This window comes from Amycolatopsis bartoniae (assembly GCF_014191255.1).
In the GTDB taxonomy this organism is placed as follows: domain Bacteria; phylum Actinomycetota; class Actinomycetes; order Mycobacteriales; family Pseudonocardiaceae; genus Amycolatopsis_E; species Amycolatopsis_E bartoniae.
This window is the reverse complement of sequence record NZ_JACHWH010000005.1, coordinates 1-55,591: the sequence shown is the minus strand read 5'-3', so window position 1 is coordinate 55,591 and position 55,591 is coordinate 1. Positions and strand designations below refer to the sequence as shown.

The following is a 55,591-nucleotide window of genomic DNA, read 5'->3' as shown; positions in this document are numbered from 1 at the left end:
GTGGTGCTGCAGATCAGCGAGAACTGCGTGCGCTACCACGGCGGCCTGGCCCCGGTCACGTGCGCGTCGCTGGAGATCGCGCGACGGGCGGCGGTGCCGGTGCTCGTGCACCTCGACCACATCGAGGACCCGGGACTCGTGCGCGAGGGTGTCGCGCTCGGCGTGCACAGCGTCATGTACGACGGTTCGCGCCTGCCGTACGAGGAGAACGTGCGCTCGACGCGGGAGATCGTGACCTTGTGCCACGACGCGGGGATCGCGGTGGAGGCGGAGCTGGGCGAGGTCGGCGGCAAGGACGGCGTGCACGCGCCGGGCGCGCGGACCGATCCGGGTGAGGCCCGGGAGTTCGTGGCGGCGACGGGCGTGGACGCGCTGGCCGTCGCGGTCGGCACGTCGCACGCGATGCGGTCCCGCGTCGCGACGGTCGACCGGGAACTGATCGGACGCCTGCGTGAGACGGTGCCGGTGCCGCTGGTGCTGCACGGTTCGTCCGGGCTGTCCGACGACGAGCTGCGGGCCGCGGTCCGCAGTGGCATGACGAAGATCAACATCTCCACGCACCTGAACGGGCTGTTCACCCGCGCGGTGAAGCGCTTTCTCGACGACAACCCGCAGGTGGTCGACCCGCGCAAGTACCTCCGCCCCGGCCGGGACGCGGTGGCGGACGAGATCGAGCGGCTCCTGGTGCTGCTCGACCGGGCGAACCGGGAATAGCCCGCGGCGGGCGGCGTTGGTTGCGTACATGACAACACTGGGACTCATCGGCAGCGGCCACATCGGGTCGACCGTGGCGCGCCTCGCCGTCGCCGCCGGATACGACGTGGTGCTCAGCAACTCGCGCGGCCCGGAAACGCTGGGCGAGCTGGTGGCGGAGCTGGGTCCGAAGGCGCGCGCGGCGACGGCGGCGGAGGCCGCCGAGGCGGGTGACCTGGTGGTGGTCTCGATCCCGCTGGGCCGCTACCGGGACGTGCCGGCCGCGCCGCTGGCCGGGAAGGTCGTCATCGACACGGGCAACTACTACCCGGCCCGCGACGGCGAGATCGCCGAGCTGGCGGACGGCACGACCACCCAGACCGAGCTGGTGCAGCGGCACCTGGCGGACGCGAAGGTGGTGAAGGCGTTCAACAACATCTTCTTCCGGCACCTGGGCGAGCTGGCCCGCCCGGCGGGCGCGGCGGACCGCAGCGCACTGGCCATCGCGGGCGACGACGCCGGCGCGAAGGCGACGGTGACCGCGTTCCTCGACGACCTCGGCTACGACACCGTGGACGCGGGCCCGCTGTCCGAGGGCTGGCGGTTCCAGCCCGGCACCCCGGCGTACGGCCCGCCGTACGCGGGCGGGGCGGAGAACTTCATGGACGTTCCGGGGCACCCGGTGAGCGCCGAAGAGCTGCGGAAGGTCCTGGCCTCGGCGGAGCGCTGACCGCGTGTCGAGGAGCCGCCGACCAGGCCGACCCTGCGCCTGGATCCGCTGTGGACAGTCCGATGTGGACCGCGTGCGCGAGCCGGGCCGGGACGGCCACGACCCAGGAATGAAACCCGCGCCACCGGGAAACCCCCGGCGTGATGATCCGGTGGCTGAGTGAGGCGTTCCGCGCGCGGTGGTATGTCGGGGTGCGGGCGGGGCTGAGCGTCGGGCTGCCGCTCGTCGCCGGGGTGCTCGCCGGGCATCCGGACTGGGGCGCGGTGGCTTCGCTCGGCGGTATCGCCGGGGTCTACGGCGCCGACTCACCGCGCCGCCACCGGATGCGGCTCGTCGCCGCCGTCGGGGTGACGCTCGCCGTCGTCGTGCCGGTCAGCAGCCTCTGCGCCGCGCACCCGTGGCTCTCCGTCGCGTTCGTCGGGGTGGTCGCGGCGCTCGCCGGGTTCGGCTGCCTCGCCCTGCGCGTACCGCCGCCGCGTGAGTACCTGATCATCCTCCCCGCACTCGTCGCCACGGGGGTCGCCGCCGAGCCCCTGCGCGAAGCCGCCCTCGTCGCCGCCGGGGCGCTCGTCGGACTGCTCGTCGCCGCGGTGCCCGTGCCCCGCGAACCGCCGCAGAACCGGGCGGTGCGGCGGGCGTGGCTCGCCGTCCAGGACGTGCTGCGCACCGCCGGCACTCCCGGCGCCGCCGGTACCCGCCGCCGCGCGGTCGCCGACGTGGCCCGTGCTCGTGACCTGCTGCGCCAGGCCCGGGTGCCGGGCACGGACGACCGCCTGCGTGAGCTGGCCGCGGCCGAGGTCGTCCTCGCCTCCGCGCTGTCGGTGTCCCTCGACGCGCGGGAACCGCTGCCCCCGGACGCGGACGTTCCCGGGCTCCGCTGGGCACGCGAGGCCGCCGACGGCATCCTGCGCGGCGAGCAGCACGACCTCCCCGAACCCGAGCACCGCGGCCTCGGCGAACGGCTGCGGGAGGCGCTCAGCCCGCACGCCGTCGTGCTGCCCGCGGCGGCCCGCATCGGTGTCGCCGTCGCGATCGGCTACGCGCTGGGGCGGCTCCTCGGGCTGGCGCACGCCTACTGGGTGGGCCTCACCGTCGCCGCCGTGCTGCAGGCCACCAACCTCACGCTCCTGCGGCGGCGCTCGCTGCACCGGGTCGCGGGAACCGCCGTCGGCGTCGGGCTCGCCGCGGCCGTCTTCGCGCCGCACCCGCCCGCGCTCGCCGTGGCACTGGTGGCGTTGCTGGCCCAGCTCGTCGCCGAGGTCTTCATGCCCGTCTCGTACGGCTTCGCGGTGGCCTTCGTGACGCTCGTCCCGCTCGCGATCTTCGACCTCGCCGCGCCGGGCGCGCAGATCGGCGCCGCGGTCGGGGCGCGGGCGCTCGATACCGCCCTCGGCGCGGTGCTCGCCCTGGTGCTGCGGCTGGTGCTCTGGCCGAAGGCGACCGCGGCCCGGCTGCCGCAGGTGCAGGCGCGGACCCTGCGTGCGGTGGCGGGCCTGTTCGGCGCCCGCTGGCTCGGCGGCGACCAGGTCCCCGCCCGGCGACGGCTGCAGGAGGCGGTGCTGGACCTGCACAACGTCACGCAGGACGCGTTCGGGGAGCGGTGGGACCAGGTGGGCCTCGCCGTCGACGAGCTGGCGTTCCTCGCCCTCGGCGTGCCGTTCGGCCGCCCGCACCCACCCCGCCCGGAAGCCGAAGCGCTGCTGTCTCGCCTGGAACAGCTGGCCGATGCCCTGAGCCGCGGCACCCCACCACCGGACCGGCACCCGCCCGCGCTTCCCGGCTACCCCCGCACCAGCGCCGCGACCCAGCTGCTGGCCGGCGCGCTCGCTAGCTGACGAACGCTCGCTCCCGGCCGATGTGGCCCGCCGTCGGCGGGGGGAAGTGGGAGCCGAGCACCAGGGTGTCCGTGCCGGCGAGGGAAGCCAGCAACGCCCGCCGCGTCGCGGCGGCCTGCGCGGGGTCCACGTCCACGCAGCTGCCCAGCTCCGGATGCGGCACCTGGACCGGGTGGTGCAGGCTGTCCCCGGTGATCAGGGCGCTCGCGTCACCGTCTCGCAGCCGCACCGAGACGTGGCCCGGCGTGTGCCCGGGTGTCGGCAGCAGCCGCACCCCCGGCGCCACCTCGGTGCCTTCCGCCGGGACGTCCACGAGGTCCAGGAGCCCCGCCTCCTCGACCGGGTGCACCGAGTCGCGGAACAGCTGCCGCCGCGCGTCGTCCATCGCGTAGCCCGCCCAGAACTCCCGCTCCACGCGCGAGACCAGGTAGCGGGCGCGCGGGAACGACGGCACCCACTCGCCGTCCACCTCCCGCGTGTTCCAGCCGACGTGGTCGGTGTGCAGGTGGGTGAGCACCACCAGATCGACCGACTCCGGCGCGAAACCCGCCGCGGCCAGCCGCTCCGGGTAGTCCGTCCGCAGGTCGTGCCACGCCGGGTTCGCCCGCTGCTTGCCGTTGCCGATCCCGGTGTCGACGACAATCCGCAGCCCGCCCGCGGTGACCGCGAAGCTGTGGCTGGACAGGCGCAGCGTGCCGTCCGCCGCCGCGAAGCCCGGCCGCAGCCAGCCGTGCTGTTCCACCAGCTCCGGTGTCGCCCCGGGCAGCAGCCACGCGCCGGTCGCCGGAGGGAGCAGTACTTCGTCGATCCGCCGGACGGTCAGCTCGCCCACCTGCCACTCCACGAGGTCCTCCTAACGCTAAAACTTTGCGCTAAGCTTAACGCAAAAATCTAGCTTTAGGAGGTGGGTGTGTCCGAAGACGCCCCGGACACCTGGTCCGCTGCCGTCACTGCGACCGCCGAGCACATCCGGTCCGTCGTGTCCGTCCTGCGGGAGCTCGACCTCGATGCGACGACGCCGGTCTTCCCGCCGGAGGACGCCGATGCCTGAGCTGACCCTCGCCGCCGCGGCGGAAGCGCTGCGGACCCGGCAGCTGTCGCCGGTCGAGCTGACCGGCTCCGTGCTGGCGCGCCTCGACGAGGTGGAGCCCCGGCTGAACGCCTACGCCGCTGTCGCCGCCGAGCAGGCGCGGAAGTCCGCGCGGGAGGCCGAGCGGGAGATCGCCGCCGGGCACTACCGCGGTCCGCTGCACGGAATCCCCTTCGGGCTCAAGGACCTCATCGACGCCGAGGGACTGCCCATCGCCGCCGGCTCGCGCGTGCGCGCGGGCCACCGGGCGGCCGCCGACAGTGCGGTGGCCGCCCGTCTCCGCGCGGCCGGAGCGGTGCTCGTCGGCAAGACCCACACACACGAGTTCGGCTACGGGCTAATCACCCCGCAGACGGTCAACGCCAGGGACGCCGGGCGCGTCGCGGGCGGATCCAGCGGTGGCTCGGCCGTGGCGGTCGCGGCCGGCACGGCGCTGTTCGCGCTGGGCACCGACACCGGTGGTTCGATCCGGGTGCCCGCGGCGCTGAACGGGGTCGCCGGGCTCAAGCCCACCTACGGCCTCCTTTCGCGCCGCGGCGTGGTTCCCCTGTCCTGGTCGCTGGACCACGTCGGCCCCCTCGCCCGCACGGTCGAGGACATCGCGATCGTCCTGAGTGGACTCACTAGCTCCACTGTGGACGAGGCCGGCGTCGCCGGGCTGCGCGTGGGCGTGCCGCGCAACTACTACTTCGAGCGGGTCCACCCGGAGGTCGAAACGGCGGTACTGGCGGCGGTCGACCGGCTGGCGTCCCTCGGCGCGCGGCCCGTCGAGGTGGAGATCCCGATGACGCGCTACGTCCAGGCCATCCAGTGGGGCCTGATGGTGTCCGAGGCCACCGCCTACCACGAACCGACCCTGCGGACGAGCGCCGAGCTCTACGCGCCGGACGTCCGGCTGCTGCTCGAAGCCGGGAAGGTGGTGTCCGCCACGGACTACCTGCGAGCACGGCGAGCCAGGACGCTGTTCCGGCGCGAATGGCTGCGCCTGCTGGAGGACGTCGACCTCATCGCCGCCCCGACTGTGCCCATGACCGCCGTCCCGATCGGGCAGGAAACCGTGACCTGGCCGGACGGCGTGGAGGAGAGCGTCTCCGACGCCTACGTCCGGCTGTCCGCGCCCGCCAACCTCGCCGGGGTGCCGTCGCTGACGGTGCCGGTGGGGCGGGACAGCGCGGGCCTGCCGATCGGGATGCAACTGCTGGGACGGCCTCACGGCGAAGCGGTGCTGCTGGGCGCCGGGCACGCCTACGAGGTCACGTCGCGGGCAGGCTGACCAGCAGGTCGGCGAGAGCGCGCGCACAGCCGTCCAGTAGCGCCGCACCCTTGTCCGCGGTGGCTGTGCGCGCGTCCCCCGCCACCCCGTTCGCGGTGGTCTCCCCGAACGGGACGAACCGGTGGACGGGTGCGGGATCCTCGGCCTGCAGGGCGATCGCGGGACCGGCCGCCCGCGGCAGCAGGTCGGTGCGCACGAGTTCCGGAAAGGCCGCGAGCGCCATGGACGTCTCGCCTTCGCACGCGTGCATGAGGTGCGACTGCGTTTCGAGGACCTCCGCGATGGCGGTCCGGCCCGCGGTGAAGTAGCTGGTGACCGCGATGGGGGCGGCCAGTTCCGCGGTCAGTTCCGGAACGAGCGCCTGCAGCGCGGTGACGTTGCCGCCGTGGCCGTTGACCAGCAGGATGCGCCGGAACCCGGCGCGCAGGATCGAACGGCAGACGTCACGCAGGAGCGCGTGCAGGGTGGACAGCGACAACGTCAGCGTGCCGCCGAACGCCATGTGGTGCTCGGCGAGGCCGCACGAGACCGACGGGGCCACGACGACCGGCACGCTCGCCAGTGCCGCGGCACGGCGGCACACCTCGGTGGCGAGGAAGTCGTCGACACCGGTGGGCAGGTGCTCGCCGTGCTGCTCGGTCGAGCCGACCGGCAGCAGGACGACGGCGTCCTGCGCGGCGAGCTCGCGCAACCGCGGGGCGGTCAGGCGGTTCCAGCGGTGTTCGACCATGAACCCTCCTAAAGCTAAGAATAAGCGTTAAGCGAGAGTAGGCGCCGGACCGGCTTGACGCAACGGATTTGCCTTAAGCTGCTGTCGTGAGTCCCAGGCCGATGGTCCGTCCCGGCGGGCGCAGTGCCCGCGTGCAGGAGGCGGTGCACGCCGCCGTGCGCCAACTGGAGGCCGAGGCCGGGCGCACGGCGCTGACGGTCCCGGCGATCGCCGCGAAGGCCGGGGTCACCCCGTCGACGATCTACCGTCGCTGGGGTGACCTGCGCGAGCTGCTGTCGGACGTCGCCGTGGAGCGGCTGCGGCCCGAGGCGCCTCCGGAGGACCACGGCGGCCTGGCGGAGGATCTGCGGGCGTGGGCCGGGCAGTTCCTGGAGGAGATGTCCTCGCCGCCCGGCCGCGCCTACATCCGCGACGCCCTGCTCGGCGACCCCGACGGGACCAACGCGGGCCAGTGCTCGGCGTACGCGGCGGAGCAGGTCGACGTGATCCTCGCCAGGGCGGCCGCGCGCGGCGAGCCCGCGCCGGACGTCGAGACGGTGCTCGACCGCGTCGTGGCGCCGATCATGTACCGGATCCTGTTCCGGCCGGGTTCCCTCGACGCCGGCTATCCGGCGCGCCTGGTGGCGGAGGTCATCCCAGCGCGGTGAGCGCCACCGAAGCCGCCCGCGCGACCAACCCGTCGTCGTAGGCGGCGTCCTTGGCGTCCTTCGTGGACATCACGGCGAGGACGACCGGTGCTCCCGACGGCGGCCACGCCACCGCGATGTCGTTGCGCGTCCCGTAGTTCCCCGCGCCGGACTTGTCCGCGACTGTCCACTGTGCGGGTAGCCCCGCGCGGATCAGCGTCGCGCCCGTGGTGTTGCCGCGCATCCAGTCTGCCAGCAGCGCGCGGGCGTCCGCCGGCAGTGCGTCCCCGAGGAGGAACGTGCGCAGGCTCGTCGCCATCGCGCGGGGCGTGCTCGTGTCCCGGACGTCACCCGGGACCGCCTCGTTCAGCGTCACCTCCGTCCGGTCCGCGTGCGTCGTCGTGTCGCCGACCTCATGCAGCGCCGCGTCCAGCCCCTGCGGCCCGCCCAGCTCGCGGAACAGCAGGTTTCCCGCCGTGTTGTCGCTCTGTTGCAGCGCCGCCCGCGCGGCCTCCCGCAACGTCACGCTCGTCCGGTCACCGGTGACGGGGGAGTGCGAGACGACCTCGGCGGGTGAGTACGTCAGCATCTTGTCCACATCGGACTCCTTGCGCAGCACGGCTCCCGTGGCGAGGGCCTTGATCGTCGACGCGTACGCGAACCGCTGGTCGGCGTGGTACGCGACGTCCCGGCCGCTGCCCGTGTCGAGCGCGTACACCCCGAGGTGGGCGCCGAAACGGGCTTCCAGGTCCGCGAACGGCGGCGCCGCGGGGACGACGGGCGGGGCGGCGGGCGGCGCGGCACAGCCGGTGAGCAGGAGCAGGACAAGCAGGAGAACACGCATACCGGCAGCCTTCCGCGCCGACTACATGCTGTCCAAGACCGAAACGACCACTTCCATGCCGAAGCGGCATAGGATCGCGAGGTGGATCTCGTCGGTGCCTGCCGGGCCTTCGCCAGCGTCAGCGAGCGCGGCAGCTTCACGCTCGGCGCCGCGGCCGCCGGCATTCCGCAGTCCGTCGCCAGCCGCCGCATCGCCGCGCTCGAACAACACCTCGGCGACCGGTTGTTCGACCGCGCCACCCGCCGCGCCGTGCTGACGCCGTTCGGCCGTGACGTGCTGCCCGCGGCGCAGCGGCTCGTGCGCCTCGCCGACGCGCTCGAACACGACGCCCGCCAGGCCCGCCGCCGCCCGCTGCGCCTGGCCGTCCCGGACTGGTGCCCGCCCCGCGAGCTGGCCCACCTCGACGCGGAGGCCCGCGACCACGACGTCGTCCTCGACTTCCGGCCCGCGCCGCCCGCCGTCCGCGCCGACCTGCTGCGCACGCGGGAGGTCCGCGCAGCGCTCGCCGCGGTGCCCGCCGACGAGGCACACTGGACCGTCCCGCTCGGCGTGGCCGCCGCGCTGCCGCCCGCCGCGCCCACCGTGTACCTCGAAACGCTGCGCCCGGGCCGGGGCGCCGCCGGAACCCGTGCCCCCCGCGTGTGGCTGCAGCCCGAGGACGACGTGCCGCACGTCCGCGACCGCCTCGTGCACCTGCGGGACCAGCTCGGCCTGCGGCCCTCGCAGGTCGCCGTCGCGGACTCGCTCGTCTCCGCCACCGCGGACGTCCTCGGTTCCGCCGACCTCCTGCTGTGCTCGGCGGCGCAGGCCGTGGAGCTGGACCTGCACTGGCGGCCCGTCGGCGAGGTCGGCCTGGTCCGCGGCTTCGCGCTGGCCACGACCTACAGTGACGACGCGGACCGCCTCCGGCCGCTCGCGCGCGCGATCGCCCGCTGCCTGGGGGCGCCGGGCGAGGGGGAGGCGTGACGACCGAGGTGCTGCTGCGCGAACTGCGTGCCATGCTCGACGACGCGGGGCTGCGCGGGTCGTTCCTGGTGCGGGACCTGCGTTCCGGCGACGAGATCGGCCTCGAACCGGACGTCCAGTGGCCGGTCGCGTCGCTGGCCAAGGTGCCGCTCGCGGTCGCCACGCTGGAGCGCGTCCGCATCGGCGAGCTCGACGGCGCGGCCCGGATCGACCTGGCGCCCGGCCGCGTCACCACGCCCGGGCCCACGGGCGTGAGCCGGTTCCGTCATCCGGCGACGATCGCCGTGGACGATTTGCTGTACCTCAGCGTCGGCATCAGCGACAACGCCGCGAGCGACGCCCTGTTCGCCCTCACCCCGCCCGCCGAGGTCACCCGGCTGCTGCGCGACCTCGGCATCGGCGGCATCACGCTGCGCCACGCCGTGTCCGAGCTGGCCGACACCCCTGCCGAGCGCTTCGGCCGCGACGACGTGCACCTGGCCCACTCGCTGGCCATCGACGCCGGGACCGCCGGGCGCGGGCACCGCATTCCCCAGCTCGACGTCACGCGCGCGAACTCCGGGTCGGCGCGCGCGTTCGCCGATCTGCTGCACGCGCTGTGGAGGCCCGCGAAAATCGCCCCGGAGGTCGCCGCGCGGGTGCGGGAACTGTTGCGGCACACGGTGTTCCGCCACCGGCTCGCGCCCGACTTCAGCTCCGGCGCCTCGACGTGGTCCGGCAAGACCGGCACCTTGCTGACGCTGCGGCACGAGGCGGGGGTCGTCGAACACGCCGACGGCGGTTGCTTCGCCGTCGTGGCGCTCACCGAGTCCCGCGTGCCCGCCGCCGACCAGCCCGGCGCGGAGGCCGCGATGGCCCACGTTGCCCGCCGCCTGCGCGACCACCTGAGGCTGGGCTGATTTCCCGCTCGGGGAAGCGGGTATCCGCAGCGTCCATCCTGTTTTTCCCCGCACCCCTGTTTACGGTGACCCAGATCGTGTTACCTTAGGTAACAGTAAACCTCGGTAACAGGAACTCAGGGAGCTGCCATGACCAGCGTCGGCACCACGCAGCGAGCGGAGGAGTCCCAGCCCGGCCGTCAGGAGGTCGCGCAGCGGTTGCTGGACTCGTCGGAAACCCTGTCCTACGACCCCGTCAAGGAGGTCGACTGGGAGACGCCGCTCGACAAGAGCTACCACGGGGCGAGCCCGGAGTGGAGCACGCTCTACGGCACCCGGTACTGGGAGGAGATGACCCCGGAGCAGCAGCGCGAGCTGACCCGCCAGGAGGCGGCGTCCGTCGCGAGCACCGGGATCTGGTTCGAGATGATCCTGCAGCAGATGATGCTGCGCGACTTCTACGCCAAGGACCCGACCGACCCGGCGTTCCAGTGGGCCCTGACCGAGATCGCCGACGAGTGCCGGCACTCGATCATGTTCGCCCGCGGTGCCGCGAAGCTGGGCGCGCCCGCGTACCGGCCGCGGCGCGTCGCCGTCGAGCTGGGCCGCTTCTTCAAGACCACCGCGACGGGTGAGGCGGCGTACGCCGCGATCCTCGTCGCGGAAGAGGTCCTCGACGTCATGCAGCGCGACTGGATGCGCGACGAGCGGGTGGTGCCGTTCGTGCGCACCATCAACAACATCCACGTGGTCGAGGAGTCGCGGCACATGAAGTTCGCCCGCGAGGAGACCCGCGAGCACCTCAAGGGCGCGAGCAGGCTGCGCCGGCAGTACAACGCGCTGGTCGTCTCGATCGCCGCGTACTACATCGTCAGCAGCATGTGGAACCGCAAGGTCTACGCCAACGCCGGGCTCGACACCCGGCGCGCGGTCCGCGAGGCGAAGGCGAACGAGCACCACAAGTCGATGCTGCGCTCCAGCTGCGCCGGGCTGATGGAGTTCCTCGACTCCTGCGGCCTGCTCACCAAGCCGTCGCTGTACTTCTACAAGCGCGCCAACCTCATCTGACGCCATGGCCTACGCGATCACCCAGACCTGCTGCAACGACGCCTCGTGCGTCAGCGTCTGCCCGGTCAACTGCATCCACCCGACCCCGGACGAACCGGACTTCGGGACCACGGAGATGCTCTACGTCGACCCGGCCGTGTGCATCGACTGCGGCGCCTGCGCCGACGCGTGCCCGGTCGACGCGATCTTCCCCGGGGACGCCCTGACCGGCCCGATGCGGGTCTACGCCGACCTCAACGCCGGCTACTACGATCGCGTGCCCCAGGTCGACGTGCTCAGCCACGCGCCGAACTTCCACGCGTGGGGCCCGCCGGTCTTCTCGCGGAACATCCCCAGCGACCTCGCGCCGCTGGACATCGCGGTGGTGGGCACCGGCCCGGCGGGCATGTACGCCGTCGAGGACCTGCTGCTGCACACCAACGCGCGGGTCACGCTGATCGACCGCCTGGAGACCGCGGGCGGGCTCGTCCGTTACGGCGTCGCGCCGGACCACCCGTCCACCAAGAAGATCGGCGAGACCTTCGCGCGCTTCCACCACCACCCGCGGCTGCGGCTGCGGCTGGGCGTGGAGGTGGGCCGGGACGTGACGGTCGACGAGCTGGCGCAGCGGCACGACGCGGTGATCTACGCGGTGGGTGCCTCGGCCGCCCGCAGCCTCGGCGTCCCCGGCGAGGACCTGGCGGGCAGTCTCGCCGCGACCACGGTCGTGGCCTGGTACAACGGCCATCCCGACGTGCCCGCGGACGCGGTCGACCTGTCCGCCGAACGCGTGGTCCTGGTGGGCACCGGGAACGTCGCGCTCGACGTGGCGCGGATCCTCACCGCCGATCCGGCCTCGCTGGAGCACACCTCGATCTCGCGGGAAGCGCTTTCCCGGCTGCGCTCCAGCAAGGTGCGCGAGGTCGTTTTGCTCGCCCGCCGCGGGCCGGAGAACGCGGCCTACACCACGCCCGAACTGCTCGCGCTCACCCAGCTGGACTCGGTCGACCTCGTCGTCGACGCGCACGACCCGCGGGTGACCGAGACCATCGACGCGGCCGGGCCCGGGAGCAAAGCCGCGCTGCTGCAAGGAGTTCCGCGCGAGCGCGTCGACTGGTCCGTCCCACCGGGGCACGAGCGGCGGCGCATCGTGCTGCGCTTCCACTCCGCCACGGCCGAAATCCTCGGCGACCGCCAGGTGCGCGGGCTGCGTGACACCGGCGGCACGGAGATCGCGGCCGGGCAGGTGGTCCGCGCGGTCGGCTACCGCGGCGCCCCGCTGCCGGGCCTGCCGTTCGACGAGGACACCGGCACGATCCCGAACGAGGGCGGACGGGTCACGGGACGGCCGGGGACGTACGTCGTCGGCTGGATCAAGCGCGGGCCGTCGGGCGGTATCGGCGCGAACCGGGCCGACGCGAAGGAGACCGTGGGCACCCTGCTGGAGGACGCCGTCGCGGGTGCGATCGGCGGCTCGAAGCGGCGCCGCGGCCTGCTCAGGCGGTCCTGACCGTTACCCTCGGCGGCATGGCAGTACGGGAGATCGCGAAGAACGTCCACCTGGCGCAGGGCACCGACGTGAACTGGGTGCTGGTGCGCGACGGGGACGACGTGACGCTCATCGACGGCGGCTGGCCCGGTGACGCGGGCGCGGTCGCGGAGTCGGTGCGCGAGATCGGCTGCCGTCCCGAGGGGATCCGCGCGATCCTGCTGACCCACGCGCACCTCGACCACCTCGGCGCGCTGAACCCGCTGCACGAGCGCTACGGCGTGCCGGTGTACACGCATCCGGTGGAGGTCGCGCACGCGCGGCGCGAGCGGCTGGAGCAGGCGAGCCCGCTGGACGTGCTCAAGCAGACCGTCCGGCCGGGCGGGCTGGGCTGGGCGGCGCGGATCGTGCGGGCCGGGGCGCTGACGCACCCGTCGGTGCCGTTCGCGCAGCCGTTCCCCGCCGAGGGCGCGCTCGACCTGCCGGGCCACCCGGTGCCGGTGTTGTGCGCCGGCCACACCTCCGGGCACACCGCGTACCTGCTGCCGGACCAGGGGGTGGCGGCGACCGGCGACGCGCTCGTCACGGCGCATCCGCTGTCGCGGCTGAGCGGCCCGCAGCTGCTGCCGGAGTTCTTCGCCCACGACCCCGCGCAGGTGCGCGAGACGCTGGACGCCCTCGGGGCGCTCGAAGCGGACATCGTCGCTCCCGGCCACGGCGAGCCGTGGCTCGGCCCGCTCGCCGACGCGGTCGCCATCGCGCGGCGACGCTGACCTCACGCGGGGGACAGGCCGCGCCCCGCGCGCTGTTCGTGGTGCTGGTGCGCCCGTGGCAGGGGCGGGGCGAGGTCAGCTGACGAGCTGCTCGCCGAGCAGGGACAGCACCACCCGGGCGGTCTCGGCGGGCGCGGAGAAGTTCAGCGCGTGGCCCCTGCCCTGGAACTCGACGGGCCGCCCGTCCGGCACCAGTGCCGCGGCCTCCCGCAGCCACGTGCCCGTGACGAGCGGGTCCCGGGTGCCGCGCAGCACGACCGTCGGCGTCGGGAGGCAGGGCAGGTGCCGCTCGAACGGGTCGGCGAGCAGGTGCCGGAACGTCGCCAGGAACCGCCGCGGGCCGCAGGTCGCGTAGTCGCGGACGATGGGCAGCACGAGCGCCGGATGCTCCCACGGGACGTCCGCCAGCAGGCCCAGTACCTGCCGCGGCCACGAACGCAGGTGCGGATCGGTCGTCGGGCCGATGAGCACGACCGGGCCGAGCAGCTCCGGCGAGTGCGTGGCGAGGTCCGCGACCACCTGGCAGCCCGCGGAGTTGGCGACGAGCAGCGCGCCCTCCCGCCCCGTCGCGCGCAACCAGCTCCCGAGCGCCCGCGACAGGCCCCGGACGTCGAGGGCTTCTCGCGGTCCCGGTGTGCGTCCGAAGCCGGGCAGGTCCGGGGCCGTCACGTGCGTCCGCGGCGCCAGTTCCCGTGCCAGCGGCAGGAAGTACCGGTGCGAACAGCCCAGCCCGTGCACGCACACGACCTCCGGGCCCGACCCGAGCTCCCCGGCGTGCATCCGGACCCCGCCGACGGAAGTGAACTCCGAACGCCAGCCGATCATGGCCCGGAACCTACCCCGGTCACCGGGGAACAAACGGGGCCAGCGTCCGCAGGTTCAGCACCGCTCAGCCGCGCAGGAGGGCGGGCAGGTGCTCGTAGCCCCGCAGCACCCGGGTGCCGCGGCGGCTCGCGCCGGGCAGCAGCCGCAGGTCCGGGAACCGGTCGAACAGCGCCCGCAGGCCCACCTCGCCCTCCATCCGGGCCAGCGCGGCACCCAGGCAGTAGTGCCGCCCGGCGGAGAAGGACACGTGCTCGCGCGCGTTCTCGCGGCGCACGTCGAACCGGGCCCGGTCGGCGAACACCGCCGGATCCCGGTTGGCGCCCGCGAGCACCGTGGTCACCACCGCCCCGGCCCGCACCCGCGTGCCCAGGACCTCGGTGTCACGCAGGCACGTGCGGCCGGTGAGCAGCACCGGGGGATCGACGCGCAGGACCTCCTCGACCGCGTTCGGCCACAGCTGGGGTTCCCGGCGCAGCTCCGCCAGCTCCGCCGGGTTTCCCCGCAGCAGCGCGATGCCGTTGCCCAGCAGGTTCACGGTGGTCTCGAACCCGGCGGCCAGCACCAGACCCGCCGTGGCCCGCAGCTCCAGGTCGGTCAGCCCGACGCCGTCCTCGGTCGCGGCGGCGAGACGGCTGAGCAGGTTGTCGCCCGGGTTCGCGCGCAGCCGGGCCAGGTGGTCGCTCAGCCAGGCGTCGAACGCCACCAGCGCCGCGTCCACCGCGCGGAACTGCCGCCACGACAGCCCCATGTCGAGACTCGGCGCCGCCGCGCTGCCCAGTTCCAGCACGCGGCGGCGGTCCTCCGGCGGCACGCCGAGGATCTCGGCGATGACCGTGACGGGCAGCAGGCCGCAGTAGGCCTCGACAAGATCCACCGGACCCGCCGGATCGAGGGCGTCGAGCAGGTCGGCGGCGATCTGCTCGGTGCGCTCACGCAGGTTCTCCACCGCCTTGACGGTGAACACGCGCGTGACGAGCTTGCGGTAGCGGGTGTGCTCCGGCGGCTCGGTGGCCAGCAGCGACGGCGGCGCGACCGGATGCAGGTGCCCGGGCGCGGCCCACGCGTCGAGCCGGCTCAGCAGGCCGCTGCCGCCGGCACCCACGCCCGCGCGGAAGTCGTTGCTGGTCAGCACTTCCTTGACCGCGGCGTGACTGACGGTGGTGTAGGCGAAGTCGCCGCGGACCAGCGGGCCGCGCTCCCGGATCTCGTCGAACAGCCCCGTCAGGTCCGGCGAACCGGGCGACGCGGCGAGCCCGATCAGCCGGGCCTGCAGGTCTCCGCGGCGCGCCGCCGCGCGCACCGCCGTCCGCGGGACGGCGTGCCGCAGGCCCCACCGCACGACGGGCTTGGCCCCGTTCCGGATGCGAGTTCTGAGTGCCACGTACTCGAAAGTAGTCGGCTCCGGCGCACGATGTCGATCAGTTGAGCAGGGTGCGCGCCCACGCGGTGACGGTCAGCTGCCCGGTGGTGCCGAGGTCGGTGTCCAGCGGCAGGGCCTGCGCCTCGGCGCCGGGCACCGCGACGACCTCGGCGTACTCGCCCGCGGCCGGGTCGCCGTCGGTGACCGTGTTCGACCACGACAGGACCGACAACGCCTGCTCGCCCGGCGCGAGCGTGAACCTGGCGGGCCCGGGGTCGCGCGCCATGTACGACATGCCGTGGACGACCGTGACCGCCAGCGGCGCCCGGACGCCGTCGAGCAGCCGCACCGCGGGATAACCGTCGAGGACGAGCGGAGCCACGCCGCAGTTGGTCGCCGTGAGCACGCTCGCGCGGTGCCCCAGCGCCGCGTCCACCTGCCCGGCCGCGACGGACAGCCCCGGCGCCGGGCAGCGGCCGGGCACCGGCTCCGCGGGCGCGGGCGACGGCGAGCGCGTCGGACCGATCGTGAGCAGCCGTGGATCCACCCCGTTGTCGTAGGGGGCGACCTGCCCGCAGGCGGCGAGGGCGGCCAGGAGCAGGACCGTCCCGGCGATGGTGACCACGCGCATGGCCCGGAAGGCTAGCGGTACCATCGGCACCGTTCGTTGACCAGTCAGCGGCTTCCGGCGGGCGGCGTGTGCCGTCCGCCCCAGCGGGCTGCGACAGGGGAAGCGAACACCATGACCGAAGAGCCGGGCACGCACCTCGACGAGGTGAAGGACGCGCTCGAGGAGCTGTCGGCGACGGTCGAGGTCACCGACGAGCCGGGCGAGCTCCTGCAGGCGGTGTGCGAGCAGGTCGTGCGGGTCGTCCCCGGCGCCGACATGGCGTCCATCACCCTCGTCGGCCCCGGCGGGGCGAGCACGGCGGCCAGCACCTCCGAGGTCGCGGTCAGCATCGACTCGGCGCAGTACGACGAGGGCGACGGGCCGTGCCTGCGCGCGGCCCGCACCGGCGAGACCGTGCGCGTCGACGTCGGCACCGCCGAACGCCTGTGGCCGCACTTCACCGGCGTCGCCCGCGAGCACGGCGTCGCCAGCTACCTCGCCGCGCCGCTCCTCGTGGTCGAAGGGGTCGCCGGGGCGATCAACCTGTTCGGCCTCGGCGCACACGGCTTCCGCGACCTGGACCAGCAGTACCTGGAGCTGTACACGCTGGTCGTCACCACCGTGCTGCGGCTGTCCCACCACGCGGTGCAGGCGCGGGAGCAGGTGCGGCACCTGCGCATCGCGATGGACTCGCGGGCCGTCATCGAGCAGGCGAAGGGCATTCTCATGGCCGCGCACCACATCGGCGAGGAGGAGGCGTTCCGGCTGCTGGCCGCCCGCTCCCAGCGCGAAAACGTGAAGCTGAACGCCGTCGCCGCCCGCTTCGTCGCCGAGAGCTGCCGACGCTGAGTCAGCCCAGGCAGTCGCGCAAGGCGCGGACGAGCCGGTTCGCGCGCTCGTCGCCGTGCCCGATCATGCGGTTGGCGACGTAGGCGAAGCCGATGCCGGACTCGTCGTCGGCGAAGGCGAACTGGCCGCCGGCGCCGTCGTTGCCGAAGCTGCGCGGGCCGGGCAGCGGGCGGAAGGCGGAGTCGAGCAGGAAGCCCGAGCCCCAGCGCGCCCCGCTGTCGAACCCCAGCCACCCCGGCCCGGACGACAGCTCCCGCACCGCGTCGGTCACGGTGTCCGGGGTCAGCAGCCGCGGGCTGCCGTCGATGCCGGTGACCGCGGCGGCGAAGAGCCCGGCGAGTCCGGTGGCCGAGGCCACGGCTCCGGCACCGGGCAGCTCGATGGCGAGCAGCTCCGGGTCGTTCCAGCCGTGCGGGGAGTCCAAGCCGGGAAAGGCGAGCGCGCCGTTCATCGTCACGATGCGCGTGAGCAGGTGCTCGGGGCCGGGCATCGGCGGCCGTCCCTCGGCTTCGGTGAGCCGGGCGAGGGCGGGCAGCTCGGCGGCAGGCAGCCCGAGCCACGCGCGCAGCTTCAGCGGCTCTCCGACCACGCGGCGGAAGTACGCGCCCGGTGTCAGTCCGGTGCGGCGGCGGACGAGCTCACCGAGGACGAACCCGAACACGTGGCCGTGGTACTCGTACGCCGTGCCCGGCTCCCACAGCGGCCGCTGCTCCTCGATCGCGGCGACCACCGGGTCCCACGCCGCGATCTCGGCGAAGGTGGGTGACGCGTCGAGTACCGGCAGCCCGGCGCGGTGCCCGAGCACCAGCCGCGCGGTGATGGTCTCCTTGCCGTGCCGCGCGAACTCCGGCCAGTACCGGGCGATCGGCGCGTCCAGGTCGAGCTGCCCGTCCTGCGCCAGCAGGTGGACGCAGAGGCTCACGATCGCCTTGGCACACGAGAAAACGGGGACGACGGTGTGCTCGGTCCAGGCCCGCCCGGTGCGCTCGTCCGCGAGCCCGTCGCACAGTTCCACGACCTTCCGCCCGCCCGCGAACACTGTCACGGCGGCGCCGAGCTCCGAGAACTCGGCGAAGTTGCGCGCGAAGACGTCGGCGACCTTCCCGAACCCCTCGTCGGCCGTGCCCCGCATGATCTTTCCTCCCGCCGTTCCGGCGGGCGACTCTACGACAGCCGCCCGCCGGTCGCGAGGGGATTTTCAGCCCGCCAGCGAGCCGTCCCCGGTTTCCGGGGCGCCCTTCGGGCGGACCCGGACCTGGGCCGGCGTCCTGGTGGGAGTGGCGGGCCTCGCGGTGGCACAACTCCGTTCGGCGGGCGCGGTCGTCGCCCGTGGCTCCGGCCGGGTGGTGGCCGAAGGCTCGGTGGGCTTCACCGAGGAGGCCGGGCTGGGCGCCTGGGTCGCGGCGGGTTTGCTCGTCGGCACCGCGCAGTCGGCCTGGGCCGTGGTCGCGCTCGCGGACGGCAGGACGACGAGGCTCCCGGCGGCGGCGAGCAGGCCGGCACCGGCGAGGATTGCCTTGACGGACATGGGTTTTCCTTTCAGGAGAGGGTGGCGTAGACGATGATGTTGTCGCGGTAGCTGTGCGCGGCGTGGTCGAAGCTGCCGCCGCACGTGATCAGCCGGAGCTCGGCGCCGGCGGTGTCGCCGTAGACGGCCTCGGTGGGGAACTCGTCCTTGTCGATCTGCTCGACGCGGGTGACGGTGAACCCGGCGACGGAACCGTCCACTCTGGACACGGTGACCGTGTCACCGGGCGCGAGCTCGTGCAGGCGGTAGAAGATGCCCTTCTGCTTGTTCCCGTCGACGTGGCCGAGGATCACCGCGGGCCCCGGTTCGCCGGGCTGGGGACCGTTGCGGTACCAGCCCGCCTGCAGCGGGCTCGTCACCGGCGGCACCTCCACGCTGCCGTCGGGGTTGAGCCCCAGCGGGACGAGCGTGGAGTGCGCGCCGATCTTCGGGATGTCGACGGCGCTCGGTGCCGCGACGGCCGTGGCCGCCGTGGTCGCGGGGGTTGCCGCGGGAGTTCCCGGTGCCCCGGCGGCCGTGCAGCCGGTGAGCAGCAGCAGGCCGAGTACGGCCAGCAGCAGCCGCAGCGGCGAGGTTTTCCGTGCTGTCAAAAAGGACCCCCTGTCGTTCGGGCACGTGACGCACCCAAAGCGCCGGCAAGGGGTCCCGCGGTTGCGGCCGTGACCGAACCGTGATCTTTGGGCTACAGCCGGGACAGCGCCAGCACTCCCGCGGCCAGCAGCACGCCCACCTTCACCACTTCCGTGGCCACGTAGACCAGGTGGGCCCGCGAGCGGGGCGGGTTCTCCCCGGCCAGCACGCGGTCCGAGCGCCGGTTGAGCACCGGGCGCACCGCGAGGAGCTGCACCGCCAGCACGACGACCGCCGCCACGACGGTGCCCAGCACGGCGCCCGGCACGCGGGCGGCCACGACGGCCACGACCAGCGCCACCGCGAACACGGCTTCGACGGCGTTGAGGGCGCGGAACACCAGCCGCCCGATGCCCAGGCCGATCCGCACCGTCACGTCCGGCGCCCGGAACTTCAGCGGCGCTTCCAGGAACGAGATCGCGAGCACCATGCCCAGCCAGGTGAACACGACCGCGACGAGTACCGCCATCACGAAACCTCCCGCACGGGAACCATCATCGCCCCAGCGCCGCGTTGATCATCGCCCGCCCCACGGGCCCGGCGACCTTCGCCCCGACCGTCGCCAGGTCGTAGTTCCCGCCCGAGGTGACGACGACCGCCACCGCGACCTGCGGGTGCTCGGCCGGGGCGAACGCCACGTACCAGCCGTACGGCTGCACGTGCTTCGGGTCCGGGCCGTGCTCGGCGGTGCCGGTCTTGGAGGCGATCGTGATGCCGGGCAGCTTGTTCGCCGTGCCCGAGTGCGCCTCCGACGCCTCCATCATGTCGGTCATGGTGGCCGCGACCTGCGAGGACACCACGTCCGAGCCGAGCACGTCCGGCGTGTACCCCTCGATCACGGACCCGTCGGGCGCCTCGGTGGACTCGACCAGCTGCGGCCGCATCTCGGTGCCCCCGTTGGCGATGGTGGCCGCGATCATGGCGTTCTGCAGCGGCGTCTCCTGCACGTCGAGCTGCCCGATGCCGCTCTGGTACAGCCCCGCCTTGCCGTTCGGGATGGTCAGGCACTGCCCCTGCGCGTTCGACCCCACGCACGAGGGGACCACCGACAACGGCACGGACAGGTCCGTGTCGCCGAAGCCGAACTTCGCGGCCTGCGCGGACAGCGCGGCCGAGCCGACCCGCCCCGCCAGCGCCGCGAACGCCGTGTTGCACGAGTAGGCGAGCGCGGTCTTCATCGAGACCTGCCCGCCCGTCGAACCGGGGCACGTCGAGCCGCCGTAGTTCTCCAGCTGCGTGCTGGTGCCGGGCAGCGTGATCCGGCCGTCGGCGGGCAGGTCGGCGGTGTTCTCGTCGTCCGTCCCGTTCGACAGCGCGGCGGCGCTCACGACGAGCTTGAACGTCGACCCCGGTGCGTACGCCTGCGACGTGGCCTGGTTGAGCAGCGGGCTGTCGACGGAGTCGGGATCGTAGCCCTGGTAGGCGGCGTTCGCCGCCGCACTGTCGTGTGTGGACAGTGTGTTCGGGTCGTACGACGGCACGCTGAGCATCCCGAGGATCTTCCCCGTGGACGGCTCGATGGCGACCGCCGCGCCCGTGAAACCCGCGTGCACCATGGCGTCGTAGCCCGCCTGCTGAACCTTCGGGTCGATGGTGAGCCGCACGGTGCCGCCCGCCTTGTCGCCGCCGCTGAGGTCCGCCAGCTGGCGCAGCTCCAGGCGGGCGTCGCTGCCGTTGAGGAACTGGTTCTCGGCGTACTCCATCCCGTGCGCGCCCGACGTGACCGAGTAGTACCCGGTGACGGGCGCGTAGAGGGGACCGTTGGCGTAGGTGCGCAGGTACTTCAGCTTGTCGGTCGTGGCCTGCGAGGAGGCGAGCACCGTGCCGTCCTTCGCGAGGATCTGCCCGCGCTGCACCGAGTACTGGTCGTACACCCGCCGCGGGTTCCGCGCGTCGTCGGCGTAGCCGTCCGCCTTCACCACCTGGACATAGGTCAGGTTCGCCACCAACAGGACGACCAGGCTCATCATGAACAGCCCGACCCGCCGCATTGCTTTGTTCACTTCGGACACTCACCCGTTTCGCGCACGGCGCCATCCTGCCACCACCCGGATGAGGTCCCGGTGGGGCCCGCGCGCAGCGCGGGTGTCATCCATTCGGGCATTCGCGGTGCGCCGCGGCGGGTGGGCTCGCATGCTGGTCGCAGGAGCGAGGGAAGTGAGGTCGCGATGGGCATCCAGTTCGCATCGTCCGCGTTCGTGCCGGTGGTGCTGGGCTTCTTCGGGCTCGGAACCGGATACCTCATCTACGGGCCGCAGGAGCTGTTCGGGCGCCCGGTCCGCTCCGCCGCGGTCGACCGCGCGAACGGCGTGTGGGGGATCTGGCTGCCGGGGTTCTGCCAGTTTGTCACCGGTGTCTACCTGTTCGCCGCGCTGACGTGGTTCGGGTCGCTGCGCGACCCGGTGCTCTACATGGCCGCGCTCGCCTTCTCCGCCTACGGCATCCACTGGTTCGCGCTGGGCTGGAACCGCTACCAGGGCAACGACGTGCGGCCGACGGGGTACATGTCGGTCCCGTTCACCATCATCTCCGTGCTCGGCGTGGTCGTGTTCTTCTCCGCGGGCGCCTGGCCGGTCGGCCTGCTGTTCTCCGGGCTCACGGCGGTGTACGTCAGCGAGTTCTTCGCCAGCTTCCGCATCGGCGCGAAGTCGCCGGAGTCGGCGGGGCCGGGCGAGCGGGCGCTCGGGTTCTTCCACGTCGTCACGGGCCTGTGGCTGATGTACCTGACGTTCTCCACGGTCCTCGACACGGCGCTGCACTACACGCTGCCCAAGGGCTGAATTACCGGCGTGTAATTCGGTTTCCGGCGACTGTAATCGATCCTGTACGAAGGGTAAAAAAGAAGCGCTGATCAGCGGTTTCCTTGCCATTCGTCCGCTTGTTCAAACCTGACGTTGTTGTGGCACTCGTCACCGTCGCGTGATATTGCCGTTTTCTCTTCGTAATCTGGCCGAGGTCCTGCGGAGATCCGCGGTTTCACCGCCCGCAGTGGACCCGGCCGGCCTGGCCCCCGACAGGTCGGTGTGCGTACCCCGACCCGAGGAGACCTTTTCCCCGTGGGAAACCACTGCGCGAACACGCGCGCCCGACGCAAGAACTCGCCGTATTCCCCGCCGCGGCACCGCGCCCCCGTTTCGCGGAACCTCGCGCGGACCACGGTGTCCGCCGGTGTGCTGGCCCTTTCGGTCACCGGCAGTGCCGCGCCGGTGGCGCTCGCCGGCACCGACACGCCTCCGGCCCCTGTCGTGGCCGCGTCGGCGCCGTTGCCGGTGGCGTCCGTGCTCGGTGTGCCCGGAACCACGGCCGCCGACCCCGGTGTGGTGCTGCCGCTGGCCCAGCCGAAGTCGGCGGCGCCGAAGGTGGAAGCGCCGCCGCAGCCGCCCGCGGGCAGCGCTGAGCCGGTGGGTGACCAGGTGACCCAGTGGATCACCGAGGCTGTGGAAATCCTGCGGGCACAAGGAATTCCAGTGTCTACTGAGGACATTCCGGCGATCCGCACGGTGATCGAGAAAGAGTCCGACGGTGATCCGGAGGCGGTGAACCGGTGGGACGCGAACGCGCGCGCCGGGCACCCGTCGAAGGGGCTCATGCAGTGCACGGACTTCACGTTCGAGGCGAACAAGCTGCCCGGGCACGACGACATCCTCGATCCGGTGGACAACATCATCGCGGGCGTGCGTTACACGATTGGCCGTTATGGTGCGTTTTCCGAGCACCCGGGCATCAGGTCGATCAACTCCGGCGGCGGCTACCGGGGCTACTGATCCTTTTTCCGGGTACGCAAATCTACTTACGCGGAATACGTAATGAGGCGGACGTCCGCCGTGTGCTCGTGCCACTAGCGTTCGGTGCGGAGGATTCGGGCATACAGGAGGAACGTCATGGGGATCAGATTCCTGGCGGCGGCGGTGCTGACAGGCCCAGCCCTGGCGGCGGCAGTGCTGCTGGCGGGCAGCCACGAGACGAACGCGGCGCCGTCGGGCCACGTCGACGGCGGCGTGATCACGGCCGGCTACCACGAGAACGCGCTTCCGGCAGGCCACATGTGGGACGACGGTGTGGTCTCCGCAGGTCATGACTGGGGAGACGGGGTCGTCCCGGTGGGCCACCCCTGGCACGGTGATCTCACGCTGAGCGGGAACCCGTGGCATGGAAGCCTTACTTTGGAGGGCAACCCCTGGCACGGCGGGCTCACCCTGAGCGGCAATCCCTGGCACGACGGCTTCGGCCCGGCGGGGGACGAGTGGATCGGCGGTCTCGAGCCCGCCGGTCACATCTGGATCGACAGCGTGACGGCCGGGAACAGGGACTGGGGCGTGGTGCCTGCCGGTCACATCTGGATCAACGGGGTCAACCCGGCCGGTCACGACTCGATGGGCGGCGTGGTGCCCGCCGGTCACGACTGGATCGGCGGTATCGATCCCGCGAACAAGGACTGGGGCATCGTTCCGGCCGGGCACGAGGAGTGGACTGCCGTCTGAAACAGTCCAGGTGAGGGCGGTGGCGCAGTCTCGCGCCACCGCTCAACCGCATCCGGGGCGCCCCACCGAGGTCAGGACGTCGGTGTACACGGCGCGCGGCACCCTCCGGCTCACCCCCGCGCCGGAACTCCGTCCGGGAGGGCGAGCAGCTCGTCGAGCACGTGGTGCGCAGTGCCGTGGCAGTGCCACAGTGTCTTCTCCGGCGTGAGGATGTCGTCCTCGTCGGCGGGGACGCGCAGCGCCGTGGCGTCGTCCTCGGCGTCCAGGCGGATGACGTCGATCACCGTCCCGTGCGGGCGCACCCCGACCACGGCGACCAGGTCACCACCATCGTCGCGGGGGTGGATGAAACGATAGCCACGGTGGATGAGGTCCATCAGCCGTGTCTCGACCGGGGTCGCCTCCGTGGAGCACATCGTCGAATCGCCGTCCTTCGCGCCTTCGGGGAACCGGCCGGCCGCCGAAGGCGATCCGGGCTCGTTCCCCACGCTCCTGCCGTGCGGTGCATCTTGCAGCCAGCAAGCTACCAGCCGCACCTGCACGAGTAAATGCACGCGCCACGTGCACGTGCAGGTGTGGTAGAAAACGGCCGTCCCGGTTTCCTCGTTCGAGCGAAAAACGCCTCTCCGGCCGGTCACCAAAAGTAACCAGCAGCCCGCCGACCTGCGGAAATGCTGCCATCAGGGACGACGGCTGGTCCGTTCGAGTGCTTCTTCTACCGGGGGTCACCCGAGTGGCGCTCGTCGCGGCCCAGCACCGAATGCCGCCGCGAATAGGTGAAGTAGATGACCATTCCGATCACGAACCAGATCACGAACCGCAGCCACGTCTCCGGCTTGAGGAACGTGATCAGCCAGATCGAGAACACCACGCCGATCGCGGGCACCACCGGCATGCCGGGCGTGCGGAACGTGCGCGGCAGGTCCGGGCGCCGGTAACGCAGCACGATCACCGCGACGCAGACCACCACGAAGGCCAGCAGGATGCCGATGTTCGTCAGCTCCGCGGCCTCCCCGATGGGCAGCAGCCCGGCGATCACCGCCGCCGCGACGCCCAGCACCCACGTCATCCGGGCCGGCACGTGGCGTGTGGGGTGGGTGCCGGAGAACCACTTGGGCAGCAGGCCGTCGCGGCTCATGGAGTAGCCCACGCGCGTCGCGCCGAGCAGGAACGTGAACAGCACCGTGAGGATGCCCAGGATGGCGCCGACCGCGATCACCGCGCCCAGCGCCTTCAGCCCGACCGACGCGAAGGCACTGGAGAAAGCGCTTTCCGGATCGATGTCGCGGTAGTTCACCATGCCGGTCAGCACGAGGCAGGCCAGCACGTAGAGCACCATCGAGATGCCGAGCGAGTACAGGATCGCCTTGGGCATGTGCCGCTGCGACTCCCGCGACTCCTCGGCCGCGGTGGACATCGCGTCGTAGCCGAACACGGCGAAGAACACCGTGGCCGCGCCCGTGAACGCCCCGCTGATGCCGTAGGGGAAGAAGTCGCTCCAGTTGCCGGTCCTGACGTGGAACGCGCCGACGACGATGACCAGCAGCACGAGCGCGATCTTGAGGTACACCAGCACGGTCTCGAACCGCGCGGCCGAGCGCATGCCGAGGTTGAGCACGAACGCGATCAGCAGGCACAGCACCACGGCGAACAGGTCCACCTTGTACGACCCGGACGGCACGCCCTCGGGTTCGGTGCCGGGGGCGCCGGACATCCACAGCGGCAGCTCGACGTGCAGGAAGCTCAGCAGGTCGTTGAAGTAGCCCGAGATCCCGATCGCGACCACGGCGACGATCGCGGTGTACTCGAGCAGCAGGTCCCAGCCGATGAACCAGCCGACCAGCTCGCCCAGCACCGCGTAGCCGTAGGTGTACGCCGACCCGGCGCGGGGGATGAGCCCGGCGAACTCGGCGTAGGAGAACGCGGCGGCCGCGCTCGCGATACCCGCGACGAGGAACGAGATCAGCACGGCGGGCCCGGCGGTCTTGTTCGCGACCGAGCCCGCGAGCGAGAAGATCCCGGCGCCGATGATGCCACCGATGCCGATCGCCGTCAGCTGCCACAGTCCGAGGGTCTTCTGCAGACCGCCGGTGTCGACGGTCTCGATCTGGTCGATGGGCTTGCGGCGGAAGACTCCGCGATCGGCCATGACTGCACCACCCCGATCCGTTGTGTCCGTTCCGGAGGAAATTAGCAGAACGGGCAGCGCGGCGGAGTGGTTCAGTCCATCAGCGCCGGTAGGGGAGGTCCAGCGCGCGGCCCTGGGCGCGCCCCGCTTCGGCGGCGGGCCGACGGGTGGCGGGGTCGAGCGGGTTCTCGCCGATCGCGGTGCGCGAGGTTTCGTCCGGTTCGACCACCGCGACCTCGGCGCCGGCGGCACGCAGCTGCTCCACGGCGTCCGCCAGCGGGACCTCCGTGGGCAGCATCTCGGTGTCGCCCAGTGGCGCGAGCACGAGCACCCGGGTGGCTCCGGCGGCGAGGTCGGCGTTGGCGGCGGAGCGGATGCCGCCGTCGACGTACCGGCGGCCGCCGACCGTCGCGGGCGGCCACACGCCCGGCACGGCGCAGCTCGCGGTGACGGCGTCGACGAGGCCCACGCCGGAGTCGTTGTCGAACACCCGCGGCTCACCGGTTTCCGCGTCCACGGCGACGATCTTCAGCGCGCGGGCGGGCCACTCGTGTGAGGGCAGCCGCGACTCGATCACGGCGCGGCGCTCGGCCTCGGGCACGGTCTCGGCGTCGAGGGCGAACTTCCCGACCGCGCGGCGGACCTCCGGCGGGGTCGTGGCGTCGCGCAGCAGCGTACTCATCCGCTCGGCGAAGGTTTCGAGGTTCACCTCGGCCATGATCTCGGCGGACTGCAGCGCGGGTTCGGTCTGCCGGGCGTAGAGCTCCGGCAGGCTCAGTCCGCTGCCCAGCTGGGCCGCGACGGTCGACCCGGCGGAGGTGCCCACGAGCAGGCCCGCGCCGGAGACGTCGTTCCCCGCCTCCGCGAGCCCCGTCAGCAGCCCGGTGATCCACGCGATCCCGCCGACTCCGCCACCGCCCAGTACCAGCGCCTCGGTCATGTCCCATCCCCTCTCGGTCCGCCGTTCACTCTAGGCCGACGGCGCGGAGGGCGTCACCGCTTCGGCAGCGGCGCCCGGGTTTCGTCGATCTCCGCGAACAGGTCGCCCACGTCCTCGGCGCGTTCGAGGACCTCGTCCGCGGTGAAGACCAGCTGTCCGGCCTTGCGGCAGCGCCGGACCTCGTCCCACGTGATGGGCGTCGAAACGGTCGGGCGGTCGCGGCCGCGCAGCGAGTACGGCGCCACCGTGGTCTTCGCCGGGTTGTTCTGGCTCCAGTCGATGAACACCTTGCCCGGCCGCAGCGCCTTCGCCATCTTCGCCGTCACCAGGTCCGGCGTCTCCGCCGCGAACCGCTCCGCCAGCGCCTTCGCGTACTTCGACGGCGCGTCCGCGCTGCGCGTGCGGATCCCGGCGTAGACCTGCATCCCCTTGGAACCGGACGTCTTCGCGAACGGGGTGAGCCCGTCGGCGGCCAGCACCTCGCGCAGCCGCTCCGCGACCCGGCAGCATTCGACGATCGTGGTGCCCTCGCCGGGGTCGAGGTCGAACACCAGCCGGTCCGGCGGGCGGCGCTTCGGTCCCGGTGCGACCGTCCACTGTGGAACGTGCAGCTCCAGCGCGGCGATGTTCGCGGCCCACACGAGCGCGGGCAGCTCGTCGATCAGCGGGTACGCGATGTCCTCGCCCGAACCGCGTGAACCGGTGCTGGGCAGCAGCGCCGTCTTCAGCCAGTCCGGCTTGCCCTGCGGCGCGTTCTTCTCGAAGAACTGCTGCCCGCCGACGCCGTCGGGGTAGCGGATGAACGTCACCGGCCGCCCGGCCAGGTGGGGCAGCAACAGCGGCGCGATGTGCGAGTAGTAGTTGATCACCTCGCCCTTGGTGAAGCCGTCCGGGAACAGCGGCTTGTCCAGATTGGACAGTGTGAGCCTGCGTTTCCCGGCCTGCACAGTGATCTTCTTGCCCGGCGGGCGCCGCGGGGCGGGTTCGGGGTTCGGCATGGCGGTGGGGGCCAGCACCTCCTCGGGTTCGCGGTCGGCGCGCAGGCCCCGCCACGACGTGTGCCGCAGCCGGCCGGCGCCGCGGGTGAACTGACGGTACTGGACCTCGCCGACGAGATCCGGCTCGGCCCACCGCGCGCGGGCGACGTCCTCACGGGGCGGCGCGACGGCGAACGGGTGCGTCCGCCGCGCCCGCTTCTCCAGCAGGTCCTGCAGGTCCGCGCGGTCCTGGCGGCTGAACCCGGTGCCGACGTCGCCGAGGTACACCAGCTCGCCGGTCGCGGGGTCGTGTGCGCCGAGCAGCAGGCTGCCGAGCGTGCCGGTGAACCCGTGCTGGCCGGGTTTCCAGCCGCAGACCAGCACCTCCTGCGTCCTGATCAGCGGGTGCTTGAGCCACGAGTCCGGGCGGCGGCCGGGGGAGTAGCCCGCGCTGCGCAGCTTCGCGATCAGGCCCTCGTACCCCTCGGCGGACGCGCGGTGCAGCAGGTCCTGCGGCGTGAGCCCGTCGCCGTCGAGCTGGTCGAACGTGTACGCGGGCACGACGGTCACCAGGTTTTCGTCGGGCATCGGCAGCCGCTCCAGCAGCTCGCGGCGCCGGTCGTAGGGCTGGTCGAGCAGGTTCACGCGGCCGAACCGCAGCAGGTCGAAGGCGAGGAACCGGACCGGCGTGCCGTCGAAGGGCGCGTCCCCGTGGTGCTTCTGGTAGCGGCCACGCCGTTCCTGCAGCAGCCCGAAGTCGACCCGCCCGTCCTCGGTGCACGCGACGATCTCCCCGTCGAGCACGGCGGCACGGCCCAGCGCGTTGCCGAACACGCTGGCCAGCGACGGGAACTCGGCGGTGAAGTCGATGCCGTTGCGGCTGGTGAGCACGGTCGTCCCGTCGGCGGCGACGCGAAGGCAGCAGCGGTAGCCGTCGAGCTTGTACTCGTACGCCCAGCCCGGCCCCGTGCGCAGCCGCCCGCCGTCGGGCTTGGCGAGCATCGGCTCGACCCAGTCCGGCACACGCGCCACGAGGACCTCCCTTCCCCTGCCCTCGACCGTAACCCGGATGGCGCAGCGCCGCCCGGGTTACGAGCGCAGGAGGTCCAGGTGCTCACGGAGCGTCACCGAAGTCCACAGGGGACCGACCGGCCGCACCGAGGTCTATCCGATGTGGACGATCGTCAGAGGGCCACGACCTTGCCCGGGTTGAAGATCCCGTGCGGGTCGAGCGCGGCCTTGACCGCCCGGTTGAGCGCCAGCACGCCCGGTCCCACCTCGGCACCCAGGCCGCCGCGCTTGAGCAGGCCGACGCCGTGCTCCCCGGTCACCGTGCCGCCCAGGTCGAGCGCGTCGGCGATGATGTCGTCGAACGCGGCCTGCGCGCGGCGCTTCGCGGACTCGTCACCGAGGGGCGTGATGAGCAGGGGGTGCAGGTTCCCGTCCCCGGCGTGCGCGATGTTGGCGATCAGCGTGTCGTGCCGCCGCGCGGTGGCCTCGATGCGTCCCAGCATCTCCGGCACCGCGCCCTTGGGCACGCAGACGTCCTCGGTCAGCACCGGGCCGAGCCGCTCCAGCGCGGGATAGGCCAGGCGGCGGGCCGCGAACAGGGCGTCCGCCTCCTGCTGGTCGGTCGAGCGCACCGCGTAGCCCGCGCCGCCCTTCTCGAAGCACGCGAGCATCGCGTCGGCCTCGGCCTCCCCGGCGGGGCCCGCGCTGTCGGTGCGGCCGAGCAGCACGACGTCCGCCTCGGTCGACAGGCCCATGTGCTTCCACTCGTCCACCGCGGCCAGGCAGTGCCGGTCGATGATCTCGAGCGCGGACGGCACGAGCCCGGCCTCGGCGACCGCGGCGACGGCGTGTCCCGCGTCGACGACGGAGCCGAAGTAGCCCGCGACGGTGTGCTCGGGTTCGCGGGAGGGCCGCAGGCGCACGGTGATCTCGGTGATCACGCCCAGGGTGCCCTCGGACCCGACCAGCAGCCCCGCGAGGTCGTAGCCCGCCACGCCCTTCGCGGTGCGCCGCCCGACCCGCACCAGCTCACCGGTGCCCGTGACGAACTGCAGCCCCAGCACGTAGTCGCGGGTCACGCCGTACTTCACACAGCACACGCCGCCCGCGTTGGTCGCCACGTTCCCGCCGATCGTCGACCACGGCGCGCTCGCCGGGTCGGGCGGGTACCACAGGCCCTGCTCGGCGCACGCCGCCCGCAGGTGGTCGTTGACCACGCCCGGTTCGACCACGGCGAGCCGTTCCCGCCAGTCGATCTCCTTGATCGCCGTCATCGCCTCGGTGGACAGCACCAGTGCGCCGGCCGTCGCGTTGGCACCGCCGGACAACCCGGTACCCGCGCCGCGCGGCACGATCGGTACGCCCGCCCGCAGGCAGACCCCGACGATCTGCTGCACCTCCTCGGCCGACCGCGGCCGGACCACGGCGGCGGGCAGCTCGTAGGGCGCCCATTCGGCGTCGTCGTGGGCGTAGCTCTCGGTCACGCCCGGATCGGTGACCAGCCGTCCGGGAGGCAGCAGCCGGTCCAGCTCTCGCAGCCACGCTTCGTCGCGCATACCTGCACGGTAGGTCCGCCGGACGACGGCCTTCAATGTGCGGAACGACTACCATCGGCACCGTTCACCGGAGGGAACGTCCAGGGGTGGCGATGGCCGAAACGTGGTTCGAGCTCCTGCTCCGTGACGCCACCCCCGAGGAGCTGCAGCAGCACGGCGCCGGGTTGCCCGGACCGGCCGCGGAACGCGAGACCACGCACGCCCTGCGGCTGTCGATGGTGCTGCGGGACCAGGCGCGCCGGGCCTCGGAACTGGCCGCGCTCAACGACATCGCGATCAGCCTGGCCACCCTGCGTGCCCCCGACGAGCTGCTGCCGGAGATCGTCGGGCAGGCCCGGCGGCTGCTCGGGGCGGACCTGGCGTACCTCGGGCTGATCGAGGAGAACCGGCTGCGGCTCAAGGTCACCAGCGGCGCGCTCACCCCCGAGCTGGTCGGTCTCGACCTGCCCCTGCACGTCGGTCTCGTGGGCGAGGTGATCGAGCACGCCGCGCCCCGCTGGACCGCCGACTACCGCGCGGACCGGCGTTTCCGGCACGACGAGACCGCCGACGCCGCGGCCGGCGTGGAGAACATGCGCGGCCTGCTGGGGGTGCCGCTGCGCCTGCGCGGCCGCGTGCTCGGCGCGCTGTTCGCGGGCAAGCGGCAGGAGCGCGACTTCACCGAGCACGAGGTGACGCTGGCCTCGGCGCTGGCCGCGCACGCCGCGATCGCCATCGAGAACGCCCGCTCGGTCGCGGAGCTGGCCGAGACCAACGAGCAGCTCGCGCGGCGCACCCGCGAGCTGGAGCAGACCCTGCGCTGGGACCAGCGGCTGACGCGGGTGGTGCTCGGCGGAGGCGGGGTGGAGGACCTGCTGGCGGAGATCCGCTCGGCCACCCGTGGCGCCGTCCGGTTCGTGCCCGGCCGGGGCGGTGATGGGGCGCTGGTGCAGCCTGTCGTCGCGGGGCAACGGGAGTTCGGCGCGCTGGTGCTGGAGCGGGAGCCGTCGCCGGACGACCGGCTGGTGCTCGAACGCGCCGCGCCCGCGCTCGCGCTGGCGCTGCTCGCCGAGCAGTCCGCCGCCGAGGCGTCGCGACGCACGCGGGCGGCGTTGCTCGTCGACCTGCTCACGGCGTCCTCGGCGCGCCCGCAGGACATGCGTCAGGCCGGGCTCGACGCGGAAGCGGACTACACGGTGCTCGTGATCGACGGCACGCGGGCGCAGGTCGAGCAGCTTCCGTTGCTGCGCAATGCTTTCCTGGCCGAGTACGGCGGACGGCTCGTCGCCGTGGCGCCGGCCGCGGAGCCCGGACGTGTCCGGCGGGAGTGGCCGGCGGACGGTCCGGCCGCGGGGGTCGCGGGTCCCGCGCGCGGGCAGGCCGCGCTGAGCCGCTGCTTCACCGAGGCGCGGCAGATTCTCGGCGCGCTCACCGCGCTCGGGCGACGTGGCGAGGCCGCGACCGCGAGCCAGCTCGGGCTGTACCGGATCCTGCTCGACCACACTGGCCGCCGCGACCTGGAGCAGGCTTTCGACGAGCAGCTCGGCCCGGTGCTCGTCGAGGAGCGGCGGCGCGGGGTGCCGCTGCTGGAAACCCTGCGCGTGTTCCTGGACGAGGGCCGCCGCCCGCGCGCGGCGGCGACGGCGCTGGCGATCCACGTCAACACGCTCTACCAGCGGCTGCGCACCCTGGACGGCCTCCTCGGCGAGGGCTGGCGCGAGCCGGGCCGGGCACTGGAGCTGCAACTCCTGCTGCGCCTGCGGGACTTGACGCGGGAACAATATTAGTGAACTCTAACCGTTAGTGAGTACTGACCGAGTGGGAGAAGGCTGGAGCGCGCTGGCGGACGGCACCCGGCGCGCGATCCTCGGCCGCCTCGCGGAGGAGCCGCAGGCGGTGGGGCAGCTCGCCGCGCACCTGCCGGTCACGCGCTCCGCGGTCTCCCAGCACCTGAAGATCCTCAAGAACGCCGGTCTCGTCAGCGAGCACGCGGAGGGCACGCGGCGGATCTACCGGCTCAACCCGGCGGCGGTGGCCGCGTTGCGCGACCAGCTCGACACCTTCTGGCAGCGGGCACTGGACGCCTACGTGGACGTCGCGGAACAGACGACGGAGGAAGGCTCATGACCGGAACCGAAACCACGGTGGTCCGCAGGCAGGTCGTGGTCAACGCGGCGATCGAGCAGGCGTTCACCACGTTCACCGCACGGTTCGGCGACTTCAAGCCGCCGGAGCACAACCTGCTGCGGACGCCGATCGCCGAGACGGTGTTCGAGCCGCGCGTCGGCGGTCACATCTACGACCGCGCGACGGACGGCAGCGAGTGTCACTGGGCGCGTGTGCTGGCCTACGAGCCGCCGGACCGGGTGGTGTTCAGCTGGGACATCGGCCCCCAGTGGCAGGTGGAGACCGACCCGGAGCGGACCAGCGAGGTGGAGGTGCGGTTCGTCGCCGAAGGCCCCGGCCGCACGCGCGTCGAGCTGGAGCACCGCCACCTCGACCGGCACGGTCCCGGCTGGCAGTCGGTCGGCGACGGTGTCGGGGGCGACCGGGGCTGGCCGCTGTACCTTTCCCGCTACGCCGAGCTGGTCGGCTGACATGGCACCGATCACGACCACGGTCGACGTGGACCGGCCCGCCGCCGACGTCTTCGCCTACGCCACCGACCCCACCCGGTTTCCGGAGTGGCAGGCCGGTGTCGTCGGCGGCCACATGGACGGGACCGGTCCGGCGCGGCCCGGCACGCGGTGCTCGACCACCCGGCGCATCGGCGGGGCGCGGCGGTCGGTGACGGCGGAGGTGACCCACGTCGATCCGCCGAACGCGTGGGGCGTACGGGGGATCGACGGACCGGTGCGGGCCACGGTCGACCTGACGGTCACGCCGCTGGCGGAGGGCCGGTCCCGGCTGACGATCGCGGTCGACTTCGAGGGGCACGGCGTCGGCAGGGTGCTGGTTCCGCTGCTCGTGCGCCCCGAAGCGCGGCGGAAGATGCCGGGCAACCTCGCCGACCTGAAACGGCACCTCGAATCCTGGACTGTTCGTCCGGAAGATGGACGAACTGTATGATCGAGGGGTGGAAACCCCCTTCCTCGTGCTCGACCGCACGAAAGCCGAGGCGAACATCGCCCGGTTGCGCACGCACCTGACCGCGCTCGGCGGAACGCTGCGCCCGCACGTGAAGACCGCGAAGTCGGTGGAGGTCGCGCGGCTGCTGTTCGACGGCGGCACCGGGCCGATCACTGTGTCCACGCTCGCGGAGGCCGAGGCGTTCGCGGCGGCGGGGTTCACCGACATCCTCTACGCCGTCGGGATCGCGCCGGGCAAGCTGCCGCGGGCGGCCGCGTTGCGGCAGCGGGGCGTGGACCTGGTGGTGCTGCTGGACAGTGTCGAGCAGGCGATCGCCGCCGCGGCCGCGTCGGTGCCCGCGCTGCTCGAAGTGGACTGCGACGGGCACCGCGGCGGGATCCTGCCGGGCGACCCGGTCGCGGGAGAGATCGCGCGGGTGCTGGGCGACGGACTCCGGGGAGTGCTGGCACACGCGGGGGAGTCGTACTTCGCCGAGGGGCCGGCCGCGTTGACGGCGGCGGCGGAAGGCGAGCGCCGGGCCGCGGTGCGGGTGGCCGAGGACCTGCGGGCGGCGGGGCACGAGGTGCCGGTGGTGAGCGTGGGTTCCACGCCGACGGCCCATTTCGCCGGGAACCTCGACGGTGTCACGGAGGTGCGGGCGGGCAACTTCGTGTTCTTCGACCTGGTGATGGCCGGGATCGGCGTGTGCGAGGTGGCGGATCTGGCGCTGTCGGTGGAGACCACGGTGATCGGCCACCGGCGGGACAAGGGCTGGCTGCTGACGGACGGCGGGTGGATGGCACTGTCGCGCGACCGTGGCACGGCGGCGCAGCGGGTCGACCAGGGCTACGGCCTGGTGACGGACCTCGGCGGCGTGCCGTATCCGGGCGTGGTGATGACGGGCGCGAGTCAGGAGCACGGCATCCTGACAGCCCGCCCGGGCGCGGTGCTGCCGGATCTCCCGGTGGGCGCCCGGGTGCGGATCCTGCCCAACCACGCCTGCGCGACGGCCGCCCAGTTCGACGAGTACCACCTGCTGGGCACGGACGAGGTGTGGCCACGGGTGCGCGGCTGGTGAGTGGCGCGGAACGCGAAACCCTGCGCGCGGGCGCCGAGGTGCCCACCCGTTTGCCGCGGCTGGCCCAGCCGTGAGTCCGTCCACTCCGGACCGTCAGGCGACGGTGACGGGATGGGCGACGACGGCGCCGAAGAGGTAGCCCTGCGTGTTGTACGGCGCGACGTCCGGCTGCGCGACGCCCGTGCGGTCCGTCGCGCGGGCCCGCAGCGTGTACGAGCCGGGGCCCGGGGGACGCCAGCGCACGGCCCAGCGCTGCCACCCGCGGGCGGGGGCGAGCGGGGTCGCGCGCCGCCAGGTGGCACCGTCGGTGCTCACCTCGACGTGCCGGAGGCCGCCGGTGCCCGACCAGGACCGGCCGGTCAGCACGTGCTCCCTCCCGGCATCGAAACTCGCCTGCCACGGCAGTTCGAACGCGCTCTTCGTGTTCTGTCTGCCGAGCAGCACGCCCTCGGGCGGGTAGTCCGGGCCCCAGAGCCGGTAGTACTGCGTGCTCCACGGCGACGCGAGCGCGCTCGCCGCGACCTCGATACGGCCGACCCATTTGATCGACGCGACGCCGATCCAGTCCGGCACCACGAGCCGCACCGGATGACCGTGGTCGGGCGGCAACGGTTCGCCGTTCATCTCGTACGCGAGCAGCACGTCGTCGAGCGCCTTGCGCACGGGCAGCGGGCGGCGCACCGGGCCGAGGTCGACCCCGCCGGTGACGTAGTTCGGATCGAGCCCCTGCGGCAGCAGGTCCACGGCCGAAGCGGTGAGCCCCGCCCGGCGCAGCACGGTCGCGAGCGGCACCCCTTTCCAGCGCGCGACCCCGACGGCGCCGAGCCGCCACGCCGTGCCGGTCACCGCCTGACCCTGCTGGGTGGTGAAGAAACTGCGCCCGTTGCCCGCGCACTCGATGCGCGCGGTGATCGTCCGCGACGGCAGGCGCAACAGGTCGCGGTACCCGAACTCGACGGGCCGGTCGGCCGTCGGCGAGCCGCGCAGGCCGGTGCCGTACAGCTGCAGGCGCCAGGTGTCCGCGTCGAGCAGGGGAGTGGAGGTGTGGTCCCGGACGAAGAACCGGTCGACCGGCACCACGTCACCGATGCCGCGCAACGCCTCCCAGCGGGTCTCGGCGTTGGTGCCGTAGACGAAGAACTTGTCCTCGGGAAGCGGTTTCACGATCGGGCTCGCCGCCGCGAACGCCGGGCGCGGCCACCACGGCGCGGTGGCCGCGAGCCCGGCCAGTGCGAGCGCGGTCCGCCGGCGTATCCGCTCTGCCATGCGGAACACCGTGGCGCATCCGGCCGCCTTTGTCACGTGTTCCCATTTCCTGGGAGGATCATCCATTGTGGACTCCGGATCCCGGCATCTGAGAAGTCAGCCGGACGGATGATCCGCGTTTTAGCGTGACGACGTGTTCCCCAGATCCCGCATCCTGCCACTCGCCGCCGCTTCGGCCCTGCTCGCGGCCGGCTGCTCGGCCGGCACGACCGCCGCGGACGCCGGACCGCCCCGCGCCGGCGGCACGCTGACCCTCGCCGTCGGCTCGAACCCCGACTGCCTCGACCCGCAGCAGGCGTCCACCAACGCCAGCCTCAACGTGGGACGGCAGCTGGTCGACTCGCTCACCGACCAGGACCCGAAGACCGGCGAGATCAAGCCGTGGCTCGCCGATTCCTGGCAGGTCAACGCCGACTCCACCAGCTTCACCTTCCACCTGCGCCCGGGCGCGACGTTCTCCGACGGCACCCCCGTCGACGCGGCCGCGGTCAAGACCAGTTTCGACGGGATCAAGGCGCTCGGCGTCAAGGCCGCGCTGGGCTCGGGATACCTGGCCGCCTACCAGGGCTCCACCGTCGTGGACCCGCAGACCGTGCGGCTGGACTTCGCCGCGCCGAGCGCGCAGTTCCTGCAGGCCAGCTCCACGATGTCGCTCGGCGTGCTCGCCCCCGCCGCCTACGCGAAGAGCGCCGACCAGCGCTGCCAGGGCGACGGGCTCGTCGGCTCCGGGCCGTTCGTGTTCACCAGCTTCAAGCAGAACGCCGACATCGTGCTGAGCAAGCGCAAGGGCTACGCGTGGGGCTCCTCGCTGTGGCAGCACCAGGGCGAGGCGTACCTCGACCGGATCGACTACAAGGTGGTGCCCGAACCCGGCGTGCGCACCGGAAGCCTGCTGTCGGGCCAGCTTTCGGCCACCACGGAGGTGCAGCCGGTCGACGAGGCCCAGTTCCAGGGCAACGGCTTCGGCGAGCAGACCCGCCCCAACCCGGGCATCGTGTTCAACCTGCACGCCAACACCACCCGCGGCGTGCTGACCGACGAGGTGGTGCGGCAGGCCGTCAGTGCCGGCATCGACCGGCAGGAGGTGGTCGATACCGTCCTGAGCCCGAACTACAAGCCCGCCACCAGCATCCTCGCCACGACGACCCCGCTCTACACCGACCTGTCCGCGGACCTGAAGTTCGATCCGGCACGCGCGGCGCGGCTGCTCGACGGTGACGGCTGGGTGCCCGGCCCCGACGGCATCCGCGTCAAGAACGGGCAGCGGCTGAGCGCGGCGGTGGTCTTCGCGCCGGTGTTCAACCAGAACCAGAGCGTGCTGGAGCTGGTGCAGCAGCAGCTGCGCAAGATCGGCTTCGACCTGCGCATCGAGCAGCACACCACGGCGGAGAGCACGCAGCTGCAGCAGGCCGGGAACTACGACTTCCTCTGGTACAACGTGACCCGCACCGACCCGGACATCCTGCGCAACACCTTCTCCACCAAGGCGGGCAACCGCAGCAAGCTGCCCGCCGGCAACCCGCTGGACGCCCAGCTCGACGCGCAGGCGGCCTCGCTCGACCCGGCGGTGCGCAGGCCCGCGGCCGAGCAGGCGCAGAAGCTGATCGTCGAGCACGCCTACGCCATTCCGGTGTTCGAGCTGACCCAGGTGGTCGCCTTCGGCCAGGACACGCACGCGATCGGCTTCGAGGCGTCGTCACGGCTGCAGCTGTTCGACACCTGGGTGTCCGGCTCGTGACCGGCTACCTGCTGCGCCGGGCGGGGCAGGCGCTCGTCGTGCTGTGGGCGGCGTTCACGCTGTCGTTCGTCGTCCTCTACCTGCTGCCGGGCGACGCCGTGCTGGCGAAACTCGGCGGCGGGGAAGCGGCGATGACCGTGACCGGCGCGCAGCTGGACCAGGCGCGCGCCGAGTACGGGCTGAACGACCCGTGGCCCGTGCAGTACGGAAAGCGCTTACTCGCGGCGCTGCACGGGGACTTCGGCCGCTCGATCGCCACCGGCGACAGCGCCACGCATGTCGTGGTGACCGCCCTGCCTCCGACGCTCGCGGTCGCCGGGCTCGGGCTCGTGCTCGCGGTCCTGCTCGGCGGCGGCACCGCGCTCGCCGGCACGTACACGCGGACGCGCTGGCTGGGCACGCTCCTGTTGTCCCTGCCGCCGCTGGGCATCTCGCTGCCGGTGTTCTGGGTGGGCCTGGTGCTGATCCAGATCTTCTCGTTCCAGCTGCGGCTGCTGCCCGCGCTCGGCAACGCCGGCCTGGCGTCGGTGATCCTGCCCGCGCTCACGATCTCCCTGCCGACGGGCGCGGTGATCGGCCAGGTGCTCGCCAGGAGCCTGCGCACGCAGCTCGCCGAGCCGTACGTCGAAACGGTGCGGGCCAAGGGGGCGAGCCAGGCGCGCGTCCACTTCGGACACGCGTTGCGCAACGCCGCGATCCCCGTGCTCACGATGGTCGGCGTCGTGGCGGGGCAGCTGCTCGCGGGCTCGGTGGTGACCGAGACGGTGTTCTCTCGCGACGGTGTCGGGCGCGTCACCACGACGGCCGTCACCGGACAGGACATTCCCGTGGTGCAGGCGGTGATCGTGCTCGCCGCGTTCTTCTTCGTGGCGGTCAACCTCGCCGTGGACCTGCTGTACCCGCTGCTCGACCCGCGGGTGCGGCGCGATCCGGTGGCCAGGACCGGGAAGGAGCTCGTCCATGGCTGACGTCCTGGCGGTGCGCGCCCGCGCGGGCTTCGTGCTGCGGCGGCCCGGGCTCGTGCTGGCGGTGCTGGTGCTCGTCGTCGTCGTGCTGTGGGCGCTCGCGCCGGGCCTGTTCACCTCCTACGACCCGCTCGCGGGAGTGCCGCGGCAGAAGCTGCGGGCCCCGTCGGCGGCGCACCTGTTCGGCACCGACGAGACCGGCCGCGACGTGTTCGCGCGGGTGGTGCACGGGGCCGCGTTGTCGTTGAGCGCCACCGTCACCGCGGTGCTCATCGCGCTGGTCATCGGGTCGGTGCTCGGGCTCGTCGCCGGTGCCCGCGGCGGCTGGCTCGACTCGGTGCTGATGCGGGTGATGGACGTGCTGCTGGCCGTGCCGCCCATCCTGCTGTCGCTGGCGCTGGTGGCGGGGCTCGGTTTCGGCACGACGAAGGTGGCGGTCGCGGTCGGCGTCGCGAACGTGGCGCACTTCGCTCGCCTGATGCGCGCGGAGGTGTTGCGCGTGCGCGCGAGCGTGTACGTGGAGGCGGCCCGCGCGGGCGGGGTGCGCTGGTTCGGGGTGCTGACGCGGCACATCCTGCCCAACGCGGCCGGGCCGGTGGTGGTGCTCGGGGTGCTGACGTTCGGCACGGCGGTGCTGGAGATCTCCGCGCTGAGCTTCCTCGGCTACGGCGCGGCGCCGCCGACGCCGGAGTGGGGCTCGCTCGTCGCGGGCGGCCGGGCCTACCTGGCGAGCGCGTGGTGGATGACCACCCTGCCCGGGCTGGTGATCGCCGCGGTGGTGCTCTCGGCCAACCGCGTTTCCCGTGCGCTGGAGGGAGAACGGCATGACTGACCTGCTCGTGGTCAAGGACCTCGCGGTGTCCTACCGCGTTCGCGGCGGCTCCGTGCCCGCCGTCCGCGGGGTCGACCTCACTGTCCGCAGTGGACAGTGCCTGGCGGTGGTGGGCGAGTCCGGCTCGGGCAAGAGCACCACCGCGCACGCCGTGATCGGCCTGCTGCCGCGGGGCGGCCGCCTGGAGCGGGGCTCGATCACGTTCGACGGGCAGGAGCTGACCGGGTTGTCCGAGAAGGCGTGGCGGCAGGTGCGCGGGCGGCGCATCGGGCTGATCCCGCAGGACCCCGGGGTGTCGCTGGATCCGGTCAAGCGCGTCGGCGACCAGGTCGCGGAAACCCTGCTCGTGCACGGGCTGGCGACCAAGCGCGGCGCACCGGCCGAAGCGGCGGACCTGTTGCACCGCGCGGGCATCGAGGACCCGGCACGGCGGGCGCGGCAGTACCCGCACGAGCTGTCGGGCGGGCTGCGCCAGCGGGTGCTGATCGCGGCCGCGCTCGCCGGGCAGCCGCGGCTGGTGGTCGCGGACGAGCCGACGAGCGCGCTCGACGTCACCGTGCAGCGGCGCATCCTCGATCACCTGCAGCAGCTCGCCGCGGAGGAGAACCTCGCACTGCTGCTGATCACCCACGACCTCGGCGTCGCGGCCGACCGGGCCGACGAGATCGCCGTGATGTCGGAGGGCGTGATCGTCGAGCGCGCGCCGAGCGCGGAGCTGCTCGCCGCGCCGGGGCACGCGTACACGCGGCAGCTGCTCTCGGCGGCGCCGAGCCTGTCGGCGGAACCGCTGCGCAAGCGCCGGGACTCCGGCGAGCCGTTCGTCGAGGTCTCCGGGCTGCGCAAGGACTTCGGGCCGACCCGCGCGGTGGACGGCGTGTCGTTCTCCCTGGCCCGCGGCCGCACGCTCGCGCTGGTCGGCGAGTCGGGCTCGGGCAAGTCCACCACCGCGCGCCTGGTGCTGCGGCTGGAAACGCCGGACGCCGGCACGATCCGGTTCGACGGTCAGGACATCACCGGGCTGCGGGGCGAGGCACTGCGGCGGTTGCGGCGGCGGATGCAGCTGGTCTACCAGAACCCGTACGCGTCGCTGAACCCGAAGCTCACGATCGCGGACCTGGTGACCGAGCCGCTGCGGGCGTTCCAGGCGGGCGGGCGCGGGGACGCGGCGGCGCTGCTGGACCAGGTCGCGCTGCCGTCGGGCGTGCTGCGCCGCAAGCCCGCCGAGCTGTCCGGCGGGCAGCGGCAGCGGGTGGCGATCGCGCGGGCGCTGGCGTTGCGACCGGACCTGGTGGTCTGTGACGAGCCGGTGTCCGCTTTGGACGTTTCGGTGCAGGCACAGATCCTTGACCTGCTGGTGCGGCTGCAGGAGGAGCTGGGGCTGGCGTACCTGTTCATCTCGCACGACCTCGCCGTCGTGCGGCAGGTGGCCGACTCCGTCGGCGTGTTGCGCGCGGGCGAGCTCGTCGAGTACGGGCCCGCGGACGAGGTCCTGTACCGGCCCTCGCACGAGTACACCCAGGAGCTACTGGCGGCGATTCCCGGTCAGGCCAAGGAGGCGGCGTGAAGTTCGGATTGTTCTCGCTCGTCGCGCACCACGGCTCCGGCAGCCAGCACGAGCGGTTGCGGCGGGTCGTCGACGACGCGGTGCTGGCCGAGGAGCTGGGGTTCGACGCGTATGGCGTGGGGGAGCGGCACGGCGAGCCGTTCCTGTCGTCCGCGCCGCCGGTGATCCTGGCGGCGGTGGCCGAGCGGACGCGGCGCGTGCGGTTGCTGACCACGCTGACGGTGATCAGCGTCCTCGATCCGGTGCGGGTGGCCGAGGACTACGCGACGCTGGACCAGCTGTCGGGCGGGCGGCTGGAGCTGATGATCGGCAAGGGCAACGACCCCCGCCACTTCCCGCTGTTCGGGCTCGAAGAGGCACGGCAGTGGGAGTACCAGGAGGAGAAGTTCGAGCTGCTGCGGCGGCTGTGGTACGAGGAGCAGGTGACGTGGTCGGGCCGCTTCCGGCCGCCGCTGACCGGGGTGACCACGCAGCCGCGGCCGTTCGCCGGGCGACCGCGGATCTGGCACGGCAGCGCGTCGAGCACGGAGTCGACGGAGCTCGCGGCGAAGTGGGGTGACCCGCTGTTCACGGCGAACGGCTTCCACCCCAAGAAGAAGTACGCCGATCTGATCGACCACTACCGGCGCCGCTGGGCCGAGTACGGCCACGACCCGGCGGACGCGCTCGTCGGCTCGGGTGCGGGCGGGCTGTACGTCGCGAAGACCTCCCAGGCGGCGGTCGAGGGGTTCCGGCCGCACTTCGAGGAGCTGGCGAAGACCCCGGCGTACCAGCACAACCGGTCGGAGTTCACCACTCTGGAGGAGAAGATCGCCGGCGGGTCGGCGCTGGTGGGCAGCCCGCAGCAGGTGATCGACAAGATCGCGGACTACCACGCGTCGTTCGGGCACCAGGTGCAGGCGGTGTCGGTGGATGGTCTGGACACCGGCGAGGCCCGGGAGGTGCTGGAGCTGTTCGCGGCCGAGGTGATGCCGGTGGTGCGCCGCGAGCTGCCGTCGACGGTGTGGGAATCCGAACTGTCCACAGAGGATGTTCCCAGCTGATGGGAAGGTCTTCCCGCGTCGTCGGAGAGGGCTAGCGTGCGGGAAATGGACACGGCCCTGTGGGCGGCGGTCGACCTGGAGCACGGGCTGCCCGACCCCGCGTTGCTGCCGCCGCTGGAAGACGCCGTCGCGGCGGGGGCGCGGACGCCCCGGTCCGCCTGGGACACCGCGCGCGGGATCACCGCGCAGCTGCTCGCGGCGGTCGAGCCGACGTGGCCGTTTCCCGCGGCGGACTGGACCGCGGCGGGCGGCGGGGAGGAAGGCGTCCGCGTGGCGTGCCGCGCGGTGGCCCGGCCCGGGGACGTGGTGGCGGTCGAGGAGCCGACGGCGCCGGTGCTGGTGGACGTCCTGCGGCAGGCGCGGGTCCGCGTGCTCCCCGTGCCGGTCGGCGCCGAGGGACCCGACCCGGACGGGCTGGCGGCGGCGCTGCGCAGGCGGGCGGTGGCGTTCGTGTGCCAGCCGGGCGCGGGAATCCCGGTGGGGCGGGGTTTTTCGGCGGAGCGGGTGGCCGAGCTGGCGCGGGTGGTGCGCGACTCCGACGCGGTGGTGGTCGAGTACGACGCGCTCGGCCCGCTGGCCGCGGTGCCGGCGCCGAGCCTGGGCGCGTACGTGCCCGACCGCGTGCTGCACGTGCGCTCGTACTGCGCCGCGTACGGGCCCGAGCTGCGCAGCTGTGTCGTCGCTGGGGCCGCGGAGCTGGTGGAACGGGCGCGGCGCCTGCACCGGCTGGACACGCTGTGGCCGGGGCGGGTGTTGCAGAACGCGCAGGCGTTCCTGGTGGAGGACCCGGACACGGGCGCGTTGCTGCGCCGGGCCCGCGCCCGCTACGCCCGCCGCCGGAAAGCGCTCGCCGAGGCCCTGCGGGCCCAGGGCGTCGCGGTGGACGCGGCGGACGGCCTGGCACTGTGGGTCCCGGCGGCCGACGAGACCCGCGCCGTGATCAGCCTGGTGAACCACGGCGTCTCGGTGGGTCCCGGCGCCCGCTGCGCGACCCGCCCACTGGCGGCGGAGCACCTGCGGGTGGCGATCACGCGGCTGCCCGACGACGTCGGCCGCGTCGCGGCGCTGGCGGGGTTGATCGCGCAGGCGGTCCGCGCCAGGGTGAAGGCGGGGTAGGGCGCGGGATCCTTCGCAGTTGAATCGCGGGGTCTCGGTGGCCCCCGGGCGCGCCACCCGTGCCCTGGGGGTGGAGCGTCTGCGGGTGGCGATCCCCCGGCTGCCGATGACCCCGGGCGTGTCGCGTCGTTGACGGGGTTGGTCGTGTCGGCGGTCTGCGCCAGGGTGAAGGCGGGGTAGGGCGCGGGATCCTCCGCAGCTGAATCGCGGGGTTTCGGTGGCCCCCGGGCGCGCCACCCGTGCCCTGGGGGTGGAGCGTCTGCGGGTGGCGATCCCCCGGCTGCCGATGACCCCGGGCGTGTCGCGTCGTTGGCGGGGTTGGTCGTGTCGGCGGGTCTGCGCCAGGGTGAAGGCGGGGTAGGGCGCGGGATCGTCCACAAAGGACTATGGTGTCTCGGTGGTCCCCGGCCGTGCCGCATCGCTGGCGAGGCTGGTCGCGTCGGCGGGCGCGACGCCGCGCGAAGGATGGCGGGCCGCCACGCACGGGGCCCAACCCACCCGGCCTGGGCGCCCGTCCCGCCGCGGAAACGGCCAACCATCCTCCACAAAGGACTACTTGCTCGCCACCCTCCGGTACCTGGCCGTCGCCAGTGGGGCGAACACCGCGATGATCACCACGCAGCACACGATCGAGTACAGCGCCGCGTGCTCCGCGGGCCAGCCCGTCGGTGGCGCGCCGAACCGATTGCCGAACAGGGTCCGCGTCGCGTTGATCACCGCCGTGAACGGGTTCCACTCCGCGATCACCCGCAGCCCCGCGGGCAGCTTGTCCAGCGGCACGAACGCCGACGAGACGAAGCTCAGCGGGAACATCCAGATCAGCCCGGCGCTCTGCGCGACCTCCACGCTCCGCGCGGTCAGCCCGATCAGCGCCCCCACCCACGACAGCGCCCACGCGAACATCAGCATCACCAGGTACGCCAGCACCGCGTCGAGCGCGCTGCCCCGGATCCGCCAGCCCACCAGCAGCCCGCACAGCGACATCACCACCAGCGCGATCACGCTCACCACCAGGTCCGACGTGGTGCGCCCCAGCACCACCGCCAGCCGGGACATCGGCAGCGAGCGGAACCGGTCGATGATGCCCTTCTGCAGGTCGTTCGCGAACCCAATCACCGTGAACGCCGAGTTGAACGCCACCGTCTGCGCGAAGATCCCGGCGATCATGAACTCCCGGTACGCGGTGCCCCCGGCGTCCCCGCCGATGGCGTTGCCGAAGACGTACGCGAACAGCAGCACGAACATGATCGGCTGCAACGTGGCGGCCATCAGCCAGTCCGGGTTGCGCCGCACGTTCAGCAGGTTCCGCCACGTCACGACCCCACCGTCGGAAAGCCCTTTCACCAGCGCGTTCACTTCGCCTCCTCCACCGGTGCCGGCACGTGCCCGGTGAGCGACAGGAACACGTCGTCGAGGGTGGGCCGGTGCAGCGCCACGTCCTGCACCACGACCTGCGCCGCGTCGAGCCTGCGCAACGCCTCGATCAGCGCCTTCGGGCCGGTGTCCACCAGGATCTCCGCCCGCCGCGCACGCTCGTCCCCGCTCGGCTCGCCCGAACCGACCTCCCGCAGCACACCCAGCGCCACCGGCAGGTCTCCGGCCGACGCCAGCACCAGCTCCAGCCGCTCGCCCCCGGTCTGCGCCTTCAGCTCGTCGGCCGTGCCGCGGGCGATCACCCGGCCGGAGTCGATGACGACGATCGTGTCCGCGAGCTGGTCGGCCTCCTCCAGGTACTGCGTGGTGAGCAGCACCGACGTGCCGTCCGCGACCAGCTCCCTGATCACCTGCCACGTGTCGATGCGCCCGCCAGGGTCGAGCCCCGTGGTCGGCTCGTCGAGCACGACGACGGTGGGCTGCCCGACCAGTGCCCCCGCGAGGTCGAGCCGCCGCCGCATCCCGCCCGAGTACCCCTTCGCGGGCCGGTCGGCGGCCTCCTCCAGCCGGAACCGGGCCAGCAGCTCCCGCGCCCTGGCCCGCGCCGACGCCTTCCGCCTGCCGTAGAACCGGCCCACCATGTACAGGTTCTCGAACCCCGTGAGGTTCTCGTCCACCGCCGCGTACTGGCCCGACAACCCGATCGTGCGGCGCACCGCGTCCGGCTCCGCCAGCACGTCGTGCCCCGCCACGCGCGCCTCCCCCGAGTCCGGCCGCAGCAGGGTGGTCAGGATTCGCACCGTGGTGGTCTTTCCCGCCCCGTTGGGGCCGAGCAGGCCCAGCACCTGCCCCGCGGGCACGTCGAGGTCGACGCCGTCCAGCGCCCGCGTGGCCCCGTACGTCTTGACCAGCGCGCGCGCCCGGACCGCCAGGTCCGGCTCCGCCTGAGTCATGATCGTTTCCTTCCCCCTGTCCGTTTTCGAGGTCCCCACCGTAGGCGAGGGCACCGACAAAAACGTCAGGGTTTTTCCCGGGGCCGGATTCGGGAAGGGTGGGAGGTGCCAGCACCACAGCACCGACCGCGAAGGGGAACCCATGACCGCCACCGGACCCGCCACCGTGGACCGCATCACCGGGGTGCGCCTGTCGTCCGTCACGCTCCCGCTGCCCACCGCCATCAGCGACGCCAAGGTGCTGACCGGGCGGCAGCAGCCGATGACCGAGGTCGCCATGCTGTTCGCGGAGATCACGAGCGAGGCGGGCCTCGAAGGCGTCGGCTTCAGCTACTCCAAGCGCGCCGGCGGCCCCGGCCAGTTCGCGCACGCCCGTGAGATCGCGCCCGCGCTGATCGGCGAGGACCCCAGCGACATCGCGCGGCTGTGGGACAAGCTGGTGTGGGCCGGGGCGTCGGTCGGCCGCAGCGGCCTTTCGGTGCAGGCGATCGCCGCCTTCGACATCGCCCTGTGGGACCTCAAGGCCAAGCGCGCCGGGCTGCCGCTGGCGAAGCTGCTCGGTGCCCACCGCGATTCGGTGCGCTGCTACAACACCTCCGGTGGGTTCCTGCACGCGCCCGTCGAGGAGGTGCTCGACCGCGCCGCGGAGTCGGTCGCGAGCGGCATCGGCGGCATCAAGATCAAGGTCGGCCATCCCGATCCTGCCACGGACCTCGCGCGCGTCGCCGCGGTGCGCGAGAAGATCGGCGACGGCGTCACCCTGATGGTGGACGCCAACCAGCAGTGGGACCGCCCGGCCGCGCGGCGGATGTGCCGCGCGTTCGAGCGCTTCGACCTCGGCTGGATCGAGGAACCGCTGGACGCCTACGACTTCGAGGGGCACGCGCAGCTCGCGGCGGCCTTCGACACCCCCATCGCGACCGGCGAGATGCTGGCCAGCGCGGGCGAGCACGTCCAGCTGATCACCGCCGGGGGCGCGGACATCGTGCAGCCGGACGCCCCGCGCGTCGGCGGGATCACGCAGTTCCTCAAGGTGATGGCACTGGCCGACGCCCGGCACCTGCAGCTGGCCCCGCACTTCGCGATGGAGATCCACGTGCACCTCGCGGCGGCCTACCCGCGGGAGCCGTGGGTCGAGCACTTCGAGTGGCTGGACCCGCTGTTCGACGAGCACCTGGAGATCGCGGGCGGGCGCATGCACCTGTCCGCGCGACCGGGCCTGGGCGTGACGATCAGCGAGCAGGCCCGCGCCTGGACGGTGGAGGAGTTCCGGATCTGAGGCGCCTCAGCGCCCGTGCGGCGCCTCGCCGGTGTCGGCGACGGTGCGGGCCAGCTCGCGCAGCTTGATGTTGCGGTCCTGGGACGCCTTCTTGAGCAGCTCGAACGCCTGGTCCCGGGTGACCTTGTACCGCTCCATCAGGATGCCCAGCGCCTCGCCGATGTCCTGGCGGCTGGAGATCGCCTCGTGCAGCTGACCCTGCCGCCGGGCACCGGCGAACGCGACTGCCGCGTGCGAGGCGAGCAGCCACCCGGCGTGCTCGGAGCGCGGCGTGAACGCGTCGGTGCGGGTGGAGTACAGGTTGAGCGCGCCGAGGTTCTCGCGCGTGTCGTCGGTGTAGAGCAGGAAGCTCATCATGCCGCGGAAGCCGAGGTCCAGCGCGCGGGGCACGTAGCGCGGCCACCGGTGCTCCTCGGCGGCCAGGTCGGGCAGCCGGTAGATCTCGTCGATCCGCCGGGCCGCGTCGAAGCACGGGCCCTCCCGCAGCTCGCCCTGGAGGTGGTCGGAGGTGGTGACCACGTCGTCGGTCACGGCCAGCGAGCGCACCTCACCGTCCTGGATGGCGAGGATGCCGGAGAGCTCACATCCCTCGACGACCCGGATGGCGTGGTACACGATGCGGTCGAGCGTGTCCTGCAGGGACTGCTGGGCCAGCAGATCGCGGGCGACGCCGGCAATGGTCCTGCCCAGCTCGTCCGGTTCCCACGGCGGCTGCGTCATGCCCGGCTCCTGTCGTCGCTTCGGACACTCAACGTAGTGCAGACCGGGACACGGTCAAATCGGAGATCACTCGTGCACCAGGTGGCGCAGCGCCCGCTCGGCGCTGCTGCCGGGATCGGCGGTGACGAACACCACCTGCTGGTCGTCCTCGGGCACGGTGAGCACGTCGCAGTGCAGGCGCACCCGGCCGACCTCGGGGTGGACCACGGTCTTGGTGCGGTGGCCGGGGGCGTGCACCGGATGGGCCCGCCAGATGTCGCGGAACTCCTCGCTCCCGGCGCGCAGCTCGGCCAGCAGGCGCCGCAGCGGCTCGTCACGGGGATAGCGGTCGGCCGCGGCCCGCAGCCGCGCCACGGCGATGTGGCCGAACTCGGCTCCGGAGCCCGTCTCCGGGCGGTGACCTTCGAGGAAGTAACGGCGGGCCAGGTTGGGCTTGGCCGCCAGGTTCCCGTACAGCGCGCGGGCGAGCGGGTTCCAGCCGATGACGGTGTAGGTCGCGTCGGTGACGATCGCGCCGCTTCCCGGCAGCCGCTCCAGGAGGTTCGCGACGTGCGGCCGCACGCGGCGCACGGGCCCGGCGGGCGCCGGTGCGTCCTCGGCGAGGCGCACCAGGTGACCGTGTTCGGCCTCGGTCAGCCGGAGCGCGCCGGCGACGGCGTCGAGGATCCGCGGCGACGGCCGCGGCCCCCGTGCCTGTTCGAGCCGCACGTAGTAGTCGACCGACATGGCGGCGAGCGCGGCGACCTCCTCCCGGCGCAGCCCGGGCGTGCGGCGGCGGGAACCCGCGGGCAGGCCGACGTCCGCGGGGCGCAGCCGCTCACGGCGATCGCGCAGGAAACGAGCCAGTTCCTGTCGGGACAACGCGCACCTCCTCGCGGTAACCAGGGACTGTCCGTCCCTGGCCGGGCCGCCCGGCCGGGAGCAGGGTCGGCACCATGAACGATTCCACGGCACTGGTCACCGGCGCCAACAAGGGCATCGGCAAAGAGATCGCCCGGGCGCTGCTGGCCGCAGGCTGCACCGTCCTCCTCGGCTCGCGCGACGCGGAGCGGGGGCAGCGGGCGGTCGACGAGCTCGGCGGCGGCGCACGGCTGCTCGTCCTCGATGTGACCGGCGAAGACAGCATCGCGGCGGCGGCCTCGCGCGTCGAGCGGCTCGACATCCTGGTCAACAACGCGGGGATCTCCGTCGGCGCGGGTACGCCGGCCGAGGCGACGGCAGACGAGCTCCGGCGCATGTACGAGACGAACGTGTTCGGCGTCCTCGCGGTGACGAACGCGTTCCTGCCCCTGCTGCGCCGCTCGGCCCACCCCCGCATCGTGAACGTCTCCAGCGGCACCGCGTCGCTCAACGGCGCCGGGCAGTTCCCGGTGACCGGGAAGAGCGCGGGGTACCGGTCGTCGAAGGCGGCGCTCAACGCGCTCACGCTGTACTACGCCCAGGCGCTCGGCGACGGCTTCAAGGTCAACGCGCTCGCGCCCGGCCTGCGCCGTACCGACCTGAACGCCCGCGCCGCCGCGAGTGACGGCGACCCGGCCGAGGCCGCCGCGGGCGCGGTCCGGCTCGCCCTGCTGCCGGACGACGGCCCCACCGGCGGCTTCTTCTCCTGGGACGGCACCCCAATGCCCTGGTGACCCGTCAGTTCCCGGCGGCGCCTTCCAGTGCGACGAGCAGCCGGCGCAGGTCGTCGTTGAGCCGCCGCTGCGCCGCCGGGGACAGGGCCGACAGCAGCCGCGTCTCGGTCTGGGTCTTGGTGCCGAACACCTCTTTCGCCCTGCTCAGGCCGGTTTCGGTCAGGCCCACCAGGATCTGCCTGCGGTCGTCCGGGTCCGTCTCGCGGCGCACCCAGCCCTTGCGTTCGAGCCCGGCGACCCGTTTCGTCACCCCGCCCGAGGTCACGCGCATGCTGTCGAGCAGCGCGCCCGCGGACAGCCGGTACGGCGGCCCGGCCCGCTTCAGCGCGCCCAGCAGCTCCAGCTCCCACAGTTCGATGCCGAACGCGGCCAGCTCCCGGCGCAGCTCGGTCTCCAGCCGGTGCGCGACCCGGCGCAGCCGGAAGGCCAGCGCCTTCGCGGTGGATTCCGCCTCGCTGTGCTCGGGTATCTCGTCCATGAGGATGTCGACCCGGTCACGTGGTGTGCCACCCGTCATCGCCGGTATCCTTAGCTCAGTAAACTTCTTACTGGTCTCGAATCTACTGTGGATGACGTGGTGAACTCAACGGGCAACCCCGACCCCCGGCGCTGGCGCGCGCTGTGGATCTGTCTCGTCGCGGGCTTCATGACCCTGCTCGACGTGAGCATCGTCAACGTCGCGCTGCCGTCGATGGAGCACGGCATCGGCGCCACCCCGGCCGACGTCTCGTGGGTGGTGTCCGGCTACGCGTTGACGTTCGGCCTGGCGCTCGTGCCCTCCGGGCGGCTCGGCGACGACTACGGCCGCAAGCGGATGTTCCTGCTCGGCCTGCTGCTGTTCGTCGCCACCAGCGTGCTGTGCGGCGCGGCGCAGAACGCGACGTGGCTGGTGGTCGCGCGGCTGTGCCAGGGTGTCGCGGGCGGTCTGCTCAACCCGCAGGTCATCGGGATGATCCAGCAGCTGTTCTCCGGCCGCGAGCGCGGCAAGGCGTTCGGGTTGTTCGGCGCGACGGTGGGGCTGTCCACCGCGGTCGGGCCGCTGCTGGGCGGGCTGCTCATCCAGGGCATCGGGATCGACGAGGGCTGGCGCTACGTCTTCTACGTGAACCTGCCGATCGGCCTGCTCGCGATCGTGTTCGGCGCCCGGCTGCTGCCGCACGACCACCGCGCCGGTCCGCGCCGAGCGCCGGACCTGCTCGGCACGGTGCTGCTGGGCCTCGCGGTGGTCGCGGTGATGCTGCCGCTGGTCGAGGCGGAGGAGTCCACGTCGAAGCCGCGCTGGTGGCTCATCGGCGTGGGCGCGGCGCTGCTCGTGCTGTTCGTGCTGTGGGAACGCTTCCTCGGCGCGCGGGGCCGCAACCCGCTGGTGAACCTCAAGCTGCTGACGGTGCGCAGCTACTCGATGGGCTCGCTGCTCGGCATGGTCTACTTCGCCGGGTTCACCGGGATCTTCCTGGTCATGACGCTGTTCTTCCAGCAAGGGCTGGGCTACTCGCCGCTGGAGGCGGGGTGCTCGCTGCTCGCGTTCGCGATCGGGTCGGCGATCTCGCCCGCGATCGGCGGCCGGATCGTGCACCGGTTCGGCAGGCCGCTGGTGGTGTCCGGGATCGTGCTGGTCGTGCTCGGGCTCGGCGGGACGGCCTGGCTGGTGGGGGAGTACGACGGCGCGAACGCGGCACTCGTGCTGGCCGGGCCGCTGTTCGTGGCCGGGTTCGGCAGTGGGTTCGTGATCGCGCCCAACCAGACGCTCGCGCTGGAGGAGGTGCCGCCCGCGGAGGGCGGGACCGCGGCGGGCGTGCTGCAGACGGGCCAGCGCGTGGGCGCGGCGATCGGGACCGCGCTCGGCGGCTCGCTGTTCTTCGGCCAGCTCACTCGTTCGCGGGGCGACTACCACTCGTCGGCGGCACACGGGCTGGTCGGCGCCGTGGTGCTGGTCGGGGTCGCGCTGCTCGTCGGCCTGGGCGACATCCTGCTGTCGGGCCGGCGCCGGAAGCCGCGGGAGGCGGACGCGGTCCGCCCCGTCGTGCGCGGCACGGTGACGGGCGCACCGGTCACGTTGACGCTGACTTCCTTGCGCACCAACCAATCCCAGCGCACGACCGCGGGCCCGGACGGCACGTTCGAGCTGCCCGCCGAGGCGGGGGACTACCTGCTGCTGGCGTCGGCGCCCGGGCAGGAGCCGGTGGTGCGGCAGCTGCGGGTGGACGGCGGGCCGGTGACGGCGGACTTCGCGTTCGAGCGGGCGGTGCGCCTGTCGGGACTGGTGTCCGGCCCCGCGGGCCCGGTGCCGTACGCGCGGGTGGACGTCGTCGGCGCGGACGGGGAGGTCCGCCACCGGGCGGTGGCCGACGAGACGGGCCGGTACCGGATCGAGGGCCTGCCGCCGGGGGAGTACACCGTCGTGGCGGCGGGCTACGCCCCGACGGCGAGCCCGGTGCGCATCGAAGGCCGCCGCACCCGGCACGACCCGCTGTTGCCGGCCTGGCAGTGAACTTCGGCCTCAGTACGGGCAGGTGTCGAGGTACTGCGAGATCGTCGAGTCCGTCGGGGCCGGGCACAGGAGCTGGTCGTAGCGCGTGTCGTCGTCGAGGAAGCGCTTGAACCACGACAGTCCACTGTAGACGGGAGCGAGTCGTAGAACGGCTCGGCGTGCGAGGCCACCGGCGCGACCGTGTCGCTCTGCCCGCCGATGATGAACGTGGGCACGGTGACCGAGGAGAAGTTCTTGTTCAGGTCCCACGGCGCGAGCGGGACGGCTCCGTGGGGTCGGGGCCGTGCTGGTAGGGCCTCACCGCGGCCTGTGCCGGGTCGCATCGGTGTATTCACCGGTGTGCCCGGAGTCTCCTTGCGCTGGGTGATTCCCGTGTTGTCTGATGTGTTCGACAACGATTTTCAGCACCGGTGGGGGTGCGATGTCGGCTCCGCTGCACGGCCGCCACGCGGAAGTGGCCCGGTTGACCGCGCTCGTCCAGGCGGTCCGCCGCGGCCGGGGCGGCGCGCTCGTCCTGACCGGTGCCCGGGGAACGGGAAAGTCCGCCCTGCTCACCGCCGCCGAAGAGGCTGCGGGGGAACTGCGGGTGCTGCGACTCGCCGGGATCGCCGCCGAGGCCGGGCTGCCGGGGGCGGGCCTGGAACGGCTGACCGGCGGCCGCCCGGATGACCTGCTCGGCGCGCTCGGCGAGCCCGTGCTGGTGCTGGTCGACGACGCCCACCGCCTCGACAGCGCCTCCCTCGACGCGCTGGCCTTCGCCGCCCGGCGCTGCGCGCACCGCGCCGCCGGGTTCGTGTTCGCGGTGCCGCCGGGCGGGAACGAGCCACTCGCCGGCCTGCCGGAGGTCCCGCTGTCCGCGCTGTCCGACGAGGACGCCGACCAGCTGGTGGGGGACTTCGAGCCGGCGGTGCGCACCACACTCGTCGCCTCCGCCGCGGGCAATCCCGCGGACCTGCTGGCGCTCGCCGGAGCCCTGACCCCGGCGCAGCTCGCCGGGCGGCAGCCGCTGCCCCGTGCGCTGCCGCTGGGGCGGCAACGCACCCGGCTGGCCGAGGAGCTGGCCGCGCTGTCACCCGGCGCCCGGCGGCTGGTGCTCATCGCGTGCTGCGACACCGTCCTGGACGTCCGCGTGCTCGCGCACTGCGACGAGAGTGCGCTGAGCGAATGCCTGCGTTCGGAGTTCGTGCTGGTCAGCGGGGACGAGGTCCGCGCCGTGAGCCCGGCGGTGCGGGCCACGGTCTACGCGGACGCGACCGAGGACGACCGGCGGGCGGCCCACCGCGCGCTCGCCGGCGCGCTCGACCGGCACTGCCACCGGGCGCAGTGGATCTGGCACCGCGCCCGCGCCGCGGGCGAACCGGGCCCCGGGATCGCCGCCGAACTGGCCGCCGCGGCGGCTCGGGAGGCGCCGGGCCGCGCGGCGGAGGCCCTGCACCGGGCCGCGGACCTCACCCCACCCGGCGAGGCGAAGGCCGACCGGCTGCTGGCGGCGGCCGCCCGGTACTGGGCCGCGGGGTCCGCGTTCCCGGCGCGGGGACTGCTGCGCCAGGCGCGGGAGCACGCGGGCACCGAGGCGCAGACCGGCCGGATTCTCGTGCTGCAAGGCGAAATCGAGCTGCGGGACGGCGTGCCCGCGCTGGCCTACCACGAGCTGTCACTCGCCGCGGAGCACCTGCCCGCCGAGGAGGCGGCGGTCGCGTTGCTGCTCGCCGAGGAGGCCCGCAGCGCGGCCGGGCAGCAGCCGGATCCCCAGGTGCCTCCGTGGCCGGCCGTGCCGCTGATGGCCGCGTACTTCTCCGGGATGGCCGAGACGTTCCGCGGGAACCTGGCCACGGGACGGGAGGCGTTGCGGCAGGTGCTCGCGGAAGGCGGCGCGAGCCGGGACGTGCGGTCGGCGCTGTGGGCCGGCGAGGCGGCGATGGTCCTGGGCGAGCCGCAGCTCGCGCACGACCGGGCGTGCGCCGCGGTGAGCCGTTCACGCATCGCGGCCGACGACACGCTGCTGCCCGCGGCCCTGGCCCAGCTGGCGCTCACCGCCGCGCTGCTCGACCGCCCGCGGATGGCGCTCGCGGCGGCGGTGCGGGGCGTGTCGGCCGCGCAGGCCGCGGGGCAGCGCAACAGCGAGGCCGACCACCTGGTGCTGGCCGCGCTGGCGTCGGCCTCACTCGGTGACCGGGAGGCCGCACTCGCCCGCCTGGACCAGGCGGCGCCGCGGATCGAGGCGGCCGGGCTGGGCCGGGCGGCCGCGGTCGCGCAGTGGGTCCGCGCATGTCTCGACCTGCTCGACGACCAGCCCGAGGACGCTCTGCGCCGGCTGGTGCCGCTGCTGGGCGGGGAAGCGGCGCGGCCGATGCTGCGGGTGGCGGCCGCGCCGCAGCTCGTGGAGGCCGCGATCCGGTGTGGACAACGCGCCCCGGCCGAGGCGGCGCTGGACCGGTACGAGTGCTGGGCGCGGGAGACCGGCACAGCGAGCTGGCAAGCGCTGGCGGCCCGGTGCCGGGCGCTGCTGGCCGAGGACTTCGCGGTGGCGGAGCGGCATTTCCAGGCGGCGCTGGATCTGCACCGCACCGGTGGGGCGACGCTCGAACTGGCGAGGACGGAGTTGCTGTACGCGCGCAGGTTGCGCCGGGAACGCCGCACCCGGGAGGCACGCGCGCAGCTGCGGGACGCCCTGCGGCTGGTGCAGGCCTGCGGCGCGGACTACTGGACGGAACGGGTGCGCACGGAACTGCGTGCGGCGGGCGACAGCGCGGCCCGGCAGGCCACGCCGTCGGTGCAGGGCCTGACGCCGCAGCAGGAGCAGATCGCCCGGCTCGTCGCGGCGGGTGAGACCAACCGCGAGATCGCGAGCCGCCTGATGCTCTCGCAGCGCACCGTGGAGCACCACCTGAGGAACATCTTCGTGCGGCTCAACCTGCGCTCACGGGTGGAACTGGCAGGCGCCCTGACCCGCGCGGGCCTGGCCCGCTGAGGCGGTTGCCGTCCGGCCGGGTGACGCTCGCTCGCTGCGGCGTGTGCCGTCCGGGCGGGTACTTCGGGCGCCTTGCGATCCCTCGCCCGCGCGGGCCTGGCCCGCTGACGCGGTTGCCGTCCGGCGGTCGGCCCGCCACCCGCAGCTGCGCCAGCCCTCGCCTGCCGTACCAGCGGCCGGGCGGCTTGCCACCCGCGCGCTACGCGCGGCGGTCACGAGTCTCGCTCCAGCACCACCTTCGCCAGCTGGACCCGCGAGTGCACGCCCAGCTTGCCGAACACCGCGCGCAGGTGGGTGCCGACCGTGCTGGGGGAGACCGACAGCGCGGCCGCCGCCGAGCGGTTGGTGTGGCCGTCGGCCACGAGCAGCGCCACCCGGCGCTCCATGGCGGTCAGCGCGTCCCAGCCGTGCTCGGGCCGTTGTGGCACCGCCGCCCAGCGACGGCGCCGCACGCCCGCCGCGTGCAGCACCCGCTGAACCCGCAACGCCGGCGCGGCCGCCCCCAGCGCCGCGAACCGGTCGCGGGCGCTGTCGAGACTCGGGATCGCCGTGGCACGGTCGCCGGACGCGAGCAGCGTGCGGCCCAGCTCCTCCTCCGCGCGGGCGAGCAACAGGGGTCGCGGCACCGTCCGCAGCAGCTCGACGGCCCGCGCGGGATCGCCGGTCACGAGCGCCGCGGCCCCCTGCACGCTCGCCACTCCGGGGTTCTCCCGCGCCAGCGCCACCAGCCGTTCGTCCTCGGCGTGCGCGACGTGCACCAGCCGCTCCTCCGGCCAGGGCAGGTCCAGCTCGCCGACGTCCCCGTTCGCCTCGCCCCGCAGCAGGGCCAGCTCGGCGAGCACCGCCCGGACGCGGCCTTCGAGGTGCCACTCGTGCACCTCCGCCAGCAGCCGCAACGACTGCTCCGCATGCTCCGCGGCCTCGTCCAGCCTGCCCGCGCCCCGGCACACCACCGCCCGCAGCCACGCCGCCTGCGGCGCCAGCCACGAGTCGGACGCGTAGCTCGCGAGACCCGCGAGCGCACCGTCGAGGTCGTCGAGCCGGGCGCGCGCGAGCAGCTCCCGCAGTTCGAGGTCTCCCGCGCCGGGCATCCCGGCCGCTCCCGGCAACGCCTTCCGCGCGCGGGCGTACGACTCCGCCGCGACCGCGAAAGAAGGAGTCCGCTCCGCCGTGGCGATCTCGGCCAGTGCCCGCGCGGTCTCGTCCTCGCCCGGATCCACCGGCTCGCCGGTCGCGATCGCGCGATACTCCGCCAGCCGCGCGGAAAGCTCCGCCGTCGCGCCCGCCACGCCCTCGGCTCTCCGGGCCAGCTCGGCCCGGTCGCCGACGGACCACAACCGGGGCAGCAGCTGGAGCCGGACCGTCGCCACCACGTCCGGATCGTCCACTTCGGACAGCAAAGCGTCCGCGAACCTCGTCGCACCAGCATGATCTCGCGCGCGGATGAGCACGCCCACGACGTCGGCGCCCAGTGGGCCCCGCAGCGGGTCACCGGGCAGCGTCAGGTCGAACGCGTGCCGGATGAACGTGGCCGAGGTGACCGACATCGTCTCGAGCACCTCGTGCGCGGCGCGGCGCAGGACCTCGACCGCGTCGGTGTCGCCGGGTCCGGCGACGGCCAGCACGTGCGGGGCCGCCACCGCCCAGCCG

Annotated in this window: 54 protein-coding genes and 1 pseudogene (1 of these 55 cut by a window edge); 30 read left to right on the top strand and 25 right to left on the bottom strand. The window is 73.2% G+C overall.

The genetic code is table 11. The features are described 5' to 3' along the window. The 3 genes from FHX82_RS23780 to FHX82_RS23770 all read left to right on the top strand — a co-directional run. Positions 1-714: the 3' portion of a class II fructose-bisphosphate aldolase gene (locus FHX82_RS23780; protein WP_145934903.1), read on the top strand. 126 nt of this gene lie to the left of the window's left edge; only the last 714 of its 840 coding nucleotides appear in the window; its start codon lies beyond the left edge, outside the window; the stop codon is at positions 712-714. 16 nt (positions 715-730) lie between these two features. Then, a complete protein-coding gene (locus FHX82_RS23775; RefSeq protein WP_506265791.1) occupies positions 731-1,423 on the top strand; it encodes an NAD(P)-binding domain-containing protein in 693 nt (230 codons plus the stop codon). A 143-nt stretch (positions 1,424-1,566) separates the two neighbouring features. Continuing rightward, a complete protein-coding gene (locus FHX82_RS23770; RefSeq protein WP_145934905.1) occupies positions 1,567-3,258 on the top strand; it encodes an FUSC family protein in 1,692 nt (563 codons plus the stop codon). On the opposite strand, the gene FHX82_RS23765 is transcribed toward FHX82_RS23770, so the two are convergent. After that, entirely contained in the window at positions 3,251-4,102 is an 852-nt protein-coding gene (locus FHX82_RS23765; protein WP_222425961.1) for an MBL fold metallo-hydrolase, read from the bottom strand. The genes FHX82_RS23770 and FHX82_RS23765 overlap by 8 nt on opposite strands. Positions 4,103-4,168: 66 nt before the next feature. On the opposite strand from FHX82_RS23765, the gene FHX82_RS23760 reads away from it, so the two are divergent. Together FHX82_RS23760 and FHX82_RS23755 are read left to right on the top strand one after the other, a co-directional pair. Further along, a complete protein-coding gene (locus tag FHX82_RS23760) occupies positions 4,169-4,309 on the top strand; it encodes a hypothetical protein (RefSeq protein ID WP_183176796.1) in 141 nt (46 codons plus the stop codon). Next, positions 4,302-5,621 (top strand): amidase, encoded by a 1,320-nt coding sequence (locus FHX82_RS23755; RefSeq protein ID WP_221216481.1) that lies wholly within the window; start codon positions 4,302-4,304, stop codon positions 5,619-5,621. Before FHX82_RS23760 ends, FHX82_RS23755 begins: the two co-directional genes overlap by 8 nt. Here FHX82_RS23755 and FHX82_RS23750 read toward each other — a convergent pair. Further along, positions 5,602-6,351, bottom strand: a complete 750-nt coding sequence (locus FHX82_RS23750) for a creatininase family protein (protein WP_145934907.1) — start codon at positions 6,349-6,351, stop codon at positions 5,602-5,604. The two genes, FHX82_RS23755 and FHX82_RS23750, sit on opposite strands and share 20 nt — an antisense overlap. Positions 6,352-6,437: 86 nt before the next feature. Here FHX82_RS23750 and FHX82_RS23745 point away from each other — a divergent pair, with 86 nt between their 5' ends. Then, complete coding sequence (locus tag FHX82_RS23745; protein WP_145934908.1) at positions 6,438-6,998, top strand: TetR/AcrR family transcriptional regulator; 561 nt, start codon at positions 6,438-6,440, stop codon at positions 6,996-6,998. On the opposite strand, the gene bla is transcribed toward FHX82_RS23745, so the two are convergent. Continuing rightward, positions 6,982-7,821 carry a class A beta-lactamase gene (gene bla, locus FHX82_RS23740; RefSeq protein WP_145934909.1) on the bottom strand — a complete coding sequence of 280 codons (840 nt, stop codon included), beginning with the start codon at positions 7,819-7,821 and terminating at the stop codon, positions 6,982-6,984. The genes FHX82_RS23745 and bla overlap by 17 nt on opposite strands. A gap of 81 nt (positions 7,822-7,902) precedes the next feature. Here bla and FHX82_RS23735 point away from each other — a divergent pair, with 81 nt between their 5' ends. From FHX82_RS23735 to FHX82_RS23715, 5 genes are all read left to right on the top strand, one after another. Next, positions 7,903-8,787, top strand: coding sequence for a LysR family transcriptional regulator (locus tag FHX82_RS23735; RefSeq protein WP_145934910.1), 885 nt, complete (start codon positions 7,903-7,905; stop codon positions 8,785-8,787). Beyond that, positions 8,784-9,686: a serine hydrolase gene (locus tag FHX82_RS23730; RefSeq protein WP_145934911.1), complete on the top strand. Its 903-nt coding sequence runs from the start codon at positions 8,784-8,786 to the stop codon at positions 9,684-9,686. The genes FHX82_RS23735 and FHX82_RS23730 overlap by 4 nt, the downstream gene beginning before the upstream one ends. A 129-nt stretch (positions 9,687-9,815) precedes the next feature. After that, positions 9,816-10,733 carry an AurF N-oxygenase family protein gene (locus FHX82_RS23725; protein WP_145934912.1) on the top strand — a complete coding sequence of 306 codons (918 nt, stop codon included), beginning with the start codon at positions 9,816-9,818 and terminating at the stop codon, positions 10,731-10,733. Positions 10,734-10,737: 4 nt separating this feature from the next. Then, on the top strand, positions 10,738-12,222 hold the full coding sequence (locus FHX82_RS23720) for an FAD-dependent oxidoreductase (protein WP_145934913.1): 1,485 nt from the start codon (positions 10,738-10,740) through the stop codon (positions 12,220-12,222). A 17-nt stretch (positions 12,223-12,239) separates the two neighbouring features. Then, positions 12,240-12,974: an MBL fold metallo-hydrolase gene (locus FHX82_RS23715; protein WP_145934914.1), complete on the top strand. Its 735-nt coding sequence runs from the start codon at positions 12,240-12,242 to the stop codon at positions 12,972-12,974. 75 nt (positions 12,975-13,049) lie between these two features. On the opposite strand, the gene FHX82_RS23710 is transcribed toward FHX82_RS23715, so the two are convergent. The 3 genes from FHX82_RS23710 to FHX82_RS23700 form a co-directional block, all read right to left on the bottom strand. Then, positions 13,050-13,799, bottom strand: a complete 750-nt coding sequence (locus tag FHX82_RS23710) for an alpha/beta fold hydrolase (protein ID WP_145934915.1) — start codon at positions 13,797-13,799, stop codon at positions 13,050-13,052. 64 nt (positions 13,800-13,863) lie between these two features. Then, complete coding sequence (locus FHX82_RS23705; RefSeq protein ID WP_145934916.1) at positions 13,864-15,180, bottom strand: cytochrome P450; 1,317 nt, start codon at positions 15,178-15,180, stop codon at positions 13,864-13,866. Between the two features lie 37 nt (positions 15,181-15,217). Continuing rightward, positions 15,218-15,790: a DUF4232 domain-containing protein gene (locus tag FHX82_RS23700; protein WP_145934917.1), complete on the bottom strand. Its 573-nt coding sequence runs from the start codon at positions 15,788-15,790 to the stop codon at positions 15,218-15,220. 111 nt (positions 15,791-15,901) lie between these two features. On the opposite strand from FHX82_RS23700, the gene FHX82_RS23695 reads away from it, so the two are divergent. Next, positions 15,902-16,618 (top strand): GAF and ANTAR domain-containing protein, encoded by a 717-nt coding sequence (locus FHX82_RS23695; RefSeq protein ID WP_145934918.1) that lies wholly within the window; start codon positions 15,902-15,904, stop codon positions 16,616-16,618. 1 nt (position 16,619) lies between these two features. Here FHX82_RS23695 and FHX82_RS23690 read toward each other — a convergent pair whose 3' ends face one another. From FHX82_RS23690 to FHX82_RS23670, 5 genes are all read right to left on the bottom strand, one after another. After that, positions 16,620-17,750: a serine hydrolase domain-containing protein gene (locus FHX82_RS23690; RefSeq protein ID WP_145934919.1), complete on the bottom strand. Its 1,131-nt coding sequence runs from the start codon at positions 17,748-17,750 to the stop codon at positions 16,620-16,622. A gap of 66 nt (positions 17,751-17,816) precedes the next feature. Beyond that, positions 17,817-18,146 (bottom strand): hypothetical protein, encoded by a 330-nt coding sequence (locus FHX82_RS23685; RefSeq protein ID WP_145934920.1) that lies wholly within the window; start codon positions 18,144-18,146, stop codon positions 17,817-17,819. Between the two features lie 11 nt (positions 18,147-18,157). Further along, on the bottom strand, positions 18,158-18,736 hold the full coding sequence (locus FHX82_RS23680; protein ID WP_229880325.1) for a class F sortase: 579 nt from the start codon (positions 18,734-18,736) through the stop codon (positions 18,158-18,160). Between the two features lie 92 nt (positions 18,737-18,828). Further along, positions 18,829-19,245: a hypothetical protein gene (locus FHX82_RS23675; protein WP_145934921.1), complete on the bottom strand. Its 417-nt coding sequence runs from the start codon at positions 19,243-19,245 to the stop codon at positions 18,829-18,831. Between the two features lie 25 nt (positions 19,246-19,270). After that, the gene (locus tag FHX82_RS23670) at positions 19,271-20,779 is read right to left on the bottom strand and encodes a peptidoglycan D,D-transpeptidase FtsI family protein (protein WP_145934922.1); all 1,509 of its coding nucleotides are present in this window, start codon (positions 20,777-20,779) and stop codon (positions 19,271-19,273) included. A 165-nt stretch (positions 20,780-20,944) separates the two neighbouring features. Between FHX82_RS23670 and FHX82_RS23665 the strand changes: the two genes are divergently transcribed. The 3 genes from FHX82_RS23665 to FHX82_RS23655 all read left to right on the top strand — a co-directional run bounded on the left by FHX82_RS23665 (position 20,945) and on the right by FHX82_RS23655 (position 23,257). Continuing rightward, the gene (locus FHX82_RS23665; protein WP_183176795.1) at positions 20,945-21,556 is read left to right on the top strand and encodes a hypothetical protein; all 612 of its coding nucleotides are present in this window, start codon (positions 20,945-20,947) and stop codon (positions 21,554-21,556) included. A gap of 276 nt (positions 21,557-21,832) precedes the next feature. Then, a complete protein-coding gene (locus tag FHX82_RS23660) occupies positions 21,833-22,540 on the top strand; it encodes a transglycosylase SLT domain-containing protein (RefSeq protein WP_229880323.1) in 708 nt (235 codons plus the stop codon). Between the two features lie 117 nt (positions 22,541-22,657). Beyond that, complete coding sequence (locus FHX82_RS23655) at positions 22,658-23,257, top strand: hypothetical protein (RefSeq protein WP_145934924.1); 600 nt, start codon at positions 22,658-22,660, stop codon at positions 23,255-23,257. Positions 23,258-23,367: 110 nt separating this feature from the next. Here the strand turns inward: FHX82_RS23655 and FHX82_RS23650 are convergent, their stop codons facing one another. From FHX82_RS23650 to FHX82_RS23630, 5 genes are all read right to left on the bottom strand, one after another. Further along, on the bottom strand, positions 23,368-23,745 hold the full coding sequence (locus FHX82_RS23650) for a hypothetical protein (protein WP_183176793.1): 378 nt from the start codon (positions 23,743-23,745) through the stop codon (positions 23,368-23,370). A gap of 227 nt (positions 23,746-23,972) precedes the next feature. Continuing rightward, the gene (locus FHX82_RS23645) at positions 23,973-25,406 is read right to left on the bottom strand and encodes an amino acid permease (RefSeq protein WP_145934925.1); all 1,434 of its coding nucleotides are present in this window, start codon (positions 25,404-25,406) and stop codon (positions 23,973-23,975) included. A gap of 79 nt (positions 25,407-25,485) precedes the next feature. Beyond that, positions 25,486-26,325, bottom strand: a complete 840-nt coding sequence (locus FHX82_RS23640) for a patatin-like phospholipase family protein (RefSeq protein WP_145934926.1) — start codon at positions 26,323-26,325, stop codon at positions 25,486-25,488. A gap of 53 nt (positions 26,326-26,378) precedes the next feature. Then, positions 26,379-28,304, bottom strand: a complete 1,926-nt coding sequence (gene ligD / locus FHX82_RS23635; RefSeq protein WP_145934960.1) for a DNA ligase D — start codon at positions 28,302-28,304, stop codon at positions 26,379-26,381. 182 nt (positions 28,305-28,486) lie between these two features. Next, positions 28,487-29,869 carry an FAD-binding oxidoreductase gene (locus tag FHX82_RS23630; protein ID WP_145934927.1) on the bottom strand — a complete coding sequence of 461 codons (1,383 nt, stop codon included), beginning with the start codon at positions 29,867-29,869 and terminating at the stop codon, positions 28,487-28,489. Positions 29,870-29,961: 92 nt separating this feature from the next. Between FHX82_RS23630 and FHX82_RS23625 the strand changes: the two genes are divergently transcribed. Genes FHX82_RS23625 through FHX82_RS23605 form a run of 5 tightly spaced genes read left to right on the top strand, consistent with a single transcriptional unit; the run spans position 29,962 to position 33,995 of the window. Then, on the top strand, positions 29,962-31,635 hold the full coding sequence (locus FHX82_RS23625; protein ID WP_145934928.1) for a helix-turn-helix domain-containing protein: 1,674 nt from the start codon (positions 29,962-29,964) through the stop codon (positions 31,633-31,635). A 16-nt stretch (positions 31,636-31,651) separates the two neighbouring features. Next, a complete protein-coding gene (locus FHX82_RS23620) occupies positions 31,652-31,975 on the top strand; it encodes an ArsR/SmtB family transcription factor (RefSeq protein ID WP_183176792.1) in 324 nt (107 codons plus the stop codon). Then, positions 31,972-32,445: an SRPBCC family protein gene (locus FHX82_RS23615; protein ID WP_145934929.1), complete on the top strand. Its 474-nt coding sequence runs from the start codon at positions 31,972-31,974 to the stop codon at positions 32,443-32,445. The genes FHX82_RS23620 and FHX82_RS23615 overlap by 4 nt, the downstream gene beginning before the upstream one ends. A gap of 1 nt (position 32,446) precedes the next feature. Beyond that, a complete protein-coding gene (locus tag FHX82_RS23610; protein WP_145934930.1) occupies positions 32,447-32,917 on the top strand; it encodes an SRPBCC family protein in 471 nt (156 codons plus the stop codon). 7 nt (positions 32,918-32,924) lie between these two features. After that, positions 32,925-33,995, top strand: a complete 1,071-nt coding sequence (locus FHX82_RS23605; protein WP_229880321.1) for an alanine racemase — start codon at positions 32,925-32,927, stop codon at positions 33,993-33,995. A gap of 93 nt (positions 33,996-34,088) precedes the next feature. Here the strand turns inward: FHX82_RS23605 and FHX82_RS23600 are convergent, their stop codons facing one another. Then, entirely contained in the window at positions 34,089-35,261 is a 1,173-nt protein-coding gene (locus tag FHX82_RS23600) for a sulfite oxidase (protein WP_229880319.1), read from the bottom strand. A gap of 133 nt (positions 35,262-35,394) precedes the next feature. On the opposite strand from FHX82_RS23600, the gene FHX82_RS23595 reads away from it, so the two are divergent. The 6 genes from FHX82_RS23595 to FHX82_RS23570 are packed head-to-tail and all read left to right on the top strand — an operon-like array spanning position 35,395 to position 42,519. Continuing rightward, positions 35,395-36,999, top strand: coding sequence for an ABC transporter substrate-binding protein (locus tag FHX82_RS23595; RefSeq protein ID WP_145934933.1), 1,605 nt, complete (start codon positions 35,395-35,397; stop codon positions 36,997-36,999). After that, positions 36,996-37,967: an ABC transporter permease gene (locus FHX82_RS23590; protein WP_145934934.1), complete on the top strand. Its 972-nt coding sequence runs from the start codon at positions 36,996-36,998 to the stop codon at positions 37,965-37,967. The genes FHX82_RS23595 and FHX82_RS23590 overlap by 4 nt, the downstream gene beginning before the upstream one ends. Further along, a complete protein-coding gene (locus FHX82_RS23585; RefSeq protein ID WP_145934935.1) occupies positions 37,960-38,796 on the top strand; it encodes an ABC transporter permease in 837 nt (278 codons plus the stop codon). Before FHX82_RS23590 ends, FHX82_RS23585 begins: the two co-directional genes overlap by 8 nt. Further along, positions 38,789-40,360, top strand: coding sequence for a dipeptide ABC transporter ATP-binding protein (locus tag FHX82_RS23580; RefSeq protein WP_145934936.1), 1,572 nt, complete (start codon positions 38,789-38,791; stop codon positions 40,358-40,360). Before FHX82_RS23585 ends, FHX82_RS23580 begins: the two co-directional genes overlap by 8 nt. After that, positions 40,357-41,403 (top strand): LLM class flavin-dependent oxidoreductase, encoded by a 1,047-nt coding sequence (locus tag FHX82_RS23575; protein ID WP_145934937.1) that lies wholly within the window; start codon positions 40,357-40,359, stop codon positions 41,401-41,403. Before FHX82_RS23580 ends, FHX82_RS23575 begins: the two co-directional genes overlap by 4 nt. A 45-nt stretch (positions 41,404-41,448) precedes the next feature. After that, complete coding sequence (locus FHX82_RS23570) at positions 41,449-42,519, top strand: aminotransferase class I/II-fold pyridoxal phosphate-dependent enzyme (RefSeq protein WP_145934938.1); 1,071 nt, start codon at positions 41,449-41,451, stop codon at positions 42,517-42,519. 552 nt (positions 42,520-43,071) lie between these two features. Here the strand turns inward: FHX82_RS23570 and FHX82_RS23565 are convergent. Further along, complete coding sequence (locus tag FHX82_RS23565) at positions 43,072-43,875, bottom strand: ABC transporter permease (RefSeq protein WP_145934939.1); 804 nt, start codon at positions 43,873-43,875, stop codon at positions 43,072-43,074. Then, positions 43,872-44,846 (bottom strand): ATP-binding cassette domain-containing protein, encoded by a 975-nt coding sequence (locus tag FHX82_RS23560; protein WP_145934940.1) that lies wholly within the window; start codon positions 44,844-44,846, stop codon positions 43,872-43,874. The genes FHX82_RS23565 and FHX82_RS23560 overlap by 4 nt, the downstream gene beginning before the upstream one ends. A 142-nt stretch (positions 44,847-44,988) precedes the next feature. On the opposite strand from FHX82_RS23560, the gene FHX82_RS23555 reads away from it, so the two are divergent. Beyond that, positions 44,989-46,125 carry an L-talarate/galactarate dehydratase gene (locus tag FHX82_RS23555; protein WP_145934941.1) on the top strand — a complete coding sequence of 379 codons (1,137 nt, stop codon included), beginning with the start codon at positions 44,989-44,991 and terminating at the stop codon, positions 46,123-46,125. A gap of 6 nt (positions 46,126-46,131) precedes the next feature. Here the strand turns inward: FHX82_RS23555 and FHX82_RS23550 are convergent, their stop codons facing one another. Both FHX82_RS23550 and FHX82_RS23545 read right to left on the bottom strand, forming a co-directional pair. After that, a complete protein-coding gene (locus FHX82_RS23550) occupies positions 46,132-46,845 on the bottom strand; it encodes a GAF and ANTAR domain-containing protein (RefSeq protein WP_145934942.1) in 714 nt (237 codons plus the stop codon). A 66-nt stretch (positions 46,846-46,911) separates the two neighbouring features. Next, positions 46,912-47,706 (bottom strand): helix-turn-helix transcriptional regulator, encoded by a 795-nt coding sequence (locus tag FHX82_RS23545; protein WP_145934943.1) that lies wholly within the window; start codon positions 47,704-47,706, stop codon positions 46,912-46,914. Positions 47,707-47,780: 74 nt separating this feature from the next. Here FHX82_RS23545 and FHX82_RS23540 point away from each other — a divergent pair, with 74 nt between their 5' ends. Further along, complete coding sequence (locus FHX82_RS23540; RefSeq protein WP_145934944.1) at positions 47,781-48,479, top strand: SDR family oxidoreductase; 699 nt, start codon at positions 47,781-47,783, stop codon at positions 48,477-48,479. Positions 48,480-48,483: 4 nt separating this feature from the next. On the opposite strand, the gene FHX82_RS23535 is transcribed toward FHX82_RS23540, so the two are convergent. Then, the gene (locus FHX82_RS23535) at positions 48,484-48,996 is read right to left on the bottom strand and encodes a MarR family winged helix-turn-helix transcriptional regulator (RefSeq protein ID WP_145934945.1); all 513 of its coding nucleotides are present in this window, start codon (positions 48,994-48,996) and stop codon (positions 48,484-48,486) included. 57 nt (positions 48,997-49,053) lie between these two features. Between FHX82_RS23535 and FHX82_RS23530 the strand changes: the two genes are divergently transcribed. Further along, complete coding sequence (locus tag FHX82_RS23530) at positions 49,054-50,970, top strand: MFS transporter (protein WP_229880316.1); 1,917 nt, start codon at positions 49,054-49,056, stop codon at positions 50,968-50,970. A 9-nt stretch (positions 50,971-50,979) separates the two neighbouring features. On the opposite strand, the gene FHX82_RS38185 is transcribed toward FHX82_RS23530, so the two are convergent. Together FHX82_RS38185 and FHX82_RS38230 are read right to left on the bottom strand one after the other, a co-directional pair. After that, positions 50,980-51,219: a poly(ethylene terephthalate) hydrolase family protein gene (locus FHX82_RS38185; protein WP_506265790.1), complete on the bottom strand. Its 240-nt coding sequence runs from the start codon at positions 51,217-51,219 to the stop codon at positions 50,980-50,982. Then, positions 51,159-51,293, bottom strand: a pseudogene (locus FHX82_RS38230) (poly(ethylene terephthalate) hydrolase family protein); the annotation flags it as partial. The gene FHX82_RS38185 and the pseudogene FHX82_RS38230, both read right to left, overlap by 61 nt. 98 nt (positions 51,294-51,391) lie before the next feature. On the opposite strand from FHX82_RS38230, the gene FHX82_RS23525 reads away from it, so the two are divergent. Further along, positions 51,392-53,941, top strand: a complete 2,550-nt coding sequence (locus FHX82_RS23525; protein ID WP_183176791.1) for a helix-turn-helix transcriptional regulator — start codon at positions 51,392-51,394, stop codon at positions 53,939-53,941. Positions 53,942-54,153: 212 nt separating this feature from the next. On the opposite strand, the gene FHX82_RS23520 is transcribed toward FHX82_RS23525, so the two are convergent. Next, on the bottom strand, positions 54,154-55,591 hold a 1,438-nt coding region (locus FHX82_RS23520; RefSeq protein ID WP_183176790.1), incomplete at its 5' end, for a helix-turn-helix domain-containing protein.

Bases quoted from the DNA above. Each gene is read 5' to 3' on its own strand.
- FHX82_RS23720 (WP_145934913.1), top strand. From the start codon at position 10,738: ATGGCCTACGCGATCACCCAGACCTGCTGCAACGACGCCTCGTGCGTC.
- FHX82_RS23770 (WP_145934905.1), top strand. From the start codon at position 1,567: ATGATCCGGTGGCTGAGTGAGGCGTTCCGCGCGCGGTGGTATGTCGGG.
- FHX82_RS23690 (WP_145934919.1), bottom strand. From the start codon at position 17,750: ATGCGGGGCACGGCCGACGAGGGGTTCGGGAAGGTCGCCGACGTCTTC.
- FHX82_RS23570 (WP_145934938.1), top strand. From the start codon at position 41,449: ATGGACACGGCCCTGTGGGCGGCGGTCGACCTGGAGCACGGGCTGCCC.
- FHX82_RS23665 (WP_183176795.1), top strand. From the start codon at position 20,945: ATGGGCATCCAGTTCGCATCGTCCGCGTTCGTGCCGGTGGTGCTGGGC.
- FHX82_RS23555 (WP_145934941.1), top strand. From the start codon at position 44,989: ATGACCGCCACCGGACCCGCCACCGTGGACCGCATCACCGGGGTGCGC.
- FHX82_RS23645 (WP_145934925.1), bottom strand. From the start codon at position 25,406: ATGGCCGATCGCGGAGTCTTCCGCCGCAAGCCCATCGACCAGATCGAG.
- FHX82_RS23580 (WP_145934936.1), top strand. From the start codon at position 38,789: ATGACTGACCTGCTCGTGGTCAAGGACCTCGCGGTGTCCTACCGCGTT.
- FHX82_RS23625 (WP_145934928.1), top strand. From the start codon at position 29,962: ATGGCCGAAACGTGGTTCGAGCTCCTGCTCCGTGACGCCACCCCCGAG.
- FHX82_RS23630 (WP_145934927.1), bottom strand. From the start codon at position 29,869: ATGCGCGACGAAGCGTGGCTGCGAGAGCTGGACCGGCTGCTGCCTCCC.
- FHX82_RS23535 (WP_145934945.1), bottom strand. From the start codon at position 48,996: ATGACGGGTGGCACACCACGTGACCGGGTCGACATCCTCATGGACGAG.
- FHX82_RS23710 (WP_145934915.1), bottom strand. From the start codon at position 13,799: ATGATCGGCTGGCGTTCGGAGTTCACTTCCGTCGGCGGGGTCCGGATG.
- FHX82_RS23600 (WP_229880319.1), bottom strand. From the start codon at position 35,261: ATGGCAGAGCGGATACGCCGGCGGACCGCGCTCGCACTGGCCGGGCTC.
- FHX82_RS23540 (WP_145934944.1), top strand. From the start codon at position 47,781: ATGAACGATTCCACGGCACTGGTCACCGGCGCCAACAAGGGCATCGGC.
- FHX82_RS23695 (WP_145934918.1), top strand. From the start codon at position 15,902: ATGACCGAAGAGCCGGGCACGCACCTCGACGAGGTGAAGGACGCGCTC.
- FHX82_RS23655 (WP_145934924.1), top strand. From the start codon at position 22,658: ATGGGGATCAGATTCCTGGCGGCGGCGGTGCTGACAGGCCCAGCCCTG.
- FHX82_RS23640 (WP_145934926.1), bottom strand. From the start codon at position 26,325: ATGACCGAGGCGCTGGTACTGGGCGGTGGCGGAGTCGGCGGGATCGCG.
- FHX82_RS23585 (WP_145934935.1), top strand. From the start codon at position 37,960: ATGGCTGACGTCCTGGCGGTGCGCGCCCGCGCGGGCTTCGTGCTGCGG.
- bla (WP_145934909.1), bottom strand. From the start codon at position 7,821: ATGCGTGTTCTCCTGCTTGTCCTGCTCCTGCTCACCGGCTGTGCCGCG.
- FHX82_RS23715 (WP_145934914.1), top strand. From the start codon at position 12,240: ATGGCAGTACGGGAGATCGCGAAGAACGTCCACCTGGCGCAGGGCACC.
- FHX82_RS23750 (WP_145934907.1), bottom strand. From the start codon at position 6,351: ATGGTCGAACACCGCTGGAACCGCCTGACCGCCCCGCGGTTGCGCGAG.
- FHX82_RS23610 (WP_145934930.1), top strand. From the start codon at position 32,447: ATGGCACCGATCACGACCACGGTCGACGTGGACCGGCCCGCCGCCGAC.
- FHX82_RS23725 (WP_145934912.1), top strand. From the start codon at position 9,816: ATGACCAGCGTCGGCACCACGCAGCGAGCGGAGGAGTCCCAGCCCGGC.
- FHX82_RS23550 (WP_145934942.1), bottom strand. From the start codon at position 46,845: ATGACGCAGCCGCCGTGGGAACCGGACGAGCTGGGCAGGACCATTGCC.
- ligD (WP_145934960.1), bottom strand. From the start codon at position 28,304: ATGCTCGCCAAGCCCGACGGCGGGCGGCTGCGCACGGGGCCGGGCTGG.
- FHX82_RS23525 (WP_183176791.1), top strand. From the start codon at position 51,392: ATGTCGGCTCCGCTGCACGGCCGCCACGCGGAAGTGGCCCGGTTGACC.
- FHX82_RS23560 (WP_145934940.1), bottom strand. From the start codon at position 44,846: ATGACTCAGGCGGAGCCGGACCTGGCGGTCCGGGCGCGCGCGCTGGTC.
- FHX82_RS23675 (WP_145934921.1), bottom strand. From the start codon at position 19,245: ATGGCGGTACTCGTCGCGGTCGTGTTCACCTGGCTGGGCATGGTGCTC.
- FHX82_RS23755 (WP_221216481.1), top strand. From the start codon at position 4,302: ATGCCTGAGCTGACCCTCGCCGCCGCGGCGGAAGCGCTGCGGACCCGG.
- FHX82_RS23700 (WP_145934917.1), bottom strand. From the start codon at position 15,790: ATGCGCGTGGTCACCATCGCCGGGACGGTCCTGCTCCTGGCCGCCCTC.
- FHX82_RS23685 (WP_145934920.1), bottom strand. From the start codon at position 18,146: ATGTCCGTCAAGGCAATCCTCGCCGGTGCCGGCCTGCTCGCCGCCGCC.
- FHX82_RS23615 (WP_145934929.1), top strand. From the start codon at position 31,972: ATGACCGGAACCGAAACCACGGTGGTCCGCAGGCAGGTCGTGGTCAAC.